General features: G+C 50.7%; 57 protein-coding genes, 1 tRNA gene and 1 riboswitch (1 of these 59 running past the window's edge). Of the genes, 16 read left to right on the top strand and 42 right to left on the bottom strand.

Going from position 1 to position 56478, the window contains the following annotated elements:
• Window positions 1-1032 (top strand): PTS sugar transporter subunit IIA (locus HOLDEFILI_RS10480; RefSeq protein ID WP_006059639.1); only part of this gene is annotated, 1032 nt, incomplete at its 5' end.
• Window positions 1033-1100: 68 nt separating this feature from the next.
• Here the strand turns inward: HOLDEFILI_RS10480 and HOLDEFILI_RS10485 are convergent.
• Window positions 1101-1805, bottom strand: a complete 705-nt coding sequence (locus tag HOLDEFILI_RS10485) for a sugar isomerase domain-containing protein (RefSeq protein WP_006059640.1) — start codon at window positions 1803-1805, stop codon at window positions 1101-1103.
• A 179-nt stretch (window positions 1806-1984) separates the two neighbouring features.
• Between HOLDEFILI_RS10485 and HOLDEFILI_RS10490 the strand changes: the two genes are divergently transcribed.
• Window positions 1985-2812 (top strand): MurR/RpiR family transcriptional regulator, encoded by an 828-nt coding sequence (locus tag HOLDEFILI_RS10490; protein WP_006059642.1) that lies wholly within the window; start codon window positions 1985-1987, stop codon window positions 2810-2812.
• Window positions 2813-2931: 119 nt separating this feature from the next.
• Here HOLDEFILI_RS10490 and HOLDEFILI_RS10495 read toward each other — a convergent pair whose 3' ends face one another.
• The 5 genes from HOLDEFILI_RS10495 to HOLDEFILI_RS10515 all read right to left on the bottom strand — a co-directional run bounded on the left by HOLDEFILI_RS10495 (window position 2932) and on the right by HOLDEFILI_RS10515 (window position 7239).
• Window positions 2932-3477, bottom strand: a complete 546-nt coding sequence (locus HOLDEFILI_RS10495) for a hypothetical protein (RefSeq protein ID WP_006059643.1) — start codon at window positions 3475-3477, stop codon at window positions 2932-2934.
• A gap of 180 nt (window positions 3478-3657) precedes the next feature.
• On the bottom strand, window positions 3658-4203 hold the full coding sequence (locus tag HOLDEFILI_RS10500) for a hypothetical protein (RefSeq protein WP_006059644.1): 546 nt from the start codon (window positions 4201-4203) through the stop codon (window positions 3658-3660).
• 61 nt (window positions 4204-4264) lie between these two features.
• Window positions 4265-5200, bottom strand: a complete 936-nt coding sequence (ligD, locus tag HOLDEFILI_RS10505) for a non-homologous end-joining DNA ligase (RefSeq protein WP_006059645.1) — start codon at window positions 5198-5200, stop codon at window positions 4265-4267.
• Window positions 5197-6006 carry a non-homologous end joining protein Ku gene (gene ku / locus HOLDEFILI_RS10510; RefSeq protein WP_006059646.1) on the bottom strand — a complete coding sequence of 270 codons (810 nt, stop codon included), beginning with the start codon at window positions 6004-6006 and terminating at the stop codon, window positions 5197-5199. Before ku ends, ligD begins: the two co-directional genes overlap by 4 nt.
• Before the next feature lie 297 nt (window positions 6007-6303).
• Window positions 6304-7239, bottom strand: coding sequence for a hypothetical protein (locus tag HOLDEFILI_RS10515; protein ID WP_006059647.1), 936 nt, complete (start codon window positions 7237-7239; stop codon window positions 6304-6306).
• Between the two features lie 220 nt (window positions 7240-7459).
• Between HOLDEFILI_RS10515 and HOLDEFILI_RS10520 the strand changes: the two genes are divergently transcribed.
• A complete protein-coding gene (locus HOLDEFILI_RS10520; protein WP_006059648.1) occupies window positions 7460-7798 on the top strand; it encodes a hypothetical protein in 339 nt (112 codons plus the stop codon).
• 168 nt (window positions 7799-7966) lie between these two features.
• On the opposite strand, the gene HOLDEFILI_RS10525 is transcribed toward HOLDEFILI_RS10520, so the two are convergent.
• Together HOLDEFILI_RS10525 and HOLDEFILI_RS10530 are read right to left on the bottom strand one after the other, a co-directional pair.
• Window positions 7967-8896 (bottom strand): alpha/beta hydrolase, encoded by a 930-nt coding sequence (locus HOLDEFILI_RS10525; RefSeq protein ID WP_006059649.1) that lies wholly within the window; start codon window positions 8894-8896, stop codon window positions 7967-7969.
• Between the two features lie 174 nt (window positions 8897-9070).
• Window positions 9071-9943: a putative ABC transporter permease gene (locus tag HOLDEFILI_RS10530; protein WP_006059650.1), complete on the bottom strand. Its 873-nt coding sequence runs from the start codon at window positions 9941-9943 to the stop codon at window positions 9071-9073.
• A gap of 176 nt (window positions 9944-10119) precedes the next feature.
• A riboswitch (Fluoride riboswitch) is annotated at window positions 10120-10193 on the top strand.
• Window positions 10194-10264: 71 nt separating this feature from the next.
• Between HOLDEFILI_RS10530 and HOLDEFILI_RS10535 the strand changes: the two genes are divergently transcribed.
• The 5 genes from HOLDEFILI_RS10535 to HOLDEFILI_RS10555 all read left to right on the top strand — a co-directional run bounded on the left by HOLDEFILI_RS10535 (window position 10265) and on the right by HOLDEFILI_RS10555 (window position 15825).
• Window positions 10265-11470 (top strand): cation:proton antiporter, encoded by a 1206-nt coding sequence (locus tag HOLDEFILI_RS10535; protein WP_039864679.1) that lies wholly within the window; start codon window positions 10265-10267, stop codon window positions 11468-11470.
• A 24-nt stretch (window positions 11471-11494) separates the two neighbouring features.
• Window positions 11495-11809, top strand: a complete 315-nt coding sequence (locus HOLDEFILI_RS19770; protein WP_039864680.1) for a hypothetical protein — start codon at window positions 11495-11497, stop codon at window positions 11807-11809.
• 15 nt (window positions 11810-11824) lie between these two features.
• On the top strand, window positions 11825-12511 hold the full coding sequence (locus tag HOLDEFILI_RS10545) for a class II aldolase/adducin family protein (protein ID WP_006059654.1): 687 nt from the start codon (window positions 11825-11827) through the stop codon (window positions 12509-12511).
• A 69-nt stretch (window positions 12512-12580) separates the two neighbouring features.
• The gene (locus HOLDEFILI_RS10550) at window positions 12581-13999 is read left to right on the top strand and encodes a rhamnulokinase (protein ID WP_006059655.1); all 1419 of its coding nucleotides are present in this window, start codon (window positions 12581-12583) and stop codon (window positions 13997-13999) included.
• A gap of 56 nt (window positions 14000-14055) precedes the next feature.
• Window positions 14056-15825: an L-fucose isomerase gene (locus HOLDEFILI_RS10555; protein ID WP_006059656.1), complete on the top strand. Its 1770-nt coding sequence runs from the start codon at window positions 14056-14058 to the stop codon at window positions 15823-15825.
• 168 nt (window positions 15826-15993) lie between these two features.
• On the opposite strand, the gene HOLDEFILI_RS10560 is transcribed toward HOLDEFILI_RS10555, so the two are convergent.
• The 7 genes from HOLDEFILI_RS10560 to HOLDEFILI_RS19305 form a co-directional block, all read right to left on the bottom strand.
• Window positions 15994-16404, bottom strand: coding sequence for a helix-turn-helix domain-containing protein (locus tag HOLDEFILI_RS10560; RefSeq protein WP_006059657.1), 411 nt, complete (start codon window positions 16402-16404; stop codon window positions 15994-15996).
• Window positions 16405-16500: 96 nt separating this feature from the next.
• On the bottom strand, window positions 16501-18120 hold the full coding sequence (locus HOLDEFILI_RS10565; protein ID WP_006059658.1) for a nucleoside kinase: 1620 nt from the start codon (window positions 18118-18120) through the stop codon (window positions 16501-16503).
• A gap of 164 nt (window positions 18121-18284) precedes the next feature.
• A complete protein-coding gene (locus tag HOLDEFILI_RS10570; RefSeq protein WP_039864684.1) occupies window positions 18285-20234 on the bottom strand; it encodes an Ig-like domain-containing protein in 1950 nt (649 codons plus the stop codon).
• A gap of 518 nt (window positions 20235-20752) precedes the next feature.
• A complete protein-coding gene (locus HOLDEFILI_RS18450) occupies window positions 20753-22474 on the bottom strand; it encodes a M23 family metallopeptidase (protein ID WP_167317142.1) in 1722 nt (573 codons plus the stop codon).
• Between the two features lie 11 nt (window positions 22475-22485).
• Window positions 22486-23502 (bottom strand): M56 family metallopeptidase, encoded by a 1017-nt coding sequence (locus tag HOLDEFILI_RS10575; protein ID WP_006059661.1) that lies wholly within the window; start codon window positions 23500-23502, stop codon window positions 22486-22488.
• On the bottom strand, window positions 23499-23855 hold the full coding sequence (locus tag HOLDEFILI_RS10580; protein WP_083787604.1) for a BlaI/MecI/CopY family transcriptional regulator: 357 nt from the start codon (window positions 23853-23855) through the stop codon (window positions 23499-23501). The genes HOLDEFILI_RS10575 and HOLDEFILI_RS10580 overlap by 4 nt, the downstream gene beginning before the upstream one ends.
• A gap of 71 nt (window positions 23856-23926) precedes the next feature.
• Window positions 23927-24361 (bottom strand): hypothetical protein, encoded by a 435-nt coding sequence (locus HOLDEFILI_RS19305; RefSeq protein WP_006059663.1) that lies wholly within the window; start codon window positions 24359-24361, stop codon window positions 23927-23929.
• Here HOLDEFILI_RS19305 and HOLDEFILI_RS10590 point away from each other — a divergent pair.
• Entirely contained in the window at window positions 24351-26282 is a 1932-nt protein-coding gene (locus HOLDEFILI_RS10590) for an HTH domain-containing protein (protein ID WP_006059664.1), read from the top strand. The two genes, HOLDEFILI_RS19305 and HOLDEFILI_RS10590, sit on opposite strands and share 11 nt — an antisense overlap.
• A 310-nt stretch (window positions 26283-26592) precedes the next feature.
• On the opposite strand, the gene HOLDEFILI_RS10600 is transcribed toward HOLDEFILI_RS10590, so the two are convergent.
• Genes HOLDEFILI_RS10600 through HOLDEFILI_RS18455 form a run of 3 tightly spaced genes read right to left on the bottom strand, consistent with a single transcriptional unit; the run spans window position 26593 to window position 30249 of the window.
• A complete protein-coding gene (locus HOLDEFILI_RS10600; RefSeq protein ID WP_006059666.1) occupies window positions 26593-27222 on the bottom strand; it encodes a hypothetical protein in 630 nt (209 codons plus the stop codon).
• 25 nt (window positions 27223-27247) lie between these two features.
• Window positions 27248-29716, bottom strand: coding sequence for a M56 family metallopeptidase (locus HOLDEFILI_RS10605; protein ID WP_006059667.1), 2469 nt, complete (start codon window positions 29714-29716; stop codon window positions 27248-27250).
• A 20-nt stretch (window positions 29717-29736) separates the two neighbouring features.
• On the bottom strand, window positions 29737-30249 hold the full coding sequence (locus tag HOLDEFILI_RS18455; RefSeq protein WP_006059668.1) for an FMN-binding protein: 513 nt from the start codon (window positions 30247-30249) through the stop codon (window positions 29737-29739).
• A gap of 245 nt (window positions 30250-30494) precedes the next feature.
• Between HOLDEFILI_RS18455 and HOLDEFILI_RS10615 the strand changes: the two genes are divergently transcribed.
• Complete coding sequence (locus HOLDEFILI_RS10615; RefSeq protein WP_039864687.1) at window positions 30495-31208, top strand: hypothetical protein; 714 nt, start codon at window positions 30495-30497, stop codon at window positions 31206-31208.
• 339 nt (window positions 31209-31547) lie between these two features.
• Entirely contained in the window at window positions 31548-32498 is a 951-nt protein-coding gene (locus HOLDEFILI_RS10620; RefSeq protein WP_006059671.1) for a hypothetical protein, read from the top strand.
• A gap of 338 nt (window positions 32499-32836) precedes the next feature.
• Here the strand turns inward: HOLDEFILI_RS10620 and HOLDEFILI_RS10625 are convergent, their stop codons facing one another.
• From HOLDEFILI_RS10625 to HOLDEFILI_RS10645, 4 genes are all read right to left on the bottom strand, one after another.
• On the bottom strand, window positions 32837-34621 hold the full coding sequence (locus HOLDEFILI_RS10625; RefSeq protein ID WP_006059673.1) for an FAD-dependent oxidoreductase: 1785 nt from the start codon (window positions 34619-34621) through the stop codon (window positions 32837-32839).
• 192 nt (window positions 34622-34813) lie between these two features.
• Window positions 34814-35560 (bottom strand): hypothetical protein, encoded by a 747-nt coding sequence (locus HOLDEFILI_RS10630; protein WP_006059675.1) that lies wholly within the window; start codon window positions 35558-35560, stop codon window positions 34814-34816.
• 54 nt (window positions 35561-35614) lie between these two features.
• Window positions 35615-36397: a class I SAM-dependent methyltransferase gene (locus tag HOLDEFILI_RS10635; RefSeq protein ID WP_006059676.1), complete on the bottom strand. Its 783-nt coding sequence runs from the start codon at window positions 36395-36397 to the stop codon at window positions 35615-35617.
• Between the two features lie 794 nt (window positions 36398-37191).
• Window positions 37192-37267, bottom strand: a tRNA-Thr gene (locus HOLDEFILI_RS10645).
• Window positions 37268-37727: 460 nt separating this feature from the next.
• Between HOLDEFILI_RS10645 and HOLDEFILI_RS10650 the strand changes: the two genes are divergently transcribed.
• Window positions 37728-37907 (top strand): hypothetical protein, encoded by a 180-nt coding sequence (locus HOLDEFILI_RS10650; protein WP_006059679.1) that lies wholly within the window; start codon window positions 37728-37730, stop codon window positions 37905-37907.
• 228 nt (window positions 37908-38135) lie between these two features.
• On the opposite strand, the gene HOLDEFILI_RS10655 is transcribed toward HOLDEFILI_RS10650, so the two are convergent.
• The 13 genes from HOLDEFILI_RS10655 to HOLDEFILI_RS10710 all read right to left on the bottom strand — a co-directional run bounded on the left by HOLDEFILI_RS10655 (window position 38136) and on the right by HOLDEFILI_RS10710 (window position 47546).
• Window positions 38136-38840 carry a CBS domain-containing protein gene (locus tag HOLDEFILI_RS10655; RefSeq protein ID WP_006059680.1) on the bottom strand — a complete coding sequence of 235 codons (705 nt, stop codon included), beginning with the start codon at window positions 38838-38840 and terminating at the stop codon, window positions 38136-38138.
• Window positions 38841-38884: 44 nt separating this feature from the next.
• Window positions 38885-39589 (bottom strand): 2,3,4,5-tetrahydropyridine-2,6-dicarboxylate N-acetyltransferase, encoded by a 705-nt coding sequence (gene dapD / locus HOLDEFILI_RS10660; protein WP_244264323.1) that lies wholly within the window; start codon window positions 39587-39589, stop codon window positions 38885-38887.
• Window positions 39580-40389, bottom strand: a complete 810-nt coding sequence (gene dapF / locus HOLDEFILI_RS10665; protein ID WP_006059682.1) for a diaminopimelate epimerase — start codon at window positions 40387-40389, stop codon at window positions 39580-39582. The genes dapD and dapF overlap by 10 nt, the downstream gene beginning before the upstream one ends.
• A gap of 3 nt (window positions 40390-40392) precedes the next feature.
• Window positions 40393-41394 carry an aspartate-semialdehyde dehydrogenase gene (locus HOLDEFILI_RS10670; protein WP_006059683.1) on the bottom strand — a complete coding sequence of 334 codons (1002 nt, stop codon included), beginning with the start codon at window positions 41392-41394 and terminating at the stop codon, window positions 40393-40395.
• Between the two features lie 154 nt (window positions 41395-41548).
• Window positions 41549-42304 carry a carboxymuconolactone decarboxylase family protein gene (locus HOLDEFILI_RS20435; protein ID WP_006059684.1) on the bottom strand — a complete coding sequence of 252 codons (756 nt, stop codon included), beginning with the start codon at window positions 42302-42304 and terminating at the stop codon, window positions 41549-41551.
• 102 nt (window positions 42305-42406) lie between these two features.
• Window positions 42407-43399, bottom strand: a complete 993-nt coding sequence (locus HOLDEFILI_RS10680) for an aldo/keto reductase (protein ID WP_006059685.1) — start codon at window positions 43397-43399, stop codon at window positions 42407-42409.
• The gene (locus HOLDEFILI_RS10685; protein WP_006059686.1) at window positions 43396-44577 is read right to left on the bottom strand and encodes a MalY/PatB family protein; all 1182 of its coding nucleotides are present in this window, start codon (window positions 44575-44577) and stop codon (window positions 43396-43398) included. Before HOLDEFILI_RS10685 ends, HOLDEFILI_RS10680 begins: the two co-directional genes overlap by 4 nt.
• The gene (locus HOLDEFILI_RS10690; protein WP_006059687.1) at window positions 44567-44851 is read right to left on the bottom strand and encodes a cyclophilin-like fold protein; all 285 of its coding nucleotides are present in this window, start codon (window positions 44849-44851) and stop codon (window positions 44567-44569) included. The genes HOLDEFILI_RS10685 and HOLDEFILI_RS10690 overlap by 11 nt, the downstream gene beginning before the upstream one ends.
• The gene (locus tag HOLDEFILI_RS10695) at window positions 44844-45131 is read right to left on the bottom strand and encodes a hypothetical protein (RefSeq protein ID WP_006059688.1); all 288 of its coding nucleotides are present in this window, start codon (window positions 45129-45131) and stop codon (window positions 44844-44846) included. The genes HOLDEFILI_RS10690 and HOLDEFILI_RS10695 overlap by 8 nt, the downstream gene beginning before the upstream one ends.
• Window positions 45128-45268 (bottom strand): hypothetical protein, encoded by a 141-nt coding sequence (locus HOLDEFILI_RS19310; protein WP_006059689.1) that lies wholly within the window; start codon window positions 45266-45268, stop codon window positions 45128-45130. Before HOLDEFILI_RS19310 ends, HOLDEFILI_RS10695 begins: the two co-directional genes overlap by 4 nt.
• 42 nt (window positions 45269-45310) lie before the next feature.
• The gene (locus HOLDEFILI_RS10700; protein ID WP_006059690.1) at window positions 45311-46048 is read right to left on the bottom strand and encodes an amino acid ABC transporter ATP-binding protein; all 738 of its coding nucleotides are present in this window, start codon (window positions 46046-46048) and stop codon (window positions 45311-45313) included.
• A gap of 13 nt (window positions 46049-46061) precedes the next feature.
• A complete protein-coding gene (locus tag HOLDEFILI_RS10705; protein ID WP_006059691.1) occupies window positions 46062-46721 on the bottom strand; it encodes an amino acid ABC transporter permease in 660 nt (219 codons plus the stop codon).
• Between the two features lie 15 nt (window positions 46722-46736).
• Entirely contained in the window at window positions 46737-47546 is an 810-nt protein-coding gene (locus tag HOLDEFILI_RS10710) for a transporter substrate-binding domain-containing protein (protein ID WP_006059692.1), read from the bottom strand.
• 138 nt (window positions 47547-47684) lie between these two features.
• On the opposite strand from HOLDEFILI_RS10710, the gene HOLDEFILI_RS10715 reads away from it, so the two are divergent.
• Complete coding sequence (locus HOLDEFILI_RS10715) at window positions 47685-48572, top strand: LysR family transcriptional regulator (protein ID WP_039864690.1); 888 nt, start codon at window positions 47685-47687, stop codon at window positions 48570-48572.
• Between the two features lie 155 nt (window positions 48573-48727).
• Here HOLDEFILI_RS10715 and HOLDEFILI_RS10720 read toward each other — a convergent pair whose 3' ends face one another.
• The 3 genes from HOLDEFILI_RS10720 to HOLDEFILI_RS10730 form a co-directional block, all read right to left on the bottom strand.
• The gene (locus HOLDEFILI_RS10720; protein ID WP_006059694.1) at window positions 48728-49510 is read right to left on the bottom strand and encodes a helix-turn-helix domain-containing protein; all 783 of its coding nucleotides are present in this window, start codon (window positions 49508-49510) and stop codon (window positions 48728-48730) included.
• 200 nt (window positions 49511-49710) lie between these two features.
• Window positions 49711-50181, bottom strand: coding sequence for a GyrI-like domain-containing protein (locus HOLDEFILI_RS10725; RefSeq protein ID WP_039864692.1), 471 nt, complete (start codon window positions 50179-50181; stop codon window positions 49711-49713).
• Between the two features lie 18 nt (window positions 50182-50199).
• A complete protein-coding gene (locus tag HOLDEFILI_RS10730) occupies window positions 50200-50919 on the bottom strand; it encodes a GntR family transcriptional regulator (RefSeq protein ID WP_039864693.1) in 720 nt (239 codons plus the stop codon).
• Between the two features lie 156 nt (window positions 50920-51075).
• Between HOLDEFILI_RS10730 and HOLDEFILI_RS10735 the strand changes: the two genes are divergently transcribed.
• The 3 genes from HOLDEFILI_RS10735 to HOLDEFILI_RS10745 are packed head-to-tail and all read left to right on the top strand — an operon-like array spanning window position 51076 to window position 53343.
• On the top strand, window positions 51076-51846 hold the full coding sequence (locus tag HOLDEFILI_RS10735) for a PTS mannose/fructose/sorbose/N-acetylgalactosamine transporter subunit IIC (RefSeq protein ID WP_039864695.1): 771 nt from the start codon (window positions 51076-51078) through the stop codon (window positions 51844-51846).
• Entirely contained in the window at window positions 51839-52636 is a 798-nt protein-coding gene (locus HOLDEFILI_RS10740) for a PTS system mannose/fructose/sorbose family transporter subunit IID (RefSeq protein ID WP_006059698.1), read from the top strand. The genes HOLDEFILI_RS10735 and HOLDEFILI_RS10740 overlap by 8 nt, the downstream gene beginning before the upstream one ends.
• Window positions 52636-53343, top strand: coding sequence for an SIS domain-containing protein (locus tag HOLDEFILI_RS10745; protein ID WP_006059699.1), 708 nt, complete (start codon window positions 52636-52638; stop codon window positions 53341-53343). The genes HOLDEFILI_RS10740 and HOLDEFILI_RS10745 overlap by 1 nt, the downstream gene beginning before the upstream one ends.
• Window positions 53344-53416: 73 nt before the next feature.
• Here HOLDEFILI_RS10745 and HOLDEFILI_RS10750 read toward each other — a convergent pair whose 3' ends face one another.
• The 4 genes from HOLDEFILI_RS10750 to HOLDEFILI_RS10765 form a co-directional block, all read right to left on the bottom strand.
• Complete coding sequence (locus HOLDEFILI_RS10750) at window positions 53417-54601, bottom strand: DNA glycosylase AlkZ-like family protein (protein WP_006059700.1); 1185 nt, start codon at window positions 54599-54601, stop codon at window positions 53417-53419.
• A 114-nt stretch (window positions 54602-54715) separates the two neighbouring features.
• Window positions 54716-55183 (bottom strand): Hint domain-containing protein, encoded by a 468-nt coding sequence (locus HOLDEFILI_RS10755; RefSeq protein ID WP_006059701.1) that lies wholly within the window; start codon window positions 55181-55183, stop codon window positions 54716-54718.
• 1 nt (window position 55184) lies between these two features.
• Window positions 55185-56036, bottom strand: coding sequence for an HAD family hydrolase (locus HOLDEFILI_RS10760; RefSeq protein WP_156788907.1), 852 nt, complete (start codon window positions 56034-56036; stop codon window positions 55185-55187).
• Between the two features lie 340 nt (window positions 56037-56376).
• Window positions 56377-56478, bottom strand: the final stretch of a protein-coding gene (locus tag HOLDEFILI_RS10765) for a Sapep family Mn(2+)-dependent dipeptidase (RefSeq protein ID WP_006059704.1). The gene runs 1257 nt beyond the window's last position; the window shows 102 of its 1359 coding nt (coding positions 1258-1359); the start codon falls outside the window, past its right edge; the stop codon is at window positions 56377-56379.

The raw sequence follows: 56478 nt of genomic DNA on the forward strand, positions 1-56478 counted from the left end.
GAAATGGACACCTTTGTAACCCGAATCCTGCTTGAGATCCAGCGCCAGTTTCAGCTTGATTTAACTTTAAACGCGAATCTGCGCATTGCATTAGCGCTGCATCTAATCCCGCTGTTAACCCGGTTAAAATATAACATGCAGCTGACCAACGACATGAAAGATGAAATCAAGGCAAGCTTCCCATTCGCTTATGAGCTTTCCGTAATCACCTCGGATATGATTCAGAATACTTATCATTATGCACTATCCGATGACGAAATATCCTATATCGCAATTCATTTCAGCAATCATATCGAACAGCTTTATCAACAGAAAAAAGAGAAGAAAAAAATTCTGATCATCAGCTGTGCCAGAAGCAGTAATTCACTGCTGATCTACAGTAAAATCCAAAAGAAATTCGTTCAGGATATTAATGCATTTACGATTATTCAGATGGACAAATTGGATTCAATTACTCCCGACGAGTTTGACGCAATTTTGAGTACATCGCTGAAGTATCCGAAGATTCCGGAAAAAGCCATTAAAATAAGTGAATATATTGATGAACAGGATTGTAAAATCATTTCATCCTTGTTGAATGACGACTATGAAAAAATTCATGTGAAGAATTATATTACGAAAGAGCTAATCTATGAAGGAAGACTGAATGATAAAAATCAACTGCTGAAAAAGTTATGTGAACTTGCGGCTCAAAAATACAATTTTGATTTATCTGAATTACTCGCTTCCGTATTAGAAAGAGAAAAACTGGGTTTTACTTCTTATGGAAACTATGTCGCCGTTCCACACACAATGACGAGAATCAGTGACGAAACCTTTATTACAGCAGGTCTTCTTCACACTCCTTTAAAATGGGATGAAGATAACGTTGTATATCTGGTTATTCTGATATCTTTAGGAAAAAAAGAAAATCATGATCTTTACAGTTTATACAGTAGTTTATCAAAACTGATTTCAAATAAAGATTTCATTGAAACGCTCATTAAAACTCCCAGCATTGATAAACTATTAGACTTTATTCAGCTCACTTAAAAAAAGGAATTCTGCACTTAGAATTCCTTTTCTGTTTTCATTGCCATTCAATTCGTTTTCGAGCTGAATTACATGTGATACATGCGGTCGAAATACTGCGCTAACAGACGATCGTTGTATTCCGGGCCGCCGTCGATGTTCTGAGATTTGAAGACTGGCGGAACGATGCCTTCTTCCAGCAGCATCTGCGCTGTGCGATAGACACAGGCCTGAATCAGAATTGCCGTGGTGATCGCGGACATCCCGCAAATCCGGGTGTCCAGGCCTTCGACGTCAATCGAAGCATCCCCATCCATGACGCAGTTGTCGATGACGACATCCGCTAGCTGCCACAGGTTCTTGCCGCAGGAATGCTTCGGCGTCAGGTTTTTCGAGGCTTCCAGCGAAGTGATCGCAACGACCTTCGCGCCCTTTTCATGCGCCGCCAGAGCGATTTCTACCGGTAATGGATTGCGTCCGGAATTGGAAATCAGAACGACGACATCATTCGGACGAACGTCAACTTTCTTCATGAAGGAAGTGCCGACGCCCTCGATTCCTTCATAAGCGCCGCTGGCTGGTTCTTTGATCTGCTTGGTCGGGATGAATCCGCCGGCTCTGAAGCACAGCTCGCTGGCCCCCGCTTGAGAATGGCCGGATCCGAATGCCTGCAGCATACCGCCGTTTTTCAGCGCATCCGCAAACAGTCGGGCTGTTTTTTCCACATTTTCTTCCTGTGTGGTTTTCAGTTTCTGAATAAGACCCTCGACGACATCGTAAACCTTGTTCTCCATCTTTCTTCCTCCTTGGGTATTTTATCCAAACAATTTGCGGTTTTATTTGGATTATTTACCCATAGATTACTGCATTCCGCTGGATCTGTCAAGCATTCCAGTTGTTTTTTGATTAACTTATTTGTAGTTATTGTTTTATTTCTGTATAATTAAATCATAAGACTAGAGGGGGAACGCCCATGTTTAAAGCAAAATTAAAAGCTGTTTATCAGGATTTAACACAATCCGAAAAACTCGTCGCTGATTACATTCTTGAACATATTGATGAAATCAAGACGATTACGTCCCATCAGCTGGCCCTCAATACCCACATCGGCCAGTCCACGATCATCCGCTTCTCGCAGAAGCTCGGCTACAACAGCTTCCGGGAACTATTAGCGGATCTGTCGGCGATCCCGCGGCAGGATCTGGTGCGGGAAGAAATTCAGGTCAACGAATCGATGAACGATACCAACCGCAAAATCATCGCGCAGTATCACGATATCGTCGAAGTGACGTTTGAGAACAACAAAGAGGAAACGATCCAGCAGGCGTGTGAAATGCTGACAAGTGCGAAAAAGATTATTTTGTTCGGCATCGGAAGTTCTAACTTATTCTGTGAATATCTTGCCAATCAGCTGGTCAAGATGGGATTGTTATGCGTGACGAGTCAGACGCCGCATACGATCTACTCGCTGATCGATCAGTCGAAAAAGGATACCGTCCTGTTCCTGATCTCGGAATCCGGGGAAACCCGCGAGGTTATCAAGGCCGCTTCGATCGCCAAGGAACATGACATGCCGATCATCGCGATGACGCGGATGGCGAAGAACACGCTGCACAGCTTCGCGGATCTGATCTTAAAGACCGTTTCTTTTGAAACCGAAACCCGCCTGAACGTCACAACGATGCGCTGTTCCCAGCTGTATCTGATCGACGCTCTGTATTTAAATATCATGAAGAGTAATTTCAATAAGTTCAGCAAGATGATTGAACGGGCGGAGCTGCTTTCCGACCGCAAGCTGTAATTCAACGATACACATTCCGGCTTTCCGGCGCTTGCCTTCACAACAAATGCAGAGAAATTGAAAACAGCGGTTTCTGAGGATTGCCTCAGACCGCTGCTTTTATTTTGACTTCTTCAAGCTCATTCGAACTTCAGTGATTTCACCGCTGCTTCGATCTCGGCTTCATGTGCGGCATATGTTTCGCTGCTCATGATGACGACCGCGAACAACTGAGGAAGCTCTGCATTCTCCCCGCCAAAGATATAATACTCCATTCGTTCTCCGTCAATCTCACGGAGGCAGCGGATCCCGGTCAGACCGCTGGCGGTTTGATACGGCGTCGTTTCAAACAAGGTCTCATCGACGGAAAACGGTGAATACAGGGCAGCCATCACGGCAAACATCTGATTTTCTTCCGTATCAAACGGGTAGCGGACACCGACGGTAGGGCTGCCCTCCCGTTCCTCATCGCCTTCATAGCCGAGCAGCTCTATTCTTTCCCAGGTTTTTGGAACTTCCAGCGTAAATTTTACGCCGCTGTCCTCGAAGGTGTAAACCGTCAATTCCTCTTTGACTTTCCCCTCTGCTTCCGGCGTCGATGCAGGCACCTCCGGCTTTTTCTGCCCACAGCCGCCCAGTGTCAGTACCAGACTCAGGCCGAGCAGTCCGATTGCGATTTTTTTCAAAGGATTAACCTCGCTTTCTTTTCACCGTTTTTATCCGGATTGATAGTTCCATTCTAGCACAATCCTGCTTGATTGATACCGGGCTCTTCTTTAAGCTCCATCAAGGAACCAAGCTGGAAACGCCGATATCTTAGAGGAAAGAACCGGCAGCCTTCTTTACCAGTCCGTAAAAAAGGCCGGTCAGAAACGTGTCTTGACCGACCAGTTATCCAGCTCCTCAAGCTGGACTGTGCCGTTGCCTGCTTTTTTCCCGTTGATCCAACGCACCAGCAGCTCCGCCCGCTGCCCGTCGCTGACGCGGATCAGGATCGCCCCCTGCTGCGTGGATACGCTCACGGTATGCATTCCTTTGTAGCCCGGCCGGGTTTTCTCCCACGGATTATCATTGTGGTAGGCTTGCAGCACCTCGTCATACCGGCAGCATGTCAGCTTGTCCAGACTGGCCGATAAGATCTCCTGTTCACTGAAGAACGTCGTATCGATGCAGCGGTACGGTTCATGAAGCGGATGCGCCTGCAGGAACGCCCGGATCTTCTGACGCTGCCTGAACCAGAAAGCCATCGCGGCCAGCCAGCTGAAAACAGAAATTCCCGCCAAGATGAGCCAGAAGCTGTTTTGCGTCACCAGTGCCACAACGAAGAAAAAACAGACCAGAAACGCCGTCATGCCGATATAAAAGCGGCAGCGGTCAAGATTTGCGGAATCAAACACCTGAAATACGGTCATGCTTATCCGCCTCCTTCCTGATCTTATTGTACTTCTTTTTCTTATTTAAAGAAAGGATAATTTACTCAGATTCGTCAATTTTGCATTCTTTCGCCGTTTTATCCTCCCGGAAACCTTTCAGCACCGGCTGACGCAGGGAACCGGCCGCCGTTTTGTCCATATACTTGACGGTACAGACCAGCTTCGGTTTCAGCCAGACGGCTTGTTCATGATTCTTCGGCGTTTCCGGAAACGGACATATTGCTGTGACCGGGAGCTTCTTTTTTAACAAGGCTTCGCTGACGCCCAGCGTGACATGTCCTTTATACACAAGCGTTTTTCCCTGGTATTGCCCCAGCACCAGACTTAACACATTGCGCTCTTTCTGAATGTAGCCGCAGACCGCGAAATCCTCGTCCTTCAGATTCTTGATCTTGATCCAGGAGCTTGTCCGCCTGCCGCATTGATACAGACTGTTTTTCTCTTTGGCGACGATCCCTTCGAGGTTTTGCCGCTGTGTCCAGGCATACAGCTTTTCCCCTTCATACAGATAGACCCGCGAACAGACGGCGGTTTCACTTTCCTTAAAACTTTTCAGTTTCTCCTTGCGTTTGACTAACGGCAGTCCGGTCAGGTCTTTTCCGTTATACTCCAGGATATCGAAGACGATGAACGTCGCCAGATCGCTTTCCTGCGCCAATCGGATGCGGAAGGCGCTGCGCAGCATTTCCCTGCGCTGCAGCGCGTAGAAGTCCGGCTTGCCGTCATGGAAAACGACGATCTCCCCGTCCAGGACCGCGGATTTCGGCAGACAACGATGCAGGGTCAGCAGTTCGGGAAACTGATCGTTCAACAGTTTGTCGCGCTTGTTGATCAATTCCGTATGATCCGAACAATAGGCCAGGCAGCGGGTGCCGTCCCATTTGATTTCATAGAGATAGTCCTCGCTGTCAAACGCTTCCTCGCTGCGGCCGATCAACATCGGAGCATAGCCGTGCTGATCAAACAGATCGCTCATGATAAGCTTTTCCCGGTCCGTTTGCGCGTCGTCCTGGCCTTGGCCGCACCGGCGGTCGTCTGCTTCAGGCTCTGGCTCAGGGCTTCCATCAGATCCACAGCCTGAACACTCTGTTTTTCCTTCACCTTCACGATTTCCTGACTATGGATTTTCCGCTCAATCAAATTGCGCAGCCGTTCCTGATACTCATCATGATAATCCGCGATGTCAAACGGACCGCTGAGCTGATCGATCAGCTGCTTCGCCATCGTGACTTCCGCCTTGGTCAGCTTGCTTGCGGTTTTGGCCGGCGCCGTGACGATCTCATCCTCAAAATACAGCGAGGTCACGCGCATCCCATCCTCCACGGCCCGGATCAGCAGCAGCGCCTCTTTGGTTCCCAGCACTGTGCGGGCCACCGCCGCTTTCTTAGTTGCGAGCATCGCTTCCCGCAACAGATCAAACGCCTTCTGTCCTTGCTTATCCGGCTGGGCATAATAGTTTTTCTCAAAGTAAATCGGATCCACTTCCGCCTCTTTGACAAATTTCAAAATCTGGATCGTCTTGTCCTTCTCCGTCTGGATTTTTTCTAAATCCTCCCCGCTGATGATGACATATTTATCTTTTTCATATTCATAGCCTTTGACAATTTCATCCTGTTTAATTTCTTTATTGCAGGAAGGACAGAATTTTTTATAGCGAATTCGTTCGCCGGTTTTCTTACACAGCTGGTTAAAGCTCAGATCATGCTCCCGCACTGCTACCTGCAGCTGGATCGGAATATGCACCAGACCAAACGATATTGCGCCCTTATGCGCGCTCGGCATCGCGATCACCCCATTTCAGGGATAGTATGGATGGTTTAAGATTAAATCATTACGCGGATCGTTGCCAGAGCTTCCAAAGCCTGACCGATGCCGAAGATGATCGAAAACATAAAAACAGTACGGTGTTTTCACTCTTTTCCCGCATCCTATTTCGATTTCATCAAAACAGCGGCCCTCTTTGTAGGACCGCCGCTCGGTGTTTTATTTCTTATTCAACTCATCCTTCTCAGCTCGACTTCAAAGGTCTTAACTTACGCTGATAATCCGCAGAAAAGATTTCACTTAACGCTATGAACTTTATTCTTCCAGAATCCGATAGAAGCCTTCGATGGCGACGTAATTCCCAGTTTTCTCCATCACCAGACAATAACGCTGTTTCCCAGCGGCGAGCTGCGTGCAGCCAGGATCCTCGGTGTCGATCTCGATCAACGCCGCCGACTCGTTCCCCGCCATGGCCATCTCCAGGACTTCCGCCGACTTGATTTTCACGCTTTCCCACAAATCGAAGCCCGTTTCGCTGCACGGTGCATTTCTTGGATAAAGCGCCAGGAGATCAAAGTAATTTGTTTCTGTCAGCGCGGTCACAAAGGCATCGATGAGTTCTGATTCTTCCCCCAACATCACAGAAGCCCGGTTCTTGCATTCCGGCTTTTCCCGCAGCGTGTCGATCTTTAACCCGTCAGACTCCGCCAGTGTGATCCAATATTGTGAATACAACAGCTGATCACAATCCAGCCAGGTTAAATCAAGTTTGACAATGCCGTCGGCTTGATAATGAATCGCATATTCCTGAATTTTCGGCATTGCCGGTATAAATTCAACCTGATCTTCTTCCCGGGCTAATAAGGTATTAATCAAATCGGCGTCGCGGTCGTTGAGCGATTTGACCAGCTGATCGATCAAGTGGATCAGCGCTGGTTCATCAGGATAGGGAATTTCATCCGCCACCGTCAACGAACAACCCGCGGCCGGATCCGAAATGGAAATCCGTTCCAACTGATTTTCATCTTCAAGATTCACTTCTAAATCATCAAAAACAAAGGTTGGAAGGGATTGGACTGATGGAGTCGCGGTCGGTTCAGTTTCCTTGATTTCAGGCGTCCGCTCCAACTCCGGCGTCGGCGTTGGTTTTACTCCCTTATTTTCATTCAATCTTGCCCAACCGGGAATGACCGTGACGATGACAATTATTCCTACTAACCCCAAACCGGCCGCAATCATTTTCTTATTCATTTTCTTCTCCTCTGAGGATTCACACTTTCCTTTAGATAACGACCTGTTTTATCTCTGTTGCGATGACCACGCTTCAGGATTTTCTCAGGTTCGCATTTGCTTCCTTATTTTGTAACTTCGCTTGTTTTCAGCCGTCAATCTATTTATACTTTAATTATAGTGAAACAACTGGATCTTTCCAGTTAGAATCAAAGAAAGAACACCGGAGAGGAGGCTTTTTATGAAAAACGTTAAAGCTTATTTTCAGTATCTGTTGTTTGTCGACCGCCGGCAGCCGGTGATCACCCTGGGCGACCGGGATTATACCGGCAGCGATGCGCTGCTGGATGAACGGATCAAAACGCGCCGGCAGCTGTATGCCTTCCGTTTGTTTTATCTGGTTGTTGTCGTCAGTCTGATGATTTATGTTTTCCACCTTTCGTCCTTTGCCGCCATACTCTCGTTAATCCCGGCAGAGCTGATTTTCCTGGTTTTTAAAATGCCGGCTGATTTTCTTGATCAGCTGGTTCCCGCGGACGCTGCCGATTCCGCGCAGACATCCACGCCTAAGCTGAATTGATCCTGTATCCTTAATCTTAACTACTACTGGAGAACTAAGTTCTGACGACGCTCCAGAAAAGATGAAATGTGCTGATTCCATGTGGAAAAAGCACATTTTTCATTTTCAATAACCCACTTTTCATCCAATCCCTTAAAAGATTCCCGATCTTACATCGCTTTTGGTATCTCATTTTTCACAAGAAAAGCATTTCTTTAAGAACGTGATTCTTTTTGCGATCTGCGTTCTGGCAATTTGCGTCTGAATTGCGGAATCATAACCGTGAAACGTTCCTTCTGTTTCATTCAAATCCACGTTTGCTCCGGCTTCACGCAGTCTTTCCGCATACAAGACCCCTTCGTCATACAGACAATCATACTCCGCGGTTTCAATGTAAGTCTGCGGGATCATGTCCGGCAGATCGTTCTGCATCGGCGAGGCCTTTCTGATCAGGACGCTGTCCGCCTTCTTTAAATAGAGCTTCCACATTTTCCGGTTGTTGCGAGAATTCCACAATGGCGTATCTGAATACTGCGCCATGGACTGCGTGGACATCGTCGCATCGACAGCCGGATAGACTAACATCTGCGCGCAGGGAAAGGGCAGAGCTTCCGCCGTTATCTGGTTGCAGAGCGTTGCCGCCAGTGTTCCGCCGGCGCTGTCTCCCGCAATACCGATCCGGGTTTGATCGATCCGCAGGCTTTCTGCATTTTCAACTATCCACCGGAGTGCGGCCAGACAGTCCTCATAAGCTGCCGGGTAAGGATATTTCGGCAGTAGATGATAATCCGGGAAAACCACCCGGCAGCGAACCTCCGCCGCATAGAGGCAGGCCAGCTTTTTATGATAAACCGACGCTTTATAACTGAACGCGCCGCCATGGATCATCAACAAACAGGGAAGCACGTCTGTCACCGCCGCCGGTTCATAAATATCAATCGGTAATTTCCGGCCGTTTTCCGTCAACAAAACCCGTCGGCAGGCAACTCCGTCAGGAATTTTCGTGCATTTCAACGCGAGTGTTTGATACGGTTTCGCCACCAGGATCATGAACCGGTTATACGGAATTTTCTTTGCGATGCCTTTAAGCTGAGGATCAATTCCACGGATATCCTTCATCAACAATTCTCCTCAATTCATTCGCCGGTTCCACTTTCCGGAAGGAAATGAATTTTTCTGTTCTCAGTATATCATATCCGCCTTGAATACAGCCTGCCTTCTTTCTCCGACGTCTGATAGTCGGGTAAAGCGAATTTCCGACAACGGTGTTTCCTTATGAAAACAGGGCCGCAATCAGCGGCCCAGCGTGTTTTCGATCTTTTCAGCGATTGCTTCTTTTTTATCATTAATCGCCTTTTTTGTACGGTTGCGGGTCTGATCTACCCAGGCGCGGAATTCATTGGAAAACTCCGGATTGACCTGATAAGGGAAAGCCTTGTTCAGACGGGAACGGATTTTAAACGTCCGCTTCGGCATCAGATCGATCCGGCTGACCATCTTATCAATGATCGCCGACAGCTGTTCATCAGCGTCCGTCGAATCCATCACTGCCTGAATCCGCTCATAAAACGGCACGTCCTCGCCTACCTGACCGACGTTCTTCATCGCTTCACGCAGCTCCTGCATACACTTTTCCAGCTCGACAAATTCCTTGTTTCGCCGCAGCAGCGCATGCACGGTCTTGAACACATCAGTGGAGAAATAGATCAGCAGCGCGGCATTGATCACCCACAACAGCGTCAACGGAATCCGCTGGACGGCGCTGAGGATCGGCGGGTGAATGACGTAGACCACAAACAGGCACATCAAGCCGAACAGCGTCGAATTCAACAGGCAGATCCGGCCGTTGAGATTAAAACGATACCGGGAATAATCCCACCACCGGGTATGAAACATTTTCTCCATCACATAGCTGGTCAGATATTCCAACGCGCTGGTAATGACGACGCCCCAGAGAAAAACCATGCCGAACGAATCAGCCACCGGTTCCAGCAGCGTCAGTACAAAAACGCCGCCAAAGCCGTAAATCGGGCAGTAAGGGCCAGCTAAAAAACCGCGGTTAATCCATTTCCGCTGCCCGATAGAACAATAAATACACTCGCAGACCCAGCCTAAAAAGCTGTAAATAAAAAACAAGATTATCGCTTGTGCCGGAGTTTCGATCATAATACCCCTCCTGTTTCGTGATTATTCTACGCCGTTCGTCTGATTTTCAGTCGCTTTCCAGTTCGATTTCTACAAAGTTCAGGCTTATGCCTGTACCCCATTATACACGCTGCGGCTTTTCCTCACAACTGCCGGATTTCTTACAATCTTGACATTGTGTCCAAAATCGGGTTTAATAAAGGACAGGGAATGATTTCTCCCCTGGCAATCCGCCTAAACCGCTGTTTCAGCTGATGACTTCTATGTGTTTTTCGCATAGGCCGTCAGCTTTTTTTGTGGATTATCGCAGGAAAGCAGGAGAAATCAAAGGAGGAGAAGAACATGTTGACCAGTCTTGCGTTGTTGTTTTTAGTGGGAATTTTGTTCAGCCAGATCCTGGAGCGGCTGCGGCTGCCCGGTTTGCTCGGAATGATTTTAACCGGAATTTTATTAGGCCCGTATGGCTTAAACTGGTTATCTGACAGCTTGATGAATATAGCGGCGGAGCTGCGGCAGCTGGCCTTGGTGCTGATCCTTCTGCGGGCCGGACTGGCGCTGGATTTGAACGATTTAAAACGGGTGGGCCGGCCGGCGATCCTGCTTTGCTTTGTCCCGGCCGCGGTGGAAATTCTCGGCTATATTCTGCTGGGATCAAGGCTGCTGGGGTTATCCATGGTGGAATGCGCGGTCATGGGTGCGGTGATCGCGGCGGTTTCTCCGGCGGTGATCGTGCCGCGGATGTTGAAACTGATGGAGGAAAAGCGCGGAACGGATCAATCTATTCCGCAGATGATCATGGCCGGCGCTTCGGCGGACGACGTGTTTGTCATTGTGTTGTTTTCCAGCTTTCTGACTTTGGCGCAGGGGGGAAAGATGACGGCCGCCTCGCTGCTTCCCGTCCCGGTTTCCATCATCACAGGCGTGCTGACCGGGGCCTTGATCGGGCTGATGCTGTGCTGGTTTTTCCGCAGCGTGCATCTGCGCGATTCCATCAAGGTGTTAATCCTGATGAGCGCGGCGTTTCTGTTATTGGAAGCGGAAACGCAGCTGAAAGCGATCCTTCCGTTTTCCGCATTATTGGCGGTGATGGCGATGGGGATCGCGATTTACAGCCGGTATCTCGTTTTAGCCCAACGGCTGTCGCAGAAGTTTTCACGGCTGTGGGTCGGCGCGGAAATGATGTTGTTTGTGCTGGTCGGCGCGGTCGTTAATCCTGCCTATCTGTTCAAGGCGGGCGGGCCGCTGATGCTTTTGATCTTGATGGCGCTGCTCTGCCGGATGGCGGCCGTGGCGGTCTGTCTGATCAAAACGCCGTTAACCCGGAAGGAACGGCTTTTCTGCATGATCGCCTATTGTCCGAAAGCGACCGTCCAGGCTGCAATCGGTGCGGTTCCGCTGAGTCTGGGCTTGGCCTGCGGCGAGCTTGTCTTAAGCGCGGCGGTGATGGCGATTCTGATCACAGCGCCGTTGGGGGCGCTGGGGATCGATCTGACTTACCGGCGATGGCTGAAAAAAGCAGAGCCGTTGCCCGCTGAGGCAGAATCTTGAATTGATATCGAAGACGAGCAAAGAATGTTCGTCTTTTTTGTGTGTAAAATTTTTACAAAGGAACTTTATATCCTTGAAATTCAGCTCGTTGAACGGAATCCGGAATCTGGTTTCTCCTCTTCATCGCGCTTATCCCGGCACGTTCAAATTCATTGTTTTCCGGCATTTTCACGGAAAATTCAAAGAGCACTCCCGATCGCATTGACCGCGATGATTTCACAGAAGCGCCTGGTTGCGCATGTTTCTTTCCTTTCCGATTTTATCGGTCTTTTTTCTGATGTCAGCGGTTTCATTCTGCGCTTGCATGCGCTGGAAGATTATGCCACAATTATCTTATAGGGAGGATGAAACATCATGAATGAACAGGAAATCCGCGAACAGATCTGCGATGTCTGCCACAAAATGTGGCAGCAGGGCTGGGTTGCGGCCAACGACGGCAACGTGTCCGTCAAGATCGGCGAGGATCTTTATTTAGCGACGCCGACCGGCATCTCGAAAAGCTTTATCACACCGGAAAAGCTGATTAAAATCAATGGTAAAGGCGAGGTGCTGGAAGCGCTGGAGGGCTACCGGCCGAGCAGCGAAATCAAGATGCATCTGCGCTGTTATCAGGAGCGCGAGGATGTCGGCGCTGTGGTTCACGCGCATCCGGCCACCGCGACCGGGTTTGCCTGCGCGCATGTGCCGATGGATGATTACGCGATGATCGAATCGGTCATTGCGATCGGCTCGGTTCCGATCGCGCCGTACGGCACGCCTTCGACCGACGAAGTTCCGGAAGGCATCGCACCGTTTTTGAAGGAGCACGACGTCATCTTATTGGAAAACCATGGCGCGCTGACCGTCGGCTGCGATCTGATCACCGCGTATTACCGCATGGAGACGCTGGAGCTGACAGCCAAAATCATGCTGAACGCCCGGCTGTTAGGCGGGGTCAAGGACATCTCGCGGGAAAACATCGACCGGCTGGTCACAATGCGCGACACGACCTATCACGTCACCGGAAAGCATCCGGGCTATAAGAAATATTCCGGGAAATAGCGATGGAACCGTGCGTACTTGCGATTGACTTAGGCGCCAGCAGCGGCCGTGTGATCGCCGCGCTGAGTGATGGAAAGAACGCTGCGCTGTCATGAGATCCACCGGTTTGCCAACGAGCCGGTGGCCTGCTGCGGTTCGCTGTACTGGGACGTCTTATCCTTGTTTAATCAAATCAAAAAAGGCATTGCTCTTGCCGCGCAGCGCTACGAGGTAAAATCGCTGGCAATCGACACCTGGGGCGTAGATTTCGGCCTGCTGGACGAAAGCGGCAGGCTGATTGAAAATCCGGTCTGTTACCGCGATGAGCGGACCCGCGGAATCCTGGATGTGTTAAGTGAAACCATTCCGATGCCGGAGCTGTTTGCCCAGACCGGCAACACGCCGGACGAAATCAACACGCTGATGCAGCTGGCAGCCTTGAAAAACCAGCGGCCGGAAGTGCTGGAGCGGGCGCATCGGCTGTTGTTCATGCCAGATCTGATCGGGTATTTCCTGACGGAAAAGCAGGCGTGTGAGTTCACGATTGCCTCGACCTCGCAATGCCTCAATCCTGAGCGTACCGGTATTCATACAAAGCTGCTTGAGCGGTTAGGACTGCGGTCGGATTTATTTGCGCCGCTGTGCTATCCGGGTGAGGTATTGGGAACGTTAAAACCGGAAATTGCCGTGGAGTGCGGCTGCGGAGAGATCGACGTCCTGTTGTGCGGAGCGCACGATACGGCCAGTGCGATCTACGCGCTGCCGACGGAGGAAGACCATCCGTTATTCTTAAGCTGCGGGACCTGGGCGATCACGGGTCAGATTCTCGATCAGCCGGTGATTACCGAAGCCAGCGCCCGGCTGGGTGTTTCCAACGAAGGCAGCCCCGGCGGCAAGACCCGGCTGGTACGCAACCTGACCGGGCTGTGGATCATCCAGCAATGCAAGGCTGAGCTGGAACGCCAGGGAACGGTCCTGACCTACGATGAAATTGAAGCGACGATGGACAAAGCCCAGGGCTACGGCGGCCTGATCGATACCCAGGCCCCGACCTTCCGCGAGTTCGGCCAGACAATCGAACGGATTCACAGCTATCTGAGAGCGACCGGCCAGCCGCTGCCGCAGAGCCATGGCGAGCTGTTCTGGTGCGTTTACCAGAGCCTGGCCGCACAGATGAAGCTGGCGTTCGACGAGCTGGAAGCCCTGACAGGACAGCCTTCAGACACGCTGTATATGGTTGGAGGCGGCTGTCAGTCTGCCACGCTGCGCCAGAAGATCGCCGACGCCACCGGAAAACGCGTCATTGCCGGACCGGTCGAGGCCACGGCGCTGGGCAACATCGCCGTGCAGCTGATCGCGGAAGGTTTGGCAGCGGACCATGCCCAGATCACCGCGCTGATTCAGCACAGTGAGAAAATCATGACGGCCGTTCCGCAGACCTCCATGACTTCCCAAATCATCCGACTGAAACAATTGAAAACTCAGGCGCTGGACTACGAAACCGCCTGATCAGAACAATCCATAAAATAGGAAATTAGAAAACAGAAAAAGGAGAACAAACAGAGATGGAATTAAGCAAATGCAAGATTGGAATCCGTCCGACCATCGACGGCCGCTGGGGCGGCATCCGCGAAGGTCTCGAAGAACAGACAATGGGCATGGCGAAAGCCGCTAAAGCTTTGATTGAAGCCAACCTGACGTATTCCGACGGCACGCCGGTGCAGGTCGTGATCGCTGACTCAACGATCGGCGGCGGCCGGGAAGCGGCGCTGTGCGCGGATAAGTTCGGCCGCGAAAACGTCTGCGGCACCCTGTCCGTTACGCCGTGCTGGTGCTATGGTTCAGAAACGATGGACCTCGATCCGACAACCGTCAAGGCGGTCTGGGGTTTCAACGGCACCGAACGGCCGGGCGCGGTGTATCTGGCGGCGGTCATGGCGGCGCATGCCCAGAAGGGCCTGCCGGCCTTCTCCATTTATGGTCATGACGTGCAGGATGCCGACGACCGTTCGATTCCGGCCGATGTGCAGGAAAAGATTCTGCGCTTCGCCCGCTGCGCCATTGCGGTCGGCGAAATGCGCAACAAAGCCTACGTCAACATCGGTGCGATTGCGATGGGCATCATGGGCAGCTGCTGCGACCCGGATTTCTTCCAGAAGTATTTAGGCATCCGCGCGGAATGGGTGGATATGTCGGAAATCATCCGCCGCGTCAATCTGGAAATTTACGATCATGAAGAATACGAACGGGCTTACGCCTGGGTTAAGGCCAACTGTCCGGAAGGCTTCGATAAGAACGCCAAGCCGTACAGTGCCGAGGATAAGGAAAAACAGTGGCAGTTTGTCACCAAGATGACAATGATCATCCGCGACATCATGCTGGGCAACGACAAGCTGAACGCCATCGGCCGGCATGAGGAAGCGATCGGCCGCAACGCGATTGCGGGCGGCTTCCAGGGTCAGCGCATGTGGACCGACTACATGCCCAACGGCGACTTTGCCGAAGCGATCACCAACTCCTCGTTCAACTGGAATGGGAAGAAGGAACCGCTGGTGCTGGCGACAGAAAATGATACGCTCAACGGCGTCGCAATGTTGTTTGAAAAGCTGCTGAACCACCGCGCTTCCATCTTCGCGGACGTACGTACCTACTGGAGTCCGGAAGCGGTTGAACGGGTTGTCGGACGCAGACCGGAAGGCCGGGCGGCCAACGGGTTTATCCATCTGATCAACTCCGGTGCGGCGGCGCTGGACGCCACCGGCTGCGCGAAGGATGAAAACGGCCAGGGCGTCATGAAAACCTGGTGGGAAATGACCGATGCGGACATCGACGCCTGTCTGAAAGCGACCGACTGGTGTCCGGCGGATCTCGGCTACTTCCGCGGCGGCGGCTTCTCCTCCCATTTCCGCACCCACGCGGAAATGCCGGTCACGATGGTCCGGATGAATCTGGTTCAGGGCATCGGCCCGGTCATGCAGATTGCCGAGGGCTGGACGGTCGTTCTGGACGATGAAATGCACAAGATTCTCGATCAGCGCACCGATCCGACGTGGCCGACAACCTGGTTCGTTCCGCGCTTAGACGAAGCCAATCCGGCGTTTAAGGATGTTTATTCCGTCATGGCCAACTGGGGCGCCAACCACGGCACCTTCACTTATGGTCATATCGGCAAGGATCTGATCACGCTGGCAAGCATGCTGCGGATTCCGGTTTCGATGCACAATCTGAGCGACGACGATCTGTTCCGGCCGCACAGCTGGGCTGCCTTCGGGACGAAGGATCTGGAGAGCGCCGACTACCGTGCCTGCGCGGCTTACGGTCCGCTGTATAAATAACTACAACCTTTCTTATCTCCAATAACGTTCAAAGACAATTAAAGATACAACTAAATAAAAAGATGGAATTCCATCTTTTTATTTGCCTGCATTGTCTGAATTTACTAGATTTCACAAAAGCATTCTATTTCTGCTCGCTGAATCCTGTAACAGAAATAAAAATTCTACTTAGCGGATTCCCTTATCCTGCCGCAGAAACAATATCCCCGCACTGGCCAGCCCCAGACCTGCCAGCTGGAAACCACTCGTGGGTTCCAGCGTCTTTAAAACAGAACACACGACTAACGCGATGCCCATCGCAACCACCAGCGCCTTCAGCACCAGATCCACGATCTCGTTGATTCGCTTCACTGACGACGCGGGACGGGTTTCGCCCTGCATTAATTCCTCCACAGAGACCTCCAGGATTTCCGCCAGCCGCGGCAGTGACTGAATATCCGGGCAGGATAAATCCCGTTCCCATTTCGATACCGCTTTATCCGTCACCTGCATCTTGGCCGCCAGCTCAGCCTGCGTCATTCCCTGGGCCTTCCGCAGACTGGCAATGACCATGCCCATCGTTTTTCCTGATTGTTTCATAAGCTTCCTCCTCGCTTCTGATTTCCATCATAACCCCGGATGATCAATCCGGCAATCAACCAGAAGTAGGAGCCGCTCGACCCGGAGTTTCCCGGATTATTCCTCAAATACACTGCCGCCGATGAACTCCGCCAAGATGGAATCATGCGGCACAAGCGCCGGATCGCCGCCATCGAAATACGCAAGCAGCCGGCGGATCCGGTTAGCTTCGATATATTCCGGTGCCGCCACCGGCACCTGATCCAGCAGCGGCGCCAGAATCGTTTTTAAGATCGGCAGTTCATAATCCATCGACGTATTAAACAAGAAATCGGCCTGTTCCTGATACGGGTAAATATACCGGTCTTCTCCCGCTTTCACCTGTTCCCAGCCGTCCAGCGTACTCTGCACGCTGCGGCCGCGGAACTGATAATCGCGCGTCATCCGGCGGATCAGGCGGTAATCCGTCGTTGTGATCCGATTGTGCCGGTCGAGGTTCAGATGCGTCAGAGCGTTGATATACACGCGGAACTTCGCGGCTTCCGCAATTTTTTCCGAGCTGCGCGGATTAAGCGCGTGCAGTCCTTCGAGAATCAGAATCTGATCCGGCTTCAGCGTCAGCGGATCGCGGATGAAGCGTTTCTCGCCCAGCTTGAAGTCATAGGTCGGCAGCACGACCGGCTGACCGCTGATCAGCGCTTCCATCGACGTGTTGAACAGTTTCAAATCCAGGCATTCGATATTCTCATAATCATGCGTTCCGTCCGGCAGCCTTGGACTGTCTTCGCGGTTGAGGAAGAAATCATCCATCGAAATCGCGATCGGATTTCGGCCCCGCTCATGCAATGCAAATGCCAGGCGGCGCGAAAAGGTTGTTTTCCCCGCGGAGCTGGGTCCGGCAATCAGAACGATTTTCAATTCCGGACGAGCGGCAATCTGATCCGCCAGCGTATCCAAATCCCGCGCTACGCGGTTTTCATTGTCCTTGATCAGCTGCGGCAGACAGCCCTCGCGGATTTTCTCATTAAGCTGAGAAACCATCGAAATTCCGGTTTCTTGTCCCCGGCGTTCAAACTGGCGGTAAACTTCGAACAGCTTGGGCTGATCGATAAACTCTTTTTCAGTGCTGAGCCAGAAGCCCTGATGCACCTTCCGCAGCGTAAACTGGCCGATCCACGAAGCGTCCGGAAGCATCACGCCGTAAAAATAATCGTCGACTCCCGCGCAGGTATAAATACTACATTTCGCCGATGTCCGCTGCCGCAGCAGACTGGCTTTATCCGGCATCCCCAGCGCTTCAAAATGAGCCACAGCCTCCGCTTTGGAAACGACGCGCCGGTGAATCGGTTCCTTCTTCGCAATCATGTCCCGCATCTTCGCTTCAACCTGTTCCAGCTCTGCCAAAGTCACGGGTTCTTTGCGGATCAGCGTACCGTACAAGCCGCCCGCCAGCGAATGCTCGATCAGTACATCCAGCCCATCGAAACACAGCCGCACCGCGGTAATGAATAAAAAGCTCAGCGTGCGTTCCGTCATCATCTGACCGATCAGACTGCCGCGCGTAATCCATTCAAAAGCGCCGCTTTTGTTTAAGCGGTAATTCAAATCATGAACCTTCCCATTCAGGATTCCCCCTGCCAGCGCACGCGGGTTTTCCTGTTCCGCCGCCAGCTGGGCAATCGTCGTTCCGTTAGGAATTTCAATTTCCGTTTGATTCGGAAACCGGAGCTTCACCATCGCTCATCCCTCATTTCTTTTCTACCATCATAGCATAATTCCAAACTAATTCGTACAATTACGCCAGATAGGTTAAGCCGCTAATGTATCTTATTCTTGTTCAAGGTTAAATTTGCCAAAAAATGACGCCCCTTCGGGACGCCATTTCTTCAATCTTATTTTGTTTATTCGACGGTGATCAGAACGTAGCTTTCCGCTAACAGATCGCTGTCGCTCAACAGGCCGACTAAGACTTTGCCCGCCGCGTTCGCGGTAACCTTGCCGTTTTCATCGACCGTGGCGATGCTTTCGTCTAACGATACCCAGTTCATGTGGATATCGTTGGCGCTCTTCGGCAGAACGTCTGCGCTCAGAGTTGCGGTTTCGCCGACTTTCAGCGCTGTTTTATCCGCTTTGACATAGACGCATTCCGTTGGAACGACTTCCTTGAATGTGACGTCGTCCAGCCACAGGCTGCCTTCACCTTCACCTACGACATGCAGCGCAATCTTCACGCTGGCTGCATTCGCTGCAGTAATGACGTTGTAATCAAACTTCCGGAAATCCGCGCTCATGTTCAGGTTGTCCGTCAGCTTCGCCAGATGTGTGGAAATCGTGTTGCCTTCCGCATCCATCTGATTGATTTCATAACAGAAGTTGCCGGAATGCAGCGTATCCGTCTTGTGCATGAAGCTTAACTGGTAACGTTCGTTCGGCAGAACTTCGACGGTCTGTTCGATCGAAGCGTCGCCGGCATCTGCGCCGGTCTTCGTGATCTTCGCCGCTTTGTTTCCAGCTTCCGCTTCTTCATAAGTCAGCGCGAATTCCGCGTTGCCTTCTTCTGTCGCATTGGTTAAGGTCCAGCCTTCTTCGCTTTCCATATCGCCGTTAACCAGCAGGCTTGCATCACTGCCGGCCGTCGGCGTGATCCAATCACCATAGAAGCTTAACGTTGCGATCTGGCTTCCGCCTTCAACCGCGTCCAGAACGAGCTTCACATATTTGACTTCGCCGTTCAAAGCGATTTCTGCCGTGTCTTTTGTGCCGCTGGCAACCGCAACGTAATCCGTACCGTTGACCGAAGTTTCAACGCTGAAGTTTTCCGGTGCTTTTTCACCCCACTGGATTCCCAGTTTCTTCGCGTTATAAGGACGATCCAGCGTCAGGATGACTTCCTGTTCGCCTTCCCCGGACTGCCAGACTGTCTTATCATCGCAGTCAACCATGTTGTAAGGATGGGAATCGTCAGCTGTGCTGGTCGCCGTGACATCCTGACCCAGCGCGCGGTCATGCTCGATCATCGGCGCCGTTTCGTCCAGCAGTTCGATATCCGCAAACATCAGATCATGGTCAGCCATATCGGAGTGGTAAGTTTCGACATGTGTAATGTTGATGTTTTTCGTCGTGATGATGTTGTCCACGGTCATGACCTTCATCGAATCGTCAGTGCCGTTGAATGAATCAAACCAGACACCGTCTTTACCGTTGGACACATTATAATTATCTTTGAAGATATCGTATTCATACAGACTCTGGTCGGCGTTGAAGTCCGCGACTAAGATCTTGTACGGAATCGGATCGGCAGCCAGTCGTTCGATGATTTCCGTGAACTGACGGCGGCGCAGATCGTTGTTTTCCCAGCTGGTATGCGTGACATAGAAAGCAATTTGCTTGCCTTCTTTTTCAACAACGACGCGTTCCAGTGTTTTGGTGGCTTTACTGCCCGTGCTCTCAATTGGAACTGAGCTGATTTCCTGGAATTCTAAAGAAGAAGTCGTGCCGACGCCGAAATAGCCGTCAGCGAAGTCACGTCCCTTGGCGAAGTGGACGTAGGGGTAATTGTCATTGACAAAGTCCTGAGCCATGTCATAGTCGTTGCGGGTGTTCAGGATATCGATTTCCTGGAAGCCCATGATTTCGATTCCCCGTTCATGAATGATGTTGGACATTTCCTTGATGTCCGGATGCGCCTTGGAATCGATGTTCCATGTCGCGACACGCATCGTTGTGACGTCGGAAGATGGCGTCGGGGTCGCTTCTTTTTCCGGAGCGGCCGGTGTTTGAGAACAGCCGGTGACTGCGGTCAAACAGAGCAAACCAGCTGCCAGAAGTGCAGAGAGTTTCTTCAGTTTCATTTTTCTTTCTCCTTGTTTCGCGCCTGATAGCGCTTCCACATCCGATATCTTAGCTCAGTTGGTAAAGATTGTCCAATAATTATTTCTAATCTATAAGCTATTATTCGTTATATATAAGTTTGTTTTATAGATCATCCTGCAGCCTTTTTCACAGGTGTTTCAGTTCTTGTCCCTGAGTTTCCCGTCAGCTAAGAATACCGCCAGATCCCGCTGGTTTTCCACTCGTTTATTTTTCATTATTCTTACGGCTTAACAGAAAAAAATGACGAATGCTGAATTTGGCTTGATGCATTGGTTCTGCGCTCTTCGCTTTAAACTTGGGCAGAGAGGATCGCTGAGCTGGTTGTCAGGTCGCCGCTAATCACGATCCATCTCAAAAATTACATACCCAAAAACGCAGAAAAAGACCGGGCGGCCGTGGATTCCTCCCTCTCTGCCTAGTGGTTCGCCGGTCTTTTTCTATTTGTTTACATGTTATTTCTGCCGGACTTCAAAAGGGAAGCTCCGCAGTTATTCTTTTATTCCTGGAATAAGGAAGCCATCGGCTCCAGCTTATATTCCGCCGGTTGTTCGTCAGTCATCACCTGAATCAGCTGCAAAGCCAGATCCAGCGCCCGCTCATCAGTTCTGAGGATTCTCCCGTTCATCTCGTCGAACACCGCATACGTCGCCTCCATCAGCGCTTCGTCTTCCATGTTGACATCCGTGGTGGAATACTGTCCTGTACTTGGATCGTAGGTTGTATTCAGCCAGACCTGAAGCTCAGGGAAATACGCGTTGCATTCGTAAGACGTATGGTTGCCCATCGTCGGGCTGCGGTCCAGATTCACATTGATCAGGAAATTCCCGTCCGCGCCCGGAATCACATCGCGTACCGTTTCATCCAGCCGGTAGTCGCGGTCGATATACAGCTTGTTCGTCCCGGCCTCCTGCGAAATATTCAGCGTTGGAAAATCGGTAGCCTGTGCTGTTAATAAAATTCCCGTTTGTTGGATAGACATCCGCTCAATAACAGCGCGCCGGCCGGTATATTCGGAATAGGCATTCGATTCAGCGACAATCGCATCCATGAGCGCCAGCTTTTCTTCATTGATCTCAAACGTGAGATCCAGAACTTCAAAAACGTTGATCTTCACCGGCGAAGCCATCGCATATTGCAGATAAGGCGCCAGATCGCCCAGCGTTTCGCCGCCGGACATCACCGCGAAATGCAGCGCCGGCCGCTGATCCTCAGGCAGGTTGTCCGTCAACAGATAGCCTAACAGCTGACCCGGATTATAGATTTCTTCGCCTTCCGTGCGGTATATTCTGTCATTCAAGCCGCCGTAGAACGCACTGATCCCCAGGCTCGGATGATCAACCACGAGGTACCGCCGGCCCTGTTCATCCTCGCCGATCTCCCGGATCGTACCGCCGGCCATGGCCAAAACCGGAATCCGCGTGCGGTCTTCAGTCTGATCGTCGATCAGATCCCAGCCGATCACGCCATAGTCCTCACTGAGTTCATGGGTTTCATTCCAGGCCACTAACGGCGCGACTTGCTGCGCACCCAGCGGCAAAGAACCGAAGCTTCCCGGACAGCTGAACCGTCCGTCTTCCAACACCGCGCACGTGGAATTCTGGAAAATCTCCTGCTGATCATAAAGCAGGATGTGATCGACAAACTCATCCCAGAACGATTCCGGCAGTCCCAGCTGATCCGCCGCGCTGTTGATCAGATACCGGCCCGAGTTCTTATCGTAAACAAGCTGACCGGAATCCGTTCCGCCGATCTTCGTGAACTGCGCTACCAGCTGATCGGAATTCGATCCATAGCTCAGCGAAATCGGTCCTAACGGCTCGAATATCGTGCAGTAACTCAGCGTTGCCAGATGATCCCCCAGCGCCAGATTGACGTTGTTCAGCGCCTCTGGAATCACTGATTCGTCGACATATAAATGGTAAAACAGATCGCCTAAACCCGCGCATTGTTCTGCGCCCCAGGCTGCGGTTTCCAGCACTGCGGCCTTCACTTCCGCATTTTTAAAATTATACGCCACAGTGACCTTGCGTTCCAAATTCTGCTCGCCGATCACCATCACAAGATCCTGATCCATCATCGGAATAATCGACCATTGATACTCGTTATACGGTTCGTTCAGGTTGACCGTCATGAGTACGTTTTCGATATGCGCGTCTTCCGCTTCCTTCAGCAGAGCATTGATCTCCCGCTGATCCTTGCCGAAAGCCGGGTTGCTCAATAACGGCACCGCTAAAAGCAGGCACCCACGATCCCGGCCGCCAGCACCCAGAACGTTGGTTTCTTATAATTCAGGATATTCTTGATTCTGAGCTTTGTGTTGCTTTCGCTGAACGACAGCGCGGTGATCGTCGGCTTTGACGCAAACTGCAATAACGTCATGCCGTAATTCACCCGGCCGCCGCTTCCCAGCCGGCCCAGCACCGCTTCATCGCAAGCCATTTCCATATCCTTGCTCATCAGGATATAGGCATACCACAGAAGCGGATTGAACCAGTGGAACATCAGCAGCAGCGAACCGATCATTTTAAACACATAGTCATGCCGCCGCAGATGCACGCGTTCATGCGTCAGCACATATTTGCGCTGGCGGGAATCCAGATCCATCGGCAGATAAATTTTCGGATGGATCAGACCATAAATAAACGGTGAGCTGATGGCCTCGCATTCGTAGATATTCTGCCTGACCCGCATCGCATAGCGCAGGCGGTGGCGCAGCGTTAAACTGTTGGCGATCAATAAGCCGGCATAAGCGATCATGCCGATCACCCAGATCACGCTGCCAACTTGAAGAATCGGTGAAATCGGCGATGCCGGGGCAGACGTCATCGCTTCCGTCCCGGTCGGATCGCCGGACTGCGGCAAAGCTGCGCCGGAGGACACCGGTTCCTGACCTCCGTGAACGCTGGTTTCAGAATTTATGTCTGTTCCGGACAGATTCGCCGCCGGATCCCCGGTCTTGATCACCGGCCGCGGGACAGCCGAAACCGGCTGATTGGCGGAAGGCACGACAAACTGCACCCCGCCCCGCTCGGAAACGGAGGGATTCGCCACCGTCAATACGCTGACCCGGCTGGTAAAGGAAAACGGCAGCAACAACCGGATTAAAACGAACGCCCACAGGGCATAGGAGAAAATCTTCGGCGCTTTCTTAAGCAGAAGACGCGCGATCATGACCGCGACAGCGACGATACTGGCGGCCAGACTCATGTTGAGAATTGTCTGAAAAAGAGTCGTCAGCGTGTTCATTTTTGCTTTTTCTGACGGTCCAGCAATTCTTTCAGTTCGTCGATTTCTTTTTCAGACAGCTTGCGGTCCTGCAAAAAGGCGGTGACAAACTGCGGCAGTGAGCCTTTAAACACCTGATCGACCACTTCGCCGCTTTCCTCGCGTTCACATTCGTCACGTTTGTAAAGGGCCCGGACGATCGATTTTTCATTGGCGATCACGCCCTTTTCCTGCAGCCGTTTGATGAAGGTATAGGTCGTCGATTTTTTCCATCCGAACTTCTGATCGCACACAGCGACCAGCTCTCCGGATGAAACCGGCTCCCGATCCCACAACAGATCCATAAATCGAAATTCCGCGGATGTTAATCTCATGTCTGATCCTCGCTTTCTGTCTATTTCTATCCAAAGTCTACATTTGTAGGCTTTGATTGTCAAGTCTTCTTTTAACCCCGTTTGCGTTCCTGGCTGAATTTTGAAGAAAACGCGAATCCGCGGAGATGGCCGCTAATAAAAAAGAAATGGCAAAACACCCGGGAAGTGATTTTTTCTCCTTCACGAATCTGAAAGTACGCCTGATCGAATCTTTCTGGCTTGCATGCTGAAGCACTGACCGGCACAGCCTGATAAAATTCAGGATGGATATCCATTTCCAATTCACGGAAAAACTTTAACAAATTCATCACACCCGGCGCAGCTGAAATTTCCCCAAAAACGCCCAATCTCCCGCCGGAGGAAAGGAATGAACCGGGATCCGCTTTTCCTGAGCGAAGAACTTCCCAACCTTTTCCCAGCGTCGTCCCATGATTGCCGGGTTGCCCTTCCTCTCGTTCGTCCTTATAATATAGGTTGAAGGACAACGATATCACTATGGAAATCACAGAACGGGAAGCCAAGCTTCTCAAAACTTTAAAAACACATAAAAAACCGGTCAGCTGTGATAAACTGGCTGATCTTTGCGGACTATCCGCCGACACTGTCCGGCGTGAGCTGGGTTTTCTGAGCACCAGTCTGAAATCCGACACGGGCTGCCGGATTACCGGCCAGCGGGGGCATGGATATCAGCTGATCGTCGTAGAACCGCAGCTGGCCGAAACCTTTTTCAACCGCCTGGCGCAGCAGTATCAGTGGGATGAACAAAGCGACATGCGGATTCTGACAGCGTTGCTTTTATGCCGAATTCTCGCTTCGCCCAAGTCGTTGACGTGGCCGGGACTGATTGAAGAATTCCAGATTTCAGAGGATTGGCTTCCGGAAATCATCCTGATCGCAAAGACGCAGCTGGCCACGTTTGAACTGGCGCTGCAGCCGGAAGACGAAGGGGAGAACGTCCGTTTTACCGTGCGCGGAAGTGAATTGCAAAAACGGTACTGCCTGATCTGGCAGTCGCTGCTGCTCGCCAGCAAGCCGGAAGCGGGACTGAACCGGATTCCTGTGCTGCCCGGCGATTTTCAGCGGGAGCAGCGAACGGTTTCCGCCTTATGGCCAATCATTCAAGAATGTCTGAAAGCAGTGCCTTCGCTGACGTTATCGTATTCCGACTGCCAGGCTTTAATCGCCGGGCTGATTCTCTGTCATTGCCGGCGGGATCCAAAGCTGCGGCTGACGCTGACTGACGAGCAATGGAAAATGCCGCGTGACCGCCAGGCGGCCGCTTTTGTCGACGCCTTATTTCAACGGCTGGATCCAACCGTTTATCTCGATTCCGAAGAAAACCGGCGTTTTTTAGAAGTCCTGACGACGGCGCTTCGGGATCTGAGCATTTCAATCGTGGAAGCCGCCGCAGCTTCATCGACGATTGCCGCGCCGGTTCTCAACCATCTGGCACGGCGTTATCCCTTCAAGTTTCTCAAGAATCCAGCATTCCAGAAGAACGTGTCCGGCTGGCTGACCCAGCTGGATATCCGTCGGGCGTTTGCGATGCCGCCGTTTCCCCTGATCGTTAATGATTGGCTTTGCGATCCCTTAAGCGAGGGGCTGGCACTGGAACTGACCCGCTGTATTGAGGACTGCTTCCATGCTCCGCTGTCCTATGACTTTAAGCAGCAGGCGGCTAAATGTCTGCTTCCTTATCTTAAACCTTTGAGTACTGAACCGATGTTTACCGTCTGGATTGTCGCCCGCCAGGGGCTGGGGGCAGCGCAAAAATGGCTGGATCGGATCAATACCCATTTTCCGACGCTGTCCGGCACCGCTCCGCTCTTTCTGTTCAAGCCGGTAGAATTTACCGTGTTGTTTCAGCAGTCCAGCAACGCTTCTGATCTGATCTGGACGGATATCCCGAATTTGCCTGGAATTCCGCCGGAAAATGTTTTCTACTTCCCGATCCATGCCCAAAAGAGATACACTGAAGCCAGCTTTGATCCGTACACGCCGCTGCGCGACTGGCTGAACCGCAACTTCAGAGTCATTGCCGGTACGACGCGGATACGTCAGAAAAAAGAACTCAACAAGGTTCTGGATGACATGCCGTTCTCATTAGCAAGGCGGGTCAATCCTGCTTCCAAAATCAACCGCATTCCGACCGCGAATCACATCGCGTTTCTCGGCGGGGAAACAGCGGCGTTAGAAAAAAGTGAAATCTATTTCTGGATCAACGACAAATCTGTGGTTTGGGACGAACAGGATGTCCGCTTCTTCTTCTATTACCGCTGCGCCGCGCCGCTGGAAAAAAGCTGGCGTCAGCTGCAATGGCTGTGCGAACGCTGGCTACGGCTGCCGCCGTCCAAGCTGGCCAAAGCGGCTTCGATGACGACCTCGAGCTTGTACGATCTGTTAATCGACACTTCCCGGAAACGTTAGAGTTATGGCGAAGGGGGAGTGTGGATATCTCCTTTTATACCTTTTGAAGGTCAGACTTCCTTTAAGCCTAAGAATTTACCAAATTAAAAAACAGACGATGTTCCTTGGCAGAAAACGATCTGTTCCCACAGTGTCAGCTTGGTCTGACCCGAAGGAACATCGTGAAGGAATCCTGTCTGTTTTTTTGATCCATCATTTTCCCCATAGGGGGAAGAAAGAAAAGCTGATAACGACTCTATTCTTATTCCGGATTCTGGAAAGATTCATGGGATAAAAATATCGGCTGATCCCTCAACTAAAAAGTTTAAGTTTATTCGTCCGGCAGGATCCAGTTCGGGAACTGAAAACGCAGCAATTCCATTACCGATTCCACCTGACCTGGATCCTCGATTGAAAGAACAAGCCGTGGAAATTGAGGCCAGCCCGATGATTGTTCAGTGTATTCCGGCTGCCGGATCTGGATGAAAAATGGAATTTCACTCAGTTCTTCAATCGTGGGATCCCGGTCTAACGCATCTAGCGTAGCCAGCAGCGAAGCGTCTCCTTGTAAATTCACATTCACAGAGGAAATAGCGGTTTCTCCCTCATTCTTAAAATAAGTTTCAAGGACACGCTGCACCCGCACAGTGTCGACGTTGCCGCGCATGCCTTGATTATGGAAGAAATAATCCTGGTAAAAGTATCCGGGATAGCTGAAATAAATTGGATAATCCGGATAGTCCTCCTCTGCGACGTAACCATCGCAGCCTCGTTCCGAGCACGTGATCTGCTGGATGACAAACCGGCGCTTAAACTGTCTGGATAAATTGCGCAGAATGCTGCGCTCAATCTGTTGAGGCCGGGTGAAATCCATTCGTTCAAAGTGATCGATCAGAAGCAGAGTTCCAGTCACAGCGATCAGGATCATCAAGATCCTGATGCTTTTTGTTTTCTTTTTCATTGTTTTCCAGCTTTTCTAACCCGTCTCAGCGTCCCAGCACATCATATAGCGAACTGTGGTCCCATGCCGCAGCTTGTCCCTGCGTGATGATCTGAATGATCTGCTCGCTGAGATCCAGCGCTTTTTCATCAATCCGCTGCGTCTTTTCCAGCAGTTCCTCGATCTGAGCCGTGACTGCGCTGCGCATCTCCTCGCTTGCATCCATATAACTCATCGTAACGTCATTTTGAATCAGAATTCGTTTTTCAGGATTATAAACCCCTTCCGCATAATAGAGATGATAGCTCAGATCGACGTTCGCCGTGATCGCCACCGACGACTTGCCTGCATCCTGTTTAATTGTGACATTCAAGATCAATTCCAGCGGTACGTCAGGAAGGACTTCGTCCATCTTTTCCTTAAATAAGTAGCTCCGGCTGACTTCTACTTCCCCCGTCGAAGCGTTCTGAACGATCGTCACGGTGGAAAAATCGTTCGGCTGCGCGGTAATCATAATCTCCGAAATGACCGAGCCATAGTTATGTTCTGCCTTCGGCGTAAATCCCGGCATATATTCCTCGAACGCGTCGCTTTTTTTAACCACCTGTTCAATTTCCTCCCATTGCGTCTTGTCAATCGCATAGGTGGCGCTGACACGGATTGGCACTTCGATATGCTTGGCCTGAAGCATCGAATATTCCAGATAAGGCCGGCTGTCGGCAGCGGCATGATTGTTTTCCAGCATGGCAAAATGCACATGCGCCGCTGCCGTGCCGTCATCCTTCATAAACCCGATGACCTGTCCCGGCTCCACCTCCCGCCGCGTTCCCAGCCAGACTTCATCGCTTAATCCGCCATAGAAAGTTTTGCGATGGCCGTGATCGATAATCATATACGTTCCCCATGGCTCATTATGACCAATTTTCACAACCCGGCCGGCGGCCGCTGCCAGCACTTCCAGATTTCCTGTCTGGCTCGCAATGTCTAGTCCCTGAACACCATAATCCAGCGAATCGGAGAGAATTTCCGGCTGCGTAACCGGATAGACGTAAGGGATCGCCTCAGGAATACGATAATAATCATTAGGACAGAGAATCGTGTGATCGTCGCTGATATAACAGAGCTGCGTCTGATCGACGGACTGTTCATAAAAGCCTGCCGTCTGGGCCGCAATTTCCGCAAGCCGCTGATCGCTGATCGCAGTCTGGCTGAACGCCCCTGATTTTAAATCCAGCTGGTAATTATGCCGATCCCAGAGAAGCTTGTAATCTGGTCCCATTTCAATGTAGAACTGACGTTCGTCCACAGGGCCATAGCGAAGCTGAAAAGGCTCAAATTCCGGAAAGGCCTGACATTCGTTGATCGCGATCAATTCGCCGCCGGAGGTTTCCAGCGCTTTGTCCCGGGCTTGTTTTAAAACTCTTTCATCAGCATAAAAACGACCGGCGATCTGTGCTGCCTGCAGACACAATTCTTCACTCAGCGCACTGTCCGCGTCAGGCAGATAGGCCTTTACCAGTTGATCCCGCGCCAGATCATAGACCAGCTGCGCCTGCGGCAGACCGCCCTGATCTAAAAACACGATGATTTCCTGGCGATTGCTCAGCGGCAGCAGCGAGCATTCGTAGGCGTTCAACGCTTCCGGCAGTTTCGCCAGCACCGTGATTTCCCGTCCCGCCCGCGGATTGGCTTCCAGCAGTTTTTCCAGCGCTGCCTGGTCATGGCCGAAGCTCTTGGGTGTTCCCAGGATGAAGGACATCGCCGCCGCGCCGGTCAAGAGGAAACCAAGCAGAACGACAGCCGCCAGAATGATGAGCTTCTTATCGCTCCGCGGCTTTTCACCTGCGGCGTTTTCATTCTCCGTTTCCGAAGGAGTCCCGGAGGGCTGCGGTGAATCGCTGAAGCCGATGGTCCAAAGATTCTGCGGCGCATGAAGCTGGCGCTGAAGGCGGCGGTACGCGTTTCTCTCAGCGAGCGTCAGCTGGCTTTCAACCGCAGTATTGCAGCGTTGTTCCAAATGCTGAATCCCCAAACGATAAAGCAGCCAGGCCCCGGGATTAAACCAGAACACAAACCGGAATACAACCAGAACTTGTTTTATAAACAGATGATGATGCCGGAGGTGATATCGTTCATGCGCAAGAATCCAGCAGCGCTGATCGTCCTGAATCTTGGCCGGCATGTAAATCCGCGGATTATTGCCTCCCGCCGCAAAGGCTGTCGGCGTGTTCAGGGTAAACACATCGGATTGCGCTGTCGATTGAACCGGAATCTTCCGGAGCTTCATCCGATCGCGAAGATAGAAAACGAAAGATACCGCGATCCCCAGCATCCACAGACCGAAAACCTGCTTTAAAAATAGACAAGGCAAAAAACAAAGGAAGATCGCGATGCTGAGCATGAACATCCGACAGGCCGCTTTTCCCTGTGAATTGGCAGAGCGTGTGATTCTTGATTTGATCCCGAAGAAGCCGGCAAGGCCTAAACCTGCCGCGATAATAGCGAACTGATTCATTTCTACACCCTCGTTTCTGCTTATTTTCCTTCCATGTTCAGCGCCTGGTTTACCGCCTCAATTACGGCTTCTGAACTGATGGTCGCACCGCCGAGGGTATCCACTGCGGTTGTCTGCGATTCAATGATCCGTTTGACCATCCGATCACACGCGTCATCACCTAAGCCTGGGGTTTCGTATTGATCGACTCCGATTGCCGTGATCAGGCCATTTTCAATTGTCACTGCGACTTCGATTTCACCCCAGCGCCCATCAGCCGAGCCATAGTAAATCCCATCCTCTGGAAGCTTCGATACCATGCGGTTGATTTCCGCCTCCGTCATGACCGGGCGTTCTTCCTTGGCTGCCGAATTCCCGCTGACCTCAGAATTCACCGGAATGGGGGTCGGCGTCATCTCTGGATCAGGCTGTGACTTTTCCCCCAGACCTTCGTGTCCGGTATTGGTGAAAGCGCAGCCGCCGATCAGAATTAAAATCAGGATGAAGATCCCCGTCTTTCTCATTCCTATGTGAATTTTACTTTTCTTTGTCATGAAAACACCCCCTGTTTCTCTGTGGATATTCTTTGATCTATCTTAAGTCTATAATCGTAGACCCGGAATGTCAACTTCTTATTTTGGTAAAGAATGGGATCTCCATTTTTATAGAATCGATATTTCTTCCTACATCTTTTACCAACTTTATTTTAGAAAGGAAGAAAACGAGGCAGGCATTTTATCCATTTCGATATTTTGTTAATTCATTTCTTTTTCTGATATAATTTTTTAGAGGTGATTTCATGTTCATTCTCAATAAATTTTGTCGCTTTTTATGTATTCTTCTCATCATATTCACTTCACTTTTTAACGTATTTATCTCTGTTCCTCGAATTTATATGACTTATTATTATTGGAATTCTGAAAATATCCTTTATTCTTTCAATGAACCCTCTGATTGTTATTTCAATCAGACTCTCCCCATCGCGCTTTGTTCATATAAAAAACACACGAATACGGATATTGGCAAAATACCTTATTATTACTATACGCATCATCCTACCTGGAGCTTATTTGATTTTCTGTCTAACACGCCTATTGAATGCACACAGGAAAATATGATTCCAATTCAATCCAAAATTCTTTCCTACGCCTATTGTCAGGAAATAACTTCGGGGTACCCGGATATCGGATGTTTTATAAGACGGATTGGCGATTCCGGTGAGAAAAAGAACTTAAACCCCTCGCACATCGATAAAAATAGATCCGGGGTTTATGAAGTTAAACTGGTTGTCCATGAAGAGTCTTTTGATGAAAAAGATGAAATTATTATGATGGAAAGAATCATCAAAATTTTCCCAAACCAATTTCAAACAAAGCACTGTTTCATCGATTATGTTGATAACAATACAATCATTGAGCCTAATTTAGAAGAATTTGGATCTTATAAAGAAAAGACTATAAGAAGCTCAACTCTTAGTTCCCGTGATTCCTATTTTACGAATCAGCAATATTGAGCACAAAAACTCTCAATTGCAGCATAAGGATAGAAATTTATAGTTTCTCTCATGGATTGCCTTACACCCTTGAAATAAGCACATGAAGCACTAGAATCATCTTTCTATTCTTGGTAGAAGAAATGTCATGGAAGCTAATTCTATTATTACGTTCTATGCAAAAAAATGAGAATAGAACTGAGGAAGATGAAAAGGCATAACAAAAATAAGGAATCCGAAAGCTGAATCTTTAAGGTCATAACTTATTGATATAGATCCTGAATTTATTTCTAAATCCGGTATCTCTCCGGATGCTTTCTTTTGAATCGTATAGATTGTTATCAGAAAAGAGGGTTTTCCATGAAAAGAATTCTTTTGATCCTTATCCCTGCTTCGGTCTTTTTACTTTTTATTATCATGATCAACACTTGTGATTTTTCAAGTCCTTCTGATACTATAAGCAGCTCTATTTCACCAGACAATTTACAAACAGTATATGAAGTGCCTTGTCTTAACTGTTCCGAAGACGATCTTAAGAAACTTGTTGACTTAAGACCTTATTTCGATCATGCAATAAAATCCTATTATCATGATGCGATACAACCTTTATTCTTCAAAAAATCGTCTTATAATTCAGAATTATATTTAGAGTATACCGACAAAAAGCATCAATTTTATGAAGGTATTATTTCCTTAGATTATTTATTATCTCCTGAACAATATGCCTTGTATTACCCGATTGAAGAAAGTCTTTTTGACGAGGATTATGGAACCATTACAGGAAAAGAGCTTGCACCTTATTTTTTTTGCAATAGCTTGAACCAATTCTTCATAAACTTATCAATTTACGAATATTTGGAATCAAAATTAGATGCCATGTTCCCTTTTCCTTATATTTTCACTCACACGATTCAATTTACTGGTCGAGGTCAGTATAAACCTGATTTGAATGCTACAATTGACTCTTGCGAAGTTTATTATCCTGGTCTTACAAAAGAACAAGCTATTCGCTATTTCCATTCTGAAAATGATAGAACAATATATATTGGGATAAATAAAGAGAATATCAAGGACTTTGACATCGAAAAAGTAAAATTGGGATTAAGACAAATGGTTCTTCCAGAAAATGATCGCTCTTTCTTAATCGATATCATACTTTATACTTTTGAAGATATAACTAAGATTCAACCTTACGAATTGTATCAAACTCCGAAAGATCAACTATATCAACACTATCATTTAATTCGTGATGATCTTTGCAAAGTTCTCCCATGTACCCCAAACCATCTTATCAGTGACAGAAGTTTTTAAGATGATTTTTACCAGGCTCGATAAACAAGGCCTTTACTCATAATACTTATATTTTATTGACTTTCAGTATTGTATCTTCTATTTCAGTATCCTACATTTTCTCTTGTTTCCAACCTTAATTATTCAAGGAAGTCTCCCTCACTTTGCGATCGTTTCATTATAGAGTTTTCACATTGATCTTTTTCGATCGGCCTCGGAACATTCTGATCTATTTCAAATCCTGCTTCCACGGATTCTCTTTAGGCTGCAAGAAGAATAAAAAAAGCCGCAACCAGGCTGCTGACACAAATCAGAAACCTTGGTTATGGCTTTTTTATTAAATCTATGAAGTCTGTAACTTATTTCGCAATCGCTGCGGAAGCGGCGTTGCCTGCGTTATATCCGCTGGTTACTGCCCAGCCGAACAGCGTAGCGCCCATGTAGACGTCGCCTTCCAGTCCGCCGACAACTTCACCAGCTGCGTATAAGCCTTCAACCGGCTGCTTTTCCGTGTTCAGCACCTGCATCCCGTCGTTGATGCGCAGTCCGCCCAGCGTCGCATAGTAACGGATATACTGTTGCAATGCGTAATATGGACCTTCTTCGCTTAACGGTGCGGTCAGTTCGCGGCCGAATTCATCTTTTTCACCCTTGGCTGCCGTTTCGTTGAACTTCGCCGCCGCTTCGGTTAATGCGCCTTCCGGCAGGTTCATCTTCTTCGCCAGATCTTCTAACGAATCCGCTTTGACCATGAACGGATTGCCCTCGCCGTCGTTGGCCAGCCACTTCTCAACATCTTCATCCGAATAGATCTTCGATCCTGTCATGCCCTTGTTGAAAGCGTCGAAGGATGTCTGATCCATGATCAGATACTGAGTTGAGTTCTTCTTCATTTCCTGCATCAGATCCCAGGCATTGCCCTTTTCGTTTGCGAAACGCACGCCGTCCTGATTGACCAGGAACGCTCCGGAAGCGGAATAAGCCGCACCGACACCCGGGTTGCAATACTGTCCTAAGCCGCTTGGCAGAATCATCGAGTTTGGCTGCGTATTGACGAATTCCATGTTGAAGGTATCCGCGTTCACCGCTTCCGCCATCTTCAGACCATCGCCCGTTGCGCCCGCATGACCGGCATAAACAAACTGCTTATAGGCTTCCGGAACCATTGCATCGTTAGCGCCGAAGCCGCCGGTGGCCAGGATCACCGCTTTAGCGTTGATTGTGTAGTTCTTCGCGTCATCGCTGGCTTTTACCCCCTTGACTACGCCGTTGTCCACGATCAGCTCGGTAGCCGGCGTATTCGTCATCACGGTGCCGCCCGCTGTTTTAAAGGTATCCGCTAAGCTGGAAACCACACCTGCGCCGCGGCCGGTGCCGGAATAACTGCGGGTTGGCTTGCCATCTCTTTCATACGGAACATTCGCGCCGTCTTCGGAAACCAGCCAGTCGAACGCCGCGCCGGTCGTATTGACATAAATATCCAGCGTCGCTTCATCATTGTTATTATGACCGTTTTTCAGCATATCCGCTTTCAGCTGTTCTGGTGAATCCTCAAAACCGTCTTCCTTCTGCCACTGGCTGCCGGTGGCCATGGTGCCTGCACCTGCCATGGCGCTCGCGCCGCCGACAACGCCCGTCTTTTCCAACAGGATCACGTTGTTGCCGTTCTGCTGCGAAGACAAGGCCGCGGTCAGACCGGCTGCCCCGCCGCCCACGACGACGATATCTGCGTCCAGCGTCACTTCTTCTTTTGTCGCCGAAGAAGATTCGGCAGACTTTGTCATTTTATCCATATCCGCGCCTGCCTGGGTTAACGCATCTTCCATCGCTGCTTTAAAACCATTCGACGTGACCGTCGCGCCGGATACGCCGTCGATGCCGATGGACTGGCTGTCCAGAACCTTCGTGACCAACTCCGGTAACGCTGCCGCGCCGATTCCTTCTGTTTCTGAATGCTCGATCACCTGGATATCCGTGATCTTTTCCGCGTCTACCGTGACTTCCAGCGTAATATCACCGTGGAAGCCGGCTGCCGAGGCTTTATAAGTTCCCGCTTTCATGCCGCCGGCGGCTTCCGGCGCTTTGGTTGAGCACCCCGTTGTCAGCAGCATCGCCGCCAGAACGAGGGCAACTAATTTCTTCATTTCTTCTTTCCTCCTTTATAGACGATCGTCTACCTTTATCTATTTTATGGATTCCGAAGCGGATGTCAATCCTTTTTGTGAAATTTTTATATTTTTCAAGGATACGCTGACATTAAAAAAGCATTGGATTTCAGCGTTCTCCAATGCTTTTGGGAAGTTCACATTTCTTGTCTGATCTGGAATCAACACCGATTAACAGGGATTTTCGTCCTGATTTTCAGCATCAAGTAAAGTTTCCAGAAATCGCGGCAGGAAGCGGATTAAGGCATTGCGGATCCGACTCGCCGTTTCCATTTCCGAGCGGGCCCGGGCGTGGAAGCGGGCAGCGTTTAGTTGAAAATCCTTGAAGCCTTCCACTTCTTCTTTTAAGAGAAGCTGAACATCCCATTCCCGGCTCCAGGCCAACTGATGCACTAAGCGCTGCGTTTCTTTCAAGCTGCTTTTCATCGCTTCGCCCAGTTCGCGCATTCTTGGCAGATCGTAGGGAATCTGAACGTTAGGAGCATACCCGACATAGCCGGTAAACGGAACTCGTTGTCCCTCCGCCTCACGCGTATCATAGCTTTGCGAGATCACAGCGTCGTAGTCCTCCGCCAGGGCTTCCAGCTTCAGCGCCTGTTCGATCAATTCTGCACCGGTCTGGGCTGATCGGTCCTCCGACTGTTTCGCATCTTTCAAAAGCTGTGCCGCAATCTCCAAGCATGCCTGTGACGACAAGGAAAGCGGATGCCTTTCAATTTCACTTAATTCCCGACGCACAGCCTGCACGTCGACTTTCGGTTTCTTCTTCCAAGAAAAAATATGCTGCCGCGGGAGGATCACCAGCGGACTGCCCTGGGCTTCTGCCAAAACCAACGTTTGTTCCAGCTCCATCTTTCGCTGCCGCTGCTGCAGAAAGCAAAGCAGAAGCAGGGCTTGTTCATGATGTTTTGGCGACATTATACTCCTCCCTTCTGACTTTTTTACGTTCTGTTAAAACCTTTCTGTCCGGGCTCATGGCTTCCGGGCTAATTCCAAATCGATCGTATCGACCAGCTCAATTCTGCCGCCGAAGCATTCGATCTTATTTTGAATTGCGGCGTAGAAATCCGCTCTCAACGCTTTGTCTAAAATAATATGATCCGACTGCGTGGCGATCAGTGAAACATAATCCTGCGCTGAATAAGATCGCTTTCTTGAATACATCCTGATTTTCTGATCCACAAAGCCATACCGCAGACTGATCTCGGATCTTCTTTTCGCGTCCGCTTCAGTAAACGGCGGCGTTGGTGCGGAATACGCCATATATTGAGCGTAAACCTTCTGAATTTCTTCATACAGTGCTTCATTGCTTTGCCGATAATTTCCATGCTTGGCAAACCTTGCGAACACACCGCCCGGTTTTAACAACGCATACACCTTCGGATAACCGATTTCTTCTGGGATCCAATGAAAAGCCGCAGCGGAGTAAATCAGATCGAAGCGATTCTCCGGACTTTCATAATCCTGAAATGCACTCGTCACAACGGTAAAATCAGGATAGTCACTGAATTTCTTCCGCGTCAGCGCTGCCAGCTGATCGCCCAGCTCCACCGCAGTCAGGCGGCAGCCGGTTTTTAATATCGGCGTTGTGGCCTGGCCGGTGCCGATCCCAATTTCCAGAACTTCGCTGTCTGAAGTCAATGGCTGATAAGCAAACAAATCCGCATACAACTCCGGCACATATTCGGGACTCCACTTGTCATATTCTTCCGCAACGGTGTTGAAGGTCCATTCCAAGCCTTGAATGATCGCCATGCTTTCCTCCTTAGCCGGTATCCGGCTTTTCCATAAGTTCCTGCCTGATGATCCGCGGACGTGAATGCTGGATCAGAGCAACAGAAAAATGCGCTGTTTCCAGGCTTATTTCACATTATTCAATTTGATTTCCCTGATGGCATTTTCAGACTCCTGCCCGTTTTTCCTGATCGCAGTCATGCCGTCGTCGGTTCAAAAGTGCTGAGTTATGGATTGTCTTTATTATACATCAGTTTATGCCATTGCGTCCGTGTTTTTTAGGAACCGGCCGCGGCTTGCTTCCTTGTTATTGTCCAAATTTCCGACAAGCAAAGTCAGACGCAGGACTTGAATCGAGAGTCGACGGTTTACGCGCGCAAGTCTTTGATACAACATACTTTCGATCTGCTTCGGCGATTAAACAGATTCTGTTCATCAAACATCGCAGTGATGACTTGACGCTCGCTTCCGTAAATGCAATCGGCTGATCATAGCTGAACGAGATCATCCTGTTGGATTTCAGAAGATAGATCGTATTTCTGTAATCTGCTTGGAGCAGCTGCAGGTCAGTGCCGGGATCGTGCTCCGGGGCCGCAAATTTCGCGTTCCAGACTGCCGCATTCAGCGTAACCAGACCTTCCAGCGCTGCCAGTGAACAATTCTTCGTGGAACAAGGGTGACCCGTTTCCCGGCTAAACCCAGCGATCGGATTTCCCGCGCCCTCACGCTTCTTTGTAAATTCTACTGCATCCAAGTTTCGTCCCTTTGAATGAAAAAAATCCCGCTGAATTTCTCAACGGGATATTACATTCTCATGGTGCCGACTATAGGACTTGAACCTACCACCTACGCGTTACGAGTGCGTTGCTCTACCGGATGAGCTAAGTCGGCGTAAATATAGTTTATAAAAACTGTGTCCTTCTGTCAAGTTTTTTTAGCATTTTATCCGCAACTTTTGTTACTCCTCGCAGAAAAAAACGGTAAGAAAATTTGTTCGCTGTAAAAATTGGATATAAAAACGTGTTATGAGCTTAGAGTCTACGCTGAATCACGATCAGAATCAACAAACTTCTGATCCTTCTCCCATTCAAGCGACAATTTTTGACTTGTTAAAGGATTAAAAAGAACGCAGCGAAAATGGAAACTGAACCCAAAAATGAAACTGTAATTACTTTGCGAAAAATAATTTCATCATTTTTTTAGAGGGGTATTTTTACTTTTCCGCAATATTAAGAGTGTAGGGTTTTGTTGAGCCGCGGATGCCCGTCCGGATAGAGTCGACTTTTGGCCGTTTCAAATTCGATTCAAACCGACAGATTTTTGTCGCCTGTCGTCAAAGGAGGGCAATTCTATGGAACATTTCCTGGAACTTTTTATCACTGTGATTTTAAAAGTCGCACTGCCCTTGATCGAATGCACGATCAAGGTGATTAAATGCCGTCTAAAAATTATAGAGGCCAAAAAGAAAAGCGCTGCTTCAACACCCAAGAAGCACCAGCGCTCATCTGTCCGACGCCACCGTAAAAGGTAGCTCATGACGGGTGCCGCGTTTCAGCAACACCTTACACCTTTAGTATAGGCATTCCGAATGGAATTTCAACCTTTTTCTTCTTTTCTTGAGTTAATTTATTTAATTCAGCTATGCGATTGGCATACTCACTATTATTCTGTTAAGCCTGTCTATTCTTACCGGCTGAAACAAGGAAATCATGAGGCGGACAAAGCTGAAAGGGGAGTTCTTCGTTCCCCCTCCGTCACCCTATTTATCCAGCTCATACAACAGCGGCAGATCGGCGACCGTGATGATCCCGATCGGTTTCTGATGGGCACTTCCGGACTCCGTGATCAAAATCGCCGAGATGCTGACGCCGCGATGCAGGCTTGCCTCAAACAAATCCTGCGCTTCGGTCACGTCCGCCGTGCGGGGCAGAAACAGAACGCGCTCTTTCTTATCCTTAAAATACAGACAATCGCTGACCACCCCGGAAAGCGGTTGGTTCGTGCGGCTCTGGTGCAGCGTCCAGCGGGCGATCATCTCCATTGTTAACAGGGCATGAAATCCACCCTGGGCATAAACCGGAAGCTTGGAGGATCCCATCGTTTCCATGATGTCTACCGCTTCCCGGATTTCAGTCTGGGGATCGCAGATTTTCACCGGCTTGAGAAAATGCGCGCTGACCTTCGGCGGTTCGCAGATTTTCCGCGCCAGCTCCTCAATGTCCGCGACAACCTCGTCGATGGGAATCGCGATGATATGTCCCTCGTCAGAGCGCTGATGCACGATCGCATTGCGCAGATCGGCATACTCCTGCAGCTCCATTTCGTATTTACGGACGAGCCCGCTGCTGCGGGACGCCTGGTTTAATAGCTGATAAAAGCGTGAATACCGCGTGACGCCGGTGATCTGCTTCAACTGCTTTTCGATCATCGCGAACGCGTTCAGAAACCGCTGTGCATTATCCATGGAAAACCCTCCTGATGAACTCTATTATATCAGGTTTTCCGTTTTCACCGCGAACTATCCCTCAGTTTTTCCACAATTACAGTTTTTTTCCGGGTTTGTTCGTCTTTCCGCTTAATCAGGCGGGCGGGGACGCCGGCCGCCAGCCATCCCGGCGGCACGTCTTCCGTAACGACTGCGCCGGCGGCGACAACCGCGGAGTGACCCACCCGAACCCCTTCCAGAATCACGGCGTTGGCGCCGATTAAAACATCGTCCTCGATCACCACGGGTTCCGCACTGGCCGGCTCCAGCACCCCCGCCACAACCGCACCGGCGCCGATATGGCAGCGCTGGCCAATTTCTGCCCGCGCACCGATAACCGCGTTCATATCGACCATCGTTTCCGCGCCGATCCGCGCACCCACATTGATGACCGCGCCCGTCAGAATAACCGCGTTTTTCCCGATCTCCACCACGTCCCGGATCCAGGCTCCCGGTTCAATCCGGCAAGGCAGATCCTGAATCGCAAGCAAAGGCCAGGCGCTCTGGCGCTGCGGGCAGACTAACCGAACATCGCGCAGCCGGTCTTTTTGAGCCTGCAGCTGGGGACGCAGACTGTCCCATTCACCGATCACCAGCTTGAACGTTTGACCATAGACCGCAGCGTCCGTCCAGTGGGTCGGGGATTCCTCGTTAAACATCAGAAGCACTTCCGTACTGCGCGGATGATCGTGCAGCTTTTGAATCAGTTCCTCTGTTTTCATCCGCATGCTTTGACCTCCGCCTTTCCGATATACACCGACGGGCCGGTTAATAAGCATTGTTTGTCCGGCGCTTGTTCCACATCCAGCAGACCGCCTGGACAGCGAACCTTACACGGCAGCGGACAGAGGCCGAAAATCGCCGCTGCGACCGCGCTGGCGCATGCACCGGTTCCGCAGGCCAATGTCCAGCCGACACCCCGCTCCCATGTCCTGACCTGCAGCTCGCCGTTTTCCTTCAAGCGTGCGAAATCCACATTCGTTCCTTCCTTAAAAAACGGATGTCTGCCAATGGCACGGGCTTGTTCCGCGCTGACAACTTCCGGATCGGTCGTAAAGAGTACGGTGTGGGGAACACCCAGCCAGAAGCTGCAGGACTGCTGCTGAGAAAGAAAAGGCGCGTGAAGCAACCCTGGAAGCAGCGGCTGATTCGTCATCCGCTTTGCGTCAAAATCTGGGATGCCTGCTTCCACCCGACAGATAAACGGCTCGGTTGAACAAATCCACACGCTCCGCAAACCGTCGCCGGTGCCGATCCGATACGAACGATCCGCTTGGATCCAGCCCTTGCGGTAGGCATGATGCACAAAGCAGCGCAGACCGTTGCCGCACATCCCGGCTCGGGTTCCGTCCTGGTTCCACAATTCCATGCTCAACGGATCCCGCCGGGCGATGATCAGACCGTCCGCTCCGAAACCACGGTGCCGGTCGCACAGCGCAGCGACCTGTTGGGGATCGATCACCGGCGTCCGGCTGCCGTCGGCAATCAGAAAATCATTGCCGCAGCCCTGATATTTTTCCAGAATCAAACGCTACACTCCTTTCTTCAACAATCCATTCTGCCAGGCCCATTCGCCGATCTGCACGGCATTGGTCGCCGCCCCCTTGCGCAGCTGATCGCAGCAGCACCATAAATGGAGTCCGTGCGGACATGCCTCATCCCGGCGCAGCCGGCCGATCACCACAGCGTCGCTGTCGGTGCATTCCTTCGGCGTCGGATACGGTGCTTCGTTGAGCACAAGCCCCGGACATTCCTCGGCAGCCTGACGGATCGCGTCCAGACTGACTTCCGTTTCAGTTTCTACATAAATCGACTCCGAATGGCAGCGGTACACTGGCACCCGCACACAGGTGCAGCTGACCTGCAGCGCTTCATCATGCAGGATCCGGCGGCCTTCGTTCTGCATTTTCCATTCCTCCGCACTGATCCCGTTTTCATCAAAATCGCCGATCTGCGGGATGACGTTGAACGCAATGGGAAACGGGAATACCTCCGGGGCCGCGGACGGATCGCGGATCTGACGTTCCAGCTCGTCCATCCCCTTCATGCCTGCGCCGCTGACGGCCTGATAGGTGCTGACGATCATCCGCTTTACGCGCGTCAGCTTCAGGATCGGCGAGAGCGCCATCATCGCCAGAATCGTCGCACAATTGGGATTCGCCACGATGCCATGATGCCAGCGGATATCCCGGGCATTGATCTCGGGGATAACTAACGGCACATCCTCCTCCAGCCGGAAAGCACTGCTGTTATCGACAAACAAAGCCCCGCTGCGTTGGATCAACGGTGCGTATTCTTCTGCCAGATCGTTTTCCACCGCCCCGAACACCAGATCGACATCCTTGAGGGCCGCTGGAGAAAATTCCTCGACAATCCCCGTCTTCGCGCCCAGATCGATCACCTTACCGGCGCTGTGGGGACTGGCTAAAAGCTTTAACGAACGCATCGGAAACCGGCGTTCCTGTAAAATCCGGATCATCGTCCGGCCGACCGCTCCGGTTGCGCCCAGAACGGCGACATTCACTTTTTCCACATTCTCACTCCTGTCTATTCACTCTAAGATAGTAAAAAGCCCGGGAACGGCCTGGGCTTTTATCTTGAATCTGGGTGAATTTCACGAAAGGGCTGCCGTGATGGGCACGGCTGGAAAAGAACGGCTTCGCTCGAAGAATTCACTTTCCAAGCTGTTACGCGTTTTCCTCGTCCTGCGGCAGTGAACCGTACACGTCGTCGGTGACAGCTTCCAGCCATTCGTTGTGAGTTTCTTCGCCGGGCACCTCGATCGCAAGATGGGTAAACCAGCTGTCCGCCGCCGCGCCGTGCCAGTGCTTCACGCCGGCAGGAATGACGACCACATCGCCTGGATTGAGAGCGCGGGCCGGCTTTCCCCATTCCTGATACCAGCCTTGGCCATCAACACATAACAAGAGCTGTCCGCCGCCACTGAGCGCATGATGGACATGCCAGTTGTTGCGGCAGCCAGGCTCAAAAGTCACATTGGCGATCGGAACGCCGGACGTCGTCAGCATTTTTAAATAGCTGTTACCAATGAAATACGGGGCAAAGGCAGTATTGGGTTCGCCCAGCCCGAAAAGTCCGCCATGACCGGCAGGCTCCTTGTTCTCAGTCCAGACTTCCTTGGCCAGCCGGAACGCGGCCCAGGCTTTCGGCCAGCCGGCATAAAATGCCGCATGGGTCAGAATCTCCGCAATTTCCGTGCGGGTGATGCCGTTGTTCTTCGCAGTCTGCAGGTGATACTGGAAGGATGAATCCACCAAGCCCTGTGCCATCAAGGTGGTCACGGTGACCAGCGAACGATCCCGCAGCGACAGCGCCGCTGTCCGGTTCCAAACTTCACCAAAGAGAATATCGTCGTTGAGATGTGCAAATTCGGGCGCAAACTCGCCTAAATCCCGCCGACCTGCCGTTTGTTTCACTGTCATTTTGCATCGCTCCTTTACTTATTTTTCTCACAATCCTTTTTCTTTCTGACGGGCTGTACTGCCTGATCTCTGTCCGTGCTTTTTCACGCGGCGGACTTCCGATCAACGTCCGCTGTTTTCCGCCATGACGCCGACCAGGCGATGCGGTTGATAGAGTTCTTCCAGATAGCGGATTTCCGCCTCCGTTAATTCCAGCTCGACAGCCCGGGCCACGCCTTCGATCTGGCTGGACTTCGTGGCGCCAACGATTGGCGTGCTGACCTTACTCACCAGCCAGGCAAGTGCGATTTCCGTCATCGACACACCGCGCTGATCTGCCAGCTCTGCTACCCGGCGGATAATTCTTGCATCCTGTTCAGCGGTGGAATCATATTTGGATTTCACGTAGAGATCTTCCTGCAGCCGCCGCGAAGTTTCGCCCGGATGTTTCGCCAGCCGGCCGCCGGCCAGCGCGCTGTACGGGGTCAACGCGATGTTGTCCTCAGCGCACAGCCGCGTCATTTCGCGTTCTTCTTCCCGGAAGATCAAATTGTAATGTCCCTGCACGGAAATAAATTTCGCAACCCCGAGCTGTTCCGCCACCGCGTTCGCCTTTGCCAGCTGATAGGCGTAACAGTTGGAAATTCCAAGATAGCGGACCTTCCCGGAAGTCACGGCACGGTTCAGTCCGGTCATGATCTCCTCCAGCGGCGCGCTCGCATCCCAGCGGTGCAGAATATACAAGTCGACGTAATCCATGCCGAGATTTTCCAGGCTTTGATTCAGCATCTGTTCAATATGGCCGCTGACCGTGACTCCCGCCTGAATCTGTTCCGGCGTGCGCGGCAGAAACTTTGTCGCGACCACGACGTCCTCGCGTTTGGCCAGCGTTTTAAGCGCTCGCCCGACAAATTGTTCGCTGGTGCCGCCCTGATATGCCAGTGCGGTATCAAAGAAATTGATTCCCTGCCGCAGCGCCTGTTCCAGAATATCGCGCGTCTGATCGGCATCCAGCGTCCAGCGATGCTGACCCTGACGGGGATCGCCGAAGCCCATACACCCTAAAGAAATTCTTGAAACCTGCAAGTCTGAATTTCCCAGCTGAATGGTTTTCATCGAATTTCCTCCGCGCCGGTTTCGGCGCAGAACAACCGGACGCCGCGGATCAGCCGGTCCAGGCCATCGTTAAGCCGCTCAGAGGAAACGGCGACGTTCATGCGCAGAAACGTCCTGCCGGCTTGTCCGTATTCCTTTCCTTCATTGAGAAGCAGCCCCGTTTTTTCGGCCAGAAAATCCGCCAGCACAGCGCTGTCGGCACAGATTTTTCCGCAGTCAATCCAAAGCAGATAGGTAGCTGGGGAGGAAATGACATGCAGCTGCGGGAGTGCCTGGTTCACGGTGTTGATGACTATCTGTTTATTCTCAAAAATCTTACGGCGCAGCGCCTCCAGCCACGAATCGCCGTAAGTCAAGGCCGCCACCGCGGCTTCCGCCGCAAAGACATTCGGCTCGGCAATTTCATCGGTGTTGATCGCCCGCCAGACCTTGTGCCGCAATGCGGGATTGACCACGACTAACGCCGCAGTCTGCAGCCCGGCTAAGTTGAACGTTTTCGTCGGAGCGATGCAGACGATTGCCCGCTCGGCGCAGACAGGTGAGACCGAGGCAAACGGCGTATATTCATAACCCGGATCCGTCAGGTCGCAGTGGATTTCATCGGCGATCACCAACACATGATGCTTCTTGCACAGCTCGCCGATCCGCGCCAGTTCTTCCGCCGTATATAATTTACCGATCGGATTGTGCGGGTTGCACAGAATCAGCAGCGAAGTCTGCGGATCCGCCAGCGCCGCCTCCAAAGCCAGCCAGTCCACCGCGTAGCCATTTTCATCATAGTGAAGCGGACATTCCAGCACCTGCCGGCCGTTATTGATCACGGAATTAAAGAAAATATTGTAGACCGGCGTCATCAATACGACCTTTTCCGCCGGCGTCGTCAGCTTGCGGACCAGGCTGGAAATCGCCGGAACCACGCCGGTGCAAAACAACAGCCAGTCCGCCTCAATCGGCCAGTGATGCCGCCGCAGCCACCAGTTTTGATAAGCCGGCTTCCAGGCTTCAGACACCAGCGTATAACCGTACGCTCCGTGCTGCGCCCGGCGCCGAATTGCTTCCTTGACCTCCGGAACGGTTTCAAAGTCCATATCGGCCAGCCCCATTGGCAGCTGTCCCTCGGCGACGTCCCATTTCATCGAATTGGTTCCGCGCCGATCCAGCGTCTGATCAAAATTCATCCTGTTTTCCTCCTTCACCCGCCGTTGTAAACGACTGGTAGAATAAGACCAGACAGCTGCTGCCAAACAACATCAGATCACCCGCCGTGATGGTGTTCGGACATACTGAGCGGGTCGGCAGATTTTCCTTTAAATAACAGTATTTCTCATTGCCGTTCAGCTCGTCCATCGCCACGGTCATCGGCATTGAATGACAAATCGCCTGCGCTGCCGCGCTGTTATTCAACCGAGCTTTAAATTCCCGGCCGTGAATTGTGATTTTAATTTCACTCATGCTTGTCCTCCAATTCTTTCTTTCGCTGTTCCTTTTCCATCTGATATAACAGATAATCAAGACAGTCGATTTGTTTCTGGCCTTCATGAATCTTATCGAGCAGACAACGCCGGTGTTTTTTCAGAACTTTCACCTGATCCTGGCCGCAGCCGCAGCAGCCGATATAACAGCCGATCGTCGTTTCGTCGCAGCCGGCGTCTTTTAAATTCTGCAGAATTTCTTCACTAACGTTTTCAGTCTGGATGTTCTCCGGATTGGTTTTCTCGTTTTCTCTGTTCATCGCTCAATCCTTTCCGCTCCGCCTGAAATGGACGGGACTTGAATCCGGAATGCTTCCGCTGCAGTGCAGGAAACCAGTTCAGCGTCGATCACCTGCGCCGCTGACCGGACTGAGCGCAGACAGCCTGATGTTTTCATACGCAGTTCTCCTTCTTTATTTCGTCGTTCATCTTCGTCCGCTTAACGATTTTGCAGCGTCTTTAAAAACTGCCGTGTGCGTTCCTTCTGCGGCGCGCCGAAGAACAGCTCCGGTGTATTTTCTTCCACGATGACGCCTTCATCCATCAGCAGCACACGGCTGGCCACCTGACGGGCAAAGGTCATTTCATGCGTCACGATCAACATCGTCATGCCTTCCTGCGCCAGCGTCCGCATCACACTCAGCACTTCGCCGATCCATTCCGGGTCGAGCGCGGACGTCGGTTCGTCAAACAGAATCACCTCCGGCTGGGTCGCGATCGCGCGGGCAATCCCTACCCGCTGCTGCTGACCGCCGGACAGCTCATGCGGATACGCATTATACCGGGCCTGCAGCCCAACCTTATCGAGCGCTTGAGTGCCGATGCTTATCGCTTCCGCCTTCGACATTTTCCGTCCGATGATCAGCCCTTCCGTGACATTTTCCAAGGCCGTTTTGTTGCGGAACAGATTGTAGTTCTGAAAGACGAACGCCGTTTTTTTACGCAGCCGGATCTTGTCTTTCTTCTTGACCGCGTTCAGCGGCAGCCGCTCGCCGTCGAATTCCATCATTCCCCGGTCGGCCTGCTCAAGAAAATTGATGCACCGCAGCAGTGTTGTTTTGCCGGAACCGCTGGGGCCGAGGATCGTGATGACGTCGCCCTTTTCCACGTTGATGGAAACGCCCTTCAGTACCTCTGTCGGGCCGAAAGACTTGTGAACATCCATAATTTTCAGCATTTGATCTTCCTCTCTAATACTGCGGCATTTTCGTTTCCAGCCGCCGCTGCAGGGCTGTCAGCACAGTGCAGAAAAGCAGATAAATCAAACCGACCTCGCAATACAAAGCAAACGGCTCATAGGTCCGGGCGGCAATCCGCTGCGAAGCCATGAACATTTCTAAAATGGTGATATTCGCCGCCAGCGACGTATCTTTCACCAAACTGATCAGCGAGTTGCTTAACGGGGCAAACGCGGTCCGCATCGCCTGCGGCAGGATAATCCGGCGCATTGTCTGAGCGTAGGTCAGGCCTGCGCAGTAGCCGGCTTCCAGCTGTCCGCGGGGCACCGACTCGATCGCCGCGCGGATTGTTTCCGCAGCATACGCTCCGGTATTGACGGAAAACACGATCACCGCCGAAGGAAATGCGTCAAGAAGAATTCCCAGGCTGGGCAGACCGTAAAAGATCACAAACAGCTGCACTAAAAGCGGCGTACCGCGGATCACCCAGATATAAAACCGGGCAATCGGCTTCAGCACGCGGATTTCAGCCACCTGCACAAGCGCGGCGAGCAGCGCCAGGATCAGGCCGAAGGTAAATGACAGAATCGTCAGCGGAATCGTCATCGTCAGTCCCGGAAGCAGAATCTGCCAGAAGGACTCGATCAGAATCCGCAGGATGCGCTCATTCATAGAACTGCCTTCTTTCTACTCGGCATTCGTAATATCCGAGCCGAAGTATTTCTCTGACAGCCGCGCCAGCTCGCCGGAATCGCGCATCGTCTGCAGCGCGTTGTTGATCGCTTCCACCAGCTCCGGATTGTTTTTCTTCACCGGAATCAGGGAAGAGGTCGTGGATTCGGTCATCGCCACGATTGTTACCGGCGCTTCCGGATGCTGCTTGAGATAATCATAGAACGCTGTTTCCGCGTTGAGCGTCGCGTCGACCCGGCCGCTGGTCAGCAGCTCCACGCATTGGGTCAGGGTATCGACGCTGACGACTTCCGCGCCATAGCTTTCCGCCATCCGGCCCCAGCTGCTCGTCATGTTCTGCGCTGAGCGCTTGCCCTTTAAATCGTCAAAGCCGGCGATCTCCGGATTGTCCGCAGCGACTAACAGCGCACCGTGAACATAGGTATAGGGATCGGAGAAATCGTACTTTTCAGCACGTTCCTCGGAATATTCAACCTCGTTGATGACTGTATCGACGCGTCCGGAATCCATGCCTGCAAACAGCGAATCCCATTCCGCTTCCACAAATTCCGCTTTCACGCCCAGCTGTTCGGCAACGCCGCGCGCCACCTCGACGTCAAAGCCCACCAGCTCACCGCTCTCGTCATGATAACTGTTGGGGGAATAGGTGCCTTCCGTACCGATCCGCAGCACCCCGCGCTGCTGAATCTGGCTCAACAGATCACCTTCGCCCTTTGTCTGGCCGCCGCTCTGACATCCGGATAGAATGAATACCACGGCTGCCGCGATAAGTCCGGCTCGCAACCTCAAACTTTTATATTTCATTAGATTGGTCCTCCTTTAAATTTCGTCTTCATTGTACTGCTCGCTTTTTTCAATAACAAATACTTATATTCAATACGACATCATGCTTGAAAAGCATAGAACTTCCATGATATAGTGACCAAAAAGGAGGAATCAGGGATGGAACTTCGCGTACTGCATTATTTTTTGACGGTTGCCCGGGAACAAAGCATCACCCGCGCTGCACAGTCCTTGCATTTATCTCAGCCAACGCTTTCGCGCCAGCTGATGGATCTGGAAGCGGAAATCGGCAAGCCGCTGCTGATCCGGGGCAGCCGGCAAATTGCCCTGACGGAGGAAGGGATGCTGCTGCGCAAACGAGCCCAGGAAATCCTGGACCTGGTGGCAAAAACTGAAAATGAACTGGCCGCCGAGGAGACCGTCGCCGGAGATATTTACATCGGTGCCGGGGAAACCGACGGATTGCGGATTTTGCTTCAGACCGCGAAGTCGCTGCAGCGGGAGTATCCTGGTATTCGGCTGCATATCGTCAGCGGCGACGCGCCGGATATTGTGGAAAAGCTGGACAAAGGTCTGATCGATTTCGCATTGATTTTAGGCGATCGCGATTTTTCCGCTTATTCAACGCTGGCGCTGCCTGCCCGGGATCACTGGGGCGTGTTATTGCGACGCGATCATCCGCTGGCCGCTTACCCGGCAGTCGAAGCGGAGATGTTAGCGGATCAGCCCTTGCTTCTATCCCGCCAGGTTGATAACAAACACGCGCTTTTGCGATGGCTGAAAAAAGATCTTTCCCAGCTGACGATCGCCGCGACCTATAATTTGATTTATAATGCTTCGTTAATGGTTGACGAGGGCATGGGCTGTGCGCTGACGCTGGATAAACTGATCAATACCGAAGGCAGTTCCCTGTGCTTCCGGCCTTGTTCGCCGACAGTGGAGATGGTAATGACGCTGGCCTGGAAAAAGTATCAGATTTTTTCCCGGCCCGCCCAGATATTCCTGGATGCCCTGCGCCGTCAGATAGAACTCCCGGCTGAACGCTGAGACGCTCCTGAAGTTATCCCTTTTCAAATCTCAGACTGATGAATACAGGCAAAAAAATCCGGCAGATGTCGGATCTTTTTATGAGATTTATCGCCTGATTTTCAGATCAGTCACGTTCTTATTTTGAGATTCATGCCTGCTTTCTGCGGGATAAATCAGAGCTTGGCAATTTTATCCCGGATTCTGCGCTTTGCCTTAAACAGGAAACGTGCGGCATATTGTTCATTTTTCACTAGAATCTCATAGGTTTCGATTGTGCCCAGTGAGATAACAAAACCGAACATTCCTAACCCCAGTCCCAGAAAAATCAACCCGGAGAGGGACGACCAGGGAAAAATTCCGCGGACGGAAAAGACCAGCGCCAAAAGTCCCAGCACAAACAGAATCGTAGATGGCACCGCGATCAGCATCGCTCTCTTTTTCAAGGTTCTGTATTCATCATTCAAGGTTCTGCGCACCTCCGGATCGAACAGCAGCGGTTCTTCCTTCAGCACCTTGTATTGTTCCTGTTCCGCAAACATCGCGACGATCAGCGCGCTGACGCCCAATGCTCCGATCCCCGCTGCTCCCACCAGTCTCATCGCCGGCTGATTTTCAAACAGGATGATCGGAATCCCGGTCAACGCTCCGCATAGGAACCCCCATGCCAGAAATCGATTGACTCGTTTCTCGCTGGCCAAAAATCCATTCGCCATTTCCCGGCTGACATAATACCCTTTTTCATCGGCGGTTCTCTCCAGCTTTTCAGCTTTAAGCAGATAGTCGGTCGATACGCCGAACAGCTGGGAAAGCTGCAGGATTTTCTCAGTTTCCGGATAGCCCTGATTATTCTCCCATTTACTGACAGCCTGACGGGTTGTACCTAACTGATCGGCCAGCGCTTCCTGCGACAGGCCTTTTTCTTTCCGCAGCTTGAATAGTTTTTCTCCAAAATTCATTTTTATTTCCTCCTCAGTTTTTGGATGTCCTCATTCTATCCCATTCCGGATATCCAATCTATCTCTCTAAAAATGCACTTTGTCAACTTTGCGTTGCGTTTGTGTTTTCAGGACTGCTTTTCCCTATTTTTCAATCTTTCGCAGGATTCAAAAAGGTCCCTGCAGAGTGCAGGGACCCCTTATGATCGCTGGTTTGACATTCAGCAAACGGGAAAGAACAAGAACATCTCGCTGTTTTTCTGCGGACAGTAAAATTCCTGGATGGCGCCCGCGAGCGTCAGTCCCTGCTTCTTTATTTCGTCCAGACCCATACGCAGGACTTCAGAGGGATCGCCCCCGACTGGAACATAGAGATAATCAAACGCGGGAATGATCCACTTTGTCCAGCCTTCCGGCGCTTCTGTTTCAATCGGTACCTGCACGCCCGCCAGGTAATAGCCTTCTGTCAAATGATTCCCCCAAGGTTGGAATGTCCGGTCAAAGTTCGTCATCGCACCCCAGAAACCAGCCAGATTTCCCTGTTCATCCCGCAAAGCCAACTGCGAAATTTCAACGGAATGTTCATTGAAATCTTTCCACAACCGCTGAATCCAGTCCTTATTCGTGTTTTGGGTGCTGTCCTCTTTTCCCAGAACGGCAAAAGCAGACATCGTGCAGTGTAAGAATTCCATCGTTTTTCTCCTCCTGATTTAATCCTCATTCAAAGTTCTGACCATCGACAATTTGCAGCGATCAGTACGATAATAATTAAAAGCCAGTTCAAAAGGTCTGTCCTGCGCGTCATAAAAGACCATCAAGGAACGCAGTAAAGGAAACTGATCATGAACTTGAAGCGCCTGGGCAATCGCGCCTGACGCCCCAACCGCATCTAATTCCTGCAGACTATAGACAGGCGTAATATGCTTCACTTTTTTTATATATTGGAACAATGACCCTTCTGCTTCGGCTTTTCCGAGAATCCCGGTCATTTCTGTGACCCAGTAAGACTCCTCATATATGAGCGGAAAACCATTGGTAAGACGGGTTCTGCATATCCGGGTCAATGCTTCTTCTGCCGGAATACGCAAATACTTCATCAAAAACGGATCTGGTTTCACGTTATCGATCGAATGAACAATCGTCGAAGGAATATCTCCGCGCAGCAATGCAGACTTCGTAAAACTGACAATTTCGTTCATTTTTTTATATGTAATTCGCTCACTGATAAAAGTTCCTTTGCGGTAATCTCGAACAACATATCCTTCTTCAATTAACACGTCCACCGCTTTTCGTACAGTTACCCGAGAAACACCGAAACGTTCCTGCAGCTCCTTTTCTGATGGCAAACGGTCACGGGCCTGAAGCACACCCTGATCAATATCGTGAATAATTGCCTTAACAACCCCATTATATTTACTTTGTTTATCCACACAGACCACCTCTTGGTTTATTTTACCATGTTTTTTGACAGCTTTCATCAAAACAAAAAAATATTATAATTTATTACATTATGTATTGATTTTATAATACATATAGCTTATGATGGAATTAATTCAATGGTGATTAAAACCAGAAAGGAGAAGGATATGATACATCCCTGGCAAATTGCATTGATCACGCTGTACGCTTTCATTCAGCCGAACGAAACCCGCTCTTTCAACATCGGCATGAGTATGCCGATTCTTGCCGGCTGGTTTACAGGCTTGCTTCTCGGTAATCCGCAAACAGGCTTAGTCTTAGGGGGTACGCTTCAATTAATGACATTAGGAGTCAACACTTATGGAGGCACTTCCATTCCCAATACCACAGTCGGAGCGATCGTCGGCACGGCGCTGAGCTTGAATTCCACGCCGGAATTGGCGCTGGGGATTGCGATTCCGGTCGCCCTGTTAATGATCCAGCTTGATATTCTGGCGCGTTACGCTAATATCTTCTTCCTTCACCGGGCCGATCATTTTATTGACGAACGAAATTACGATAAAGCGGCATTCCAAAATTTACTCGGCATGATCGCACCGGGGCTGTCGCGTGCCGTACCGGTCTTCTTCGTCCTTTGCTTTGGGCAAAGCTTTGTCGAAGCGGTGATGGGCTGGATTCCACAATGGTTTATGACCGGCTTGCAGGTGGCCGGCGGCGTCATTCCAGTCGTAGGCATCTGCATCTTGTTAAACTACCTGCCGACACGCTCTAAACTTCCATTTTTAATTCTGGGGTTCCTGTTGGCCGCCTATGTGAAAATCCCGCTGATCGGCGTCGCTGGTTTCGGGCTGGTCATTACCCTGCTGGATTATATGTACACCCGCCAGGCAGATCAACGCTGGGCCGCAAATCAGGAAGGGAGTGATCTGGATGAGTAAGCTTTTTACAAAACAAGAACTGCGGCGGATTAATCTGCGTCACATGTTCGGATTACAGCTGGGTCATAATTACGAAAGGATGCAGGGACTGGGCTATTTCTACGCGATCCTTCCAGCCTTGAAAAAAATCTATAAAGACGATCCGGAAGCACTTGATCGAGCCTGCCGCGCCCATATCCAGTTTTATAATACGACGCCGCAGATGTCTGAGATCATTATTGGCATGAACGTCGCGATTGAGGAAGAAGAAGGCATCGCCGCGCTGGAAACCGCAACCTCATTAAAGACCGCATTAATGGGACCGTTTGCGGGCGTCGGCGACGTCATCTTCGGCGTCATTGCCGGAACCATCTTCGGTGCGATTGCGGGCAACATGGCGATCGCCGGCAGTACTGTGGGCATGGGAATCTGGGTTGCCTGGAACGTTGCCGTCCTGTTTCTCAGAACGAAGTTATTCGATTTAGGTTATGCCCAAGGCGCTAAACTGATCACCACGATGAAAGATCAACTTGCCTACGTCACCAACGGCGCGTCCATTCTGGGATTGATCGTCGTCGGGGCCCTGATCCCTTCGGTGATCAAGCTGAAAATTCCATATACTTTCCAATCCGGCGAGGTCAGTCTGTCCGTGCAGGAAAACCTCGACAAAATTATGCCGTTTCTTCCTCAGGTTATCCTGGTTCTGATATGTTATCGATTATCCAAAGTGAAAGGCATGACGGCAGGTAAGCTCATCTTTATCGTCATGATCGGCGCGATTGTTTTATCCGCGCTGAAGGTGGTCGGCTGATGGAACGCAACCGTTATTTTGAAACCATCGAAGACCTGCTTCGTCGATTGGAAATCACTCAAAAAGAGAATATTCATCAAGCTGCCGAATTAATCGCGCATTCCATCATGGCCGGCGGAATTCTGCAGTCCTTTGGCAGCGGCCATTCCTATGCCGCCGCGATCGAAGTCGCCGGACGGGCAGGCGGTTTATTTGCCGCGAAGGTGATTAAAGACCCGGCCATGGGAATTTACGAGGTTCTGGAAGGTTCCGGCACTATCTTAATGCGGAAGGTCGAAGTGCTTCCGGAAGACGTCGTGATCATTATCTCCAATTCCGGACGTAATCCGCTGCCGATCGAAATCGCGATGAAAGTCAAAGACATCGGCGCTAAACTCATTGTCGTTACGTCGTTGGAATCTTCAAAAAAACTGACGAGCCGGCATAGCAGCGGCCGCCTGCTTTATGAATTCGCGGACGTCATCCTGGACAATCTTTCCGTGGAAGGGGATGCCGCGATTCCGGTCGACGGGCTGCCGGTGAAGATTTGCGGAACTTCCTCCATTGCCGCCGCGGCTTTGCTTCAATCCACTATTTTAGAAGCGGTGGAACTGATGCTTGCCCGTGGATTTCAGCCGCCAGTCAGACTCAGCGCCAATGTGGACGGCGGCACCGAGCGAAGTCTTGAAATTGAAAAACAATATAAGCAGCGGATTTATCATCTTTAAAATTCAATTTTCCACTACCAAGATAGCTACTAAAAACGCCCTGTTCGGATAACGGGACGTTTTCTTTTCATCATTAACTTTCTTCGAATAAGCCGTCAATGTCAGTGCAGCCATGAAATAGGGCAAAGCGTTCCAACGTCTGGTTCAGAGTCCGGCGCAAGGCCCGGCTATCCCGAACCTTCGCTTCTCTCCAAAATTGTTTGACGATTAATTTTCCTTCGTTGGTTTTCGTTTCCAGCGCGATCCGGCCGACAAACCGATCGCCCCATAACACCGGCAGCACATAACTGTCATACTGACGCTGTACCTTCGGCGTGTAAATCTCCCATTTATATTGAAAATCAAACAACGCTTCAATCAAGCGGCGATCCCACAGCGCATTATCCAGCGGGCCTAGGAATTCCATGCGTTTGCGGAACGGTTCTTTCCGCATGACCTTCTCCAGCCAGGGCAGTGCTTCCGGCACGGTAAATAATGGCTGATCCAGCCCTTCCACCATTACGGGAATGATCCGATTTTGCTTCATCAACAAGGCAAAGGCGGCCTGACGTTCGGGCGACTTCATTTTTTCGATTCCCAGCCAGGCATCGGAAGGCCGGTTCCAGCACAAGCCCAGCGCCCGGATTCTGCGCTCTATGCGCCATCCGTAATATTCCGCATCGTCCGCAAATGGGTCCGCCAGCGGATCCAGTCCGGGAAACCGCTCGGAAGTCAGATTGTAATAGCGGATTGTGCCGCGCCGGTGATGGATCACGACGTCCCCGCGGTACAACATCACTTCCAGCGCAATCGCTGCCAGCGAAGCCGTCCGTCCCCAGACCCAGACGAGATTTTCATCCCATTGTAAATCCTGCGAACAAATAACCGGGTGCGTCCGCATGAACTGTTTGATCTGTGCCGCGGCGTTTTCGATCTGTTCACTCACCCGATGATAGCTCATGGTGTGAAGCCGGTTCCGCGCAAAATTGGGGTAATCCTGTTCCGCATAGATCGCCATATTTTTATCCAGCGCATCGATCAGCTTCCGTTCCTTATACAACAACGTTTCCAGCTGACTTTTCCGATAACCGCCGACCCGCGCCTGCAGCACTAAATCGGCGTTGCGGCCGCAGATGTCGATCGGATCAAACTGTAAACATCCCAGCTGATGAACCAATCCCACAATCTCGGCGTTGGTACGCCAGCGGTAAGGACCGGATAAGCCCTGCCATAAGACGATAAACTGCCGGGCCTGGCTGCGGGTCAATGTGAATTCCATGATCAGATCCTCATTTCTTTCATTACTTCCAGTTAATCACAGAATAGAATTATTTTCAAGTTGTTTATCAAATTAAAACTGCTTCAGGCTGATTTCTCCCAAAGCAGTTTCTGTTTACCAGGTCCCCCAAGGCGGAGGCGTTATGAGCTTTTCATCCACCTCGACGACTTTGTTAAAAGCCCCGACCACAATTCCATTCGCGATGATTCCGACGGTGTCTTCTAAGCAGACATTCGCAACCTGAATATTTTCGTTGATTTTCCGAACCTCCTGAACTTCAATGTAAGCCTTCCCCCATTTTTCTTGATAGCCCACGGAATCTCCAGGCTTTACACTGACAGCCGCCTTCCAGCCTTCGCTCGTCTGAATCGGCAGCCCTTCTGTACAAATCAAGACCGTTCCATTGATGAGCGATAGCTGAATCCCGCAGGCTTCCCTGCCAACTATAATATCTAATATCTGACTCCGGGAGCCATCCTCAGAATAACATGGCTCGCCAATACGAACCGAGTCCACGGGTTTCTGCGCACCGTCAATCATCCGGATTAAGGTCGTTTTCTCAAATAATCCATTGATCTGCATCTTATTTCTCCTTCGGCTGTTCTTTTTTCATCAGCCGTTCCATCTGAATCCGGGCTTCAGTGTAATCGATAATGCTTTTCACGATCTTGTCCAGTTCCCGGTTCTCGCTGTAATCCGCCGGCGCAATAAAATCCGCCCGGTGATCTGCGATCAGCTGCTGCGCCGTCGCTTTTTTCTTCTCTGAACCCTTGCCGTACACCGCGATCGACTTGCCGCCATTGACGGTAACCAGCTTCATGCACGGCACGTCCGTAAGTCCGTCGCCGATATAAATCATATTGGTAAACGGGATATCGCGCAGCTGATCCGGTGTGTAGCGGTTCAGATCGTTATCGTTGTTTTCATCCAAAACGCCTTTGTTGATACGGAAAATATACTGTGTTTTTGTCGTGTAGTTCACGACGGTTGCCGGCCAGACCGCAACCCCGCTGGCGTTGTAGCAATACTTGCAGGCATAGATTTTCTTAAATTCCCCGGCGATCGTTGTGCCTTCGATGATCTCAGTCAGACCGGAGGAAATGATGAAATGCTCGATTTCAATATTATGCTGCCGGCCGTATTCATTGATTCGGCGAAACCATTTTTCCACTCCCGGATACAGCTTGACATTTTTCCCCAGCGCGACGAAATCGCTGCGGCGGATCGGCTGCCCCGTCAGGTTGGCCTTGTTGAGCATCATATACATATACGTCAGGATGCCGTCCATTTTCTGACTTTCCGCCAGCGCGGTCACCTCGCTCCAGAACTGCGCCGGTTCGATCCCCAGAGAAGGAATAAAACTGAATTCCTGCATATCCTTCGGCGACAGTGTTTTATCAAAATCATACATGATCGCCAGCTTTGTTGTTTTCAAAGGTCATCCCTCGTTTCTTTTCTGATTTCTATTGTAACATTTTTTTGAGATCCTTTTCATTGAAACACATTTTCTTTTCACTGCCGTAACTTATTATCCGACCCTGATAAAGATTCAAGTTTGATTTTAACATTTCGTAAGTAACAATCATATTTACGCCTCATACTAACACAATATGTAAGTATGAGGTGTAAATCAAGGATTAAAACATCAAAAATAGAAATACCTGAGCGTTTTTTCACCTTATATGTCTAACTTAATATGCCTAACTAAACAAAAGAAAAGAACCGGGTTCACAAACTGAATCCGGCTTATTAATATTCAATAAATTGGTCTTCTTTTACGCTTCCAGCAGCTTCATCAGCGCATGGACGTAGATCTCCGCCTGCTGAAGCAGACAGTCGATCCGCACAAACTCGTTGGCGTCGTGAATATGGCAGTC

It is taken from the genome of Holdemania filiformis DSM 12042, from assembly GCF_000157995.1.
In the GTDB taxonomy this organism is placed as follows: Bacteria; Bacillota_I; Bacilli_A; order Erysipelotrichales; family Erysipelotrichaceae; genus Holdemania; species Holdemania filiformis.

Bases quoted from the DNA above. Each gene is read 5' to 3' on its own strand.
- HOLDEFILI_RS10485 (WP_006059640.1), bottom strand. From the start codon at position 1,805: ATGGAGAACAAGGTTTACGATGTCGTCGAGGGTCTTATTCAGAAACTG.
- HOLDEFILI_RS10490 (WP_006059642.1), top strand. From the start codon at position 1,985: ATGTTTAAAGCAAAATTAAAAGCTGTTTATCAGGATTTAACACAATCC.
- HOLDEFILI_RS10500 (WP_006059644.1), bottom strand. From the start codon at position 4,203: ATGACCGTATTTCAGGTGTTTGATTCCGCAAATCTTGACCGCTGCCGC.
- ligD (WP_006059645.1), bottom strand. From the start codon at position 5,200: ATGAGCGATCTGTTTGATCAGCACGGCTATGCTCCGATGTTGATCGGC.
- ku (WP_006059646.1), bottom strand. From the start codon at position 6,006: ATGCCGAGCGCGCATAAGGGCGCAATATCGTTTGGTCTGGTGCATATT.
- HOLDEFILI_RS10515 (WP_006059647.1), bottom strand. From the start codon at position 7,239: ATGAATAAGAAAATGATTGCGGCCGGTTTGGGGTTAGTAGGAATAATT.
- HOLDEFILI_RS10520 (WP_006059648.1), top strand. From the start codon at position 7,460: ATGAAAAACGTTAAAGCTTATTTTCAGTATCTGTTGTTTGTCGACCGC.
- HOLDEFILI_RS10525 (WP_006059649.1), bottom strand. From the start codon at position 8,896: ATGAAGGATATCCGTGGAATTGATCCTCAGCTTAAAGGCATCGCAAAG.
- HOLDEFILI_RS10530 (WP_006059650.1), bottom strand. From the start codon at position 9,943: ATGATCGAAACTCCGGCACAAGCGATAATCTTGTTTTTTATTTACAGC.
- HOLDEFILI_RS10535 (WP_039864679.1), top strand. From the start codon at position 10,265: ATGTTGACCAGTCTTGCGTTGTTGTTTTTAGTGGGAATTTTGTTCAGC.
- HOLDEFILI_RS19770 (WP_039864680.1), top strand. From the start codon at position 11,495: ATGTTCGTCTTTTTTGTGTGTAAAATTTTTACAAAGGAACTTTATATC.
- HOLDEFILI_RS10545 (WP_006059654.1), top strand. From the start codon at position 11,825: ATGAATGAACAGGAAATCCGCGAACAGATCTGCGATGTCTGCCACAAA.
- HOLDEFILI_RS10550 (WP_006059655.1), top strand. From the start codon at position 12,581: ATGGAAAGAACGCTGCGCTGTCATGAGATCCACCGGTTTGCCAACGAG.
- HOLDEFILI_RS10555 (WP_006059656.1), top strand. From the start codon at position 14,056: ATGGAATTAAGCAAATGCAAGATTGGAATCCGTCCGACCATCGACGGC.
- HOLDEFILI_RS10560 (WP_006059657.1), bottom strand. From the start codon at position 16,404: ATGAAACAATCAGGAAAAACGATGGGCATGGTCATTGCCAGTCTGCGG.
- HOLDEFILI_RS10565 (WP_006059658.1), bottom strand. From the start codon at position 18,120: ATGGTGAAGCTCCGGTTTCCGAATCAAACGGAAATTGAAATTCCTAAC.
- HOLDEFILI_RS10570 (WP_039864684.1), bottom strand. From the start codon at position 20,234: ATGAAACTGAAGAAACTCTCTGCACTTCTGGCAGCTGGTTTGCTCTGT.
- HOLDEFILI_RS10575 (WP_006059661.1), bottom strand. From the start codon at position 23,502: ATGAACACGCTGACGACTCTTTTTCAGACAATTCTCAACATGAGTCTG.
- HOLDEFILI_RS10580 (WP_083787604.1), bottom strand. From the start codon at position 23,855: ATGAGATTAACATCCGCGGAATTTCGATTTATGGATCTGTTGTGGGAT.
- HOLDEFILI_RS10590 (WP_006059664.1), top strand. From the start codon at position 24,351: ATGGAAATCACAGAACGGGAAGCCAAGCTTCTCAAAACTTTAAAAACA.
- HOLDEFILI_RS10600 (WP_006059666.1), bottom strand. From the start codon at position 27,222: ATGAAAAAGAAAACAAAAAGCATCAGGATCTTGATGATCCTGATCGCT.
- HOLDEFILI_RS10605 (WP_006059667.1), bottom strand. From the start codon at position 29,716: ATGAATCAGTTCGCTATTATCGCGGCAGGTTTAGGCCTTGCCGGCTTC.
- HOLDEFILI_RS18455 (WP_006059668.1), bottom strand. From the start codon at position 30,249: ATGACAAAGAAAAGTAAAATTCACATAGGAATGAGAAAGACGGGGATC.
- HOLDEFILI_RS10615 (WP_039864687.1), top strand. From the start codon at position 30,495: ATGTTCATTCTCAATAAATTTTGTCGCTTTTTATGTATTCTTCTCATC.
- HOLDEFILI_RS10620 (WP_006059671.1), top strand. From the start codon at position 31,548: ATGAAAAGAATTCTTTTGATCCTTATCCCTGCTTCGGTCTTTTTACTT.
- HOLDEFILI_RS10625 (WP_006059673.1), bottom strand. From the start codon at position 34,621: ATGAAGAAATTAGTTGCCCTCGTTCTGGCGGCGATGCTGCTGACAACG.
- HOLDEFILI_RS10630 (WP_006059675.1), bottom strand. From the start codon at position 35,560: ATGTCGCCAAAACATCATGAACAAGCCCTGCTTCTGCTTTGCTTTCTG.
- HOLDEFILI_RS10635 (WP_006059676.1), bottom strand. From the start codon at position 36,397: ATGGCGATCATTCAAGGCTTGGAATGGACCTTCAACACCGTTGCGGAA.
- HOLDEFILI_RS10650 (WP_006059679.1), top strand. From the start codon at position 37,728: ATGGAACATTTCCTGGAACTTTTTATCACTGTGATTTTAAAAGTCGCA.
- HOLDEFILI_RS10655 (WP_006059680.1), bottom strand. From the start codon at position 38,840: ATGGATAATGCACAGCGGTTTCTGAACGCGTTCGCGATGATCGAAAAG.
- dapD (WP_244264323.1), bottom strand. From the start codon at position 39,589: ATGCGGATGAAAACAGAGGAACTGATTCAAAAGCTGCACGATCATCCG.
- HOLDEFILI_RS20435 (WP_006059684.1), bottom strand. From the start codon at position 42,304: ATGACAGTGAAACAAACGGCAGGTCGGCGGGATTTAGGCGAGTTTGCG.
- HOLDEFILI_RS10680 (WP_006059685.1), bottom strand. From the start codon at position 43,399: ATGAAAACCATTCAGCTGGGAAATTCAGACTTGCAGGTTTCAAGAATT.
- HOLDEFILI_RS10685 (WP_006059686.1), bottom strand. From the start codon at position 44,577: ATGAATTTTGATCAGACGCTGGATCGGCGCGGAACCAATTCGATGAAA.
- HOLDEFILI_RS10690 (WP_006059687.1), bottom strand. From the start codon at position 44,851: ATGAGTGAAATTAAAATCACAATTCACGGCCGGGAATTTAAAGCTCGG.
- HOLDEFILI_RS10695 (WP_006059688.1), bottom strand. From the start codon at position 45,131: ATGAACAGAGAAAACGAGAAAACCAATCCGGAGAACATCCAGACTGAA.
- HOLDEFILI_RS19310 (WP_006059689.1), bottom strand. From the start codon at position 45,268: ATGAAAACATCAGGCTGTCTGCGCTCAGTCCGGTCAGCGGCGCAGGTG.
- HOLDEFILI_RS10700 (WP_006059690.1), bottom strand. From the start codon at position 46,048: ATGCTGAAAATTATGGATGTTCACAAGTCTTTCGGCCCGACAGAGGTA.
- HOLDEFILI_RS10705 (WP_006059691.1), bottom strand. From the start codon at position 46,721: ATGAATGAGCGCATCCTGCGGATTCTGATCGAGTCCTTCTGGCAGATT.
- HOLDEFILI_RS10710 (WP_006059692.1), bottom strand. From the start codon at position 47,546: ATGAAATATAAAAGTTTGAGGTTGCGAGCCGGACTTATCGCGGCAGCC.
- HOLDEFILI_RS10715 (WP_039864690.1), top strand. From the start codon at position 47,685: ATGGAACTTCGCGTACTGCATTATTTTTTGACGGTTGCCCGGGAACAA.
- HOLDEFILI_RS10720 (WP_006059694.1), bottom strand. From the start codon at position 49,510: ATGAATTTTGGAGAAAAACTATTCAAGCTGCGGAAAGAAAAAGGCCTG.
- HOLDEFILI_RS10725 (WP_039864692.1), bottom strand. From the start codon at position 50,181: ATGGAATTCTTACACTGCACGATGTCTGCTTTTGCCGTTCTGGGAAAA.
- HOLDEFILI_RS10735 (WP_039864695.1), top strand. From the start codon at position 51,076: ATGATACATCCCTGGCAAATTGCATTGATCACGCTGTACGCTTTCATT.
- HOLDEFILI_RS10740 (WP_006059698.1), top strand. From the start codon at position 51,839: ATGAGTAAGCTTTTTACAAAACAAGAACTGCGGCGGATTAATCTGCGT.
- HOLDEFILI_RS10745 (WP_006059699.1), top strand. From the start codon at position 52,636: ATGGAACGCAACCGTTATTTTGAAACCATCGAAGACCTGCTTCGTCGA.
- HOLDEFILI_RS10750 (WP_006059700.1), bottom strand. From the start codon at position 54,601: ATGGAATTCACATTGACCCGCAGCCAGGCCCGGCAGTTTATCGTCTTA.
- HOLDEFILI_RS10755 (WP_006059701.1), bottom strand. From the start codon at position 55,183: ATGCAGATCAATGGATTATTTGAGAAAACGACCTTAATCCGGATGATT.